Origin of the sequence: Streptomyces colwelliae (assembly GCF_048158785.1) — a bacterium.
Taxonomy (GTDB): Bacteria; Actinomycetota; Actinomycetes; order Streptomycetales; family Streptomycetaceae; genus Streptomyces.
Window position 1 is genome coordinate 57,672 of sequence record NZ_JBLTJC010000001.1, and the last position, 55,734, is coordinate 113,405.

Here is a 55,734-nt window from a genome sequence, read left to right on the forward strand (position 1 = left end):
GACGTGCTCCAGCCGGCGCGCGGTGTAGGTCGACGGCGGTATGGCGTGCCGCCACTGGATCAGCAGGGCGACAGCGTCTTGGTGTTCCTCGATCAACTCGGCCACGCAGTCGTCGGGTTGGTCACCGTCGTCGTCGAACAACTGCTGGCACTCGTGGGTGAGCGCGGCCAACTCCAGCCCGAGCACGTCCGGTTGGAGCGCGGGGATCCCGTCCAGGTGCGACGCCGGCCACCATCGCGCCGCCCAGTGCCCGAAGCCGAGCCGGGTGGCGCTGCCCGCGAGCGGCGTCATGTCCGCGGCCACCCGCAATTCGAGCAACTCGCCTACCGCGCAGGCGTGCACGGCGGCGGCGACGCGCTCGCCGTAGACCGCCCACAGCCACTGCTGCGCCCGCCCCACGTCGTGGATCTCGGCCATGGGCGGACCGGGGGCCGCGAGGACGGGCCAGGCGAGCACCGCTCCGGCGACGTCGAGAACCGCACGGGTGTAGTCCGGGGCGGCAAGAGCACCGGCCGTGATGACTTGGATCGTGCCGTCGTCGCCGCGCGCGACATGGACGTGGACCAGGGCCCCCGCCATCACGCGCTCCTCGACTCGGCCGCCTCGGCCACGGTGGCAGGTGGTGCCGCCGATGCCGTCAACGTCCGTAGCGCCGACCGGACTCGGGCCCGGTGGTCCATCATCACGGAGCGGGCGACCCCGTCGAGCACCGCCCAGGCCGACGCGGCGTCGGCGAGCGGCGCGTCACGGACGTCCCGCCCGTGCAACCGCACCCAGAGCCGCCGCATATAGGCGATCCAGGGCGTGCGGAGATCCTGGGCGAGGGCGTCCAGTACCCCGCCGTCCGGGTCAGGGCGGGGCGAGACGGTCATCCGACGGGCGCGCAGGACCGAAGCCTCCCTGCGCCAACGGCTGTTGACGGCCCGGTGCGCCGCGCTCCGCCCCGGCGCGGGCTCCTCGATGCCCAACGGGTCGAGGCCGACAGCGAGTTGACCGCCGAGGAGGACGGCGACGCGCAGGGTCTCGTCGTACAGACCGAGCGGAGCGCAGCTGCGGCCGACCTCCCGCCCGACGAGTTCCGGCACCGTGGGCAGTTCCTCGCGCCGAGCCGACGACTGGAGCACGACGAAGAGCCGCTCGAAGAGCGTGCGATCCAGCGGCGCGGGCAGCGTGGCCGTCGAGGCACCCCGGCCGACCTGCGGCCGCGGCGGCAACCGCCGTTCGGTCAGGCCGAGATGGGCCGGCAGATCGTCGCGCCCCCAGACCCCGCTCGCGTGCGTCCACAGGGCGCGGCCGAGCAGGCCGCCGTGTCCGGCCTCGACCATGGCCGTGTACGACGGTGAGTCCCTCGGCCCCTCCACCCCACCGCACGCCTCCAGAACCTCACCCGCCAACGCGACCGCAGCGGCCGTACCGGTGACCGGAGCCGACTGGCGACCCTCCCACGCGATGCCCAACTCCACCTCCAGCCGGGCGTGTTGGGCGGCATCCGTCAGATACCGCTTCAGCGCGTCGACCGTACGGCCGCCGTCCGCGCCCGCGACGTCTTCGACGACGGACCTGGCCAACGCGCCCGCGCCGGCGGCGGGTTCGCCATGTTCGGCGGCCAGTTCGAAGCACCGCTGGAAGTACAGATCCTGGGGATTGCCCGCGACGACGCCCAGCGCCCGGCGGGTCCGTTTGAGGAGCGTGAACCACTGGGCCGTAGCGACCAGCCGCGTCCCGGACTCCCGTATCAGCGCGTCGAGACGCTCGGCCGGCTCCGGCGCGAGGAAGTCCGTCGCGAGTTCGGGGTGCAGTCCCGGCCTGACGATCAACGGCAGCAGGATCAGCTTGACGGTCCGGGTCAGCGGGGCGCCACCGGGGCCGCTCAGCGATTCCAGTCCCGGCCCGAGGGCACGCCAAGCGCCGTCGATGACCATGGCGCGCGGACGGCGCTCGCCGGTCGGCTGGCTGGGAAGCGGCATGTCAGGAGGGTACGTCGTCCGAGATCGGGCGGGCGAACCTGGGATCGGTAGGCGATCGGGGCCGCCTAGCGTCCACGGGGACAGCGGGAACCACGGGAATCCACCCCGACCAGAAGGAGCAGCCGTCATGGGAATCTTCGGGCGTCGCAAGAGCCGCGAGGAGCGGGCCGCCGAGATCGCGGGCCAGGTGGCCAGCGGCAAGGGCTTCTACGGACGTACGACTCGCGCGTTCCTCGGCAACGAGGACTTCGCCAGGGTCCAGCAGTCGATCGGCGCGTACAACTCGGGCCTCGGAGTGCAGCAGTTGCTCGCGGCGGGAGCGCCGACCACGACCGCCGTGGTCGTGTCGATCGCCGACACCGGCCAACTGGTCAACCACGACCCGGTGGTCGACCTGGTCGTCCAGCCGACCGGGGGCACCGACCGGATCGCCCTGCGGACCGTCGTCTCGAAGCTCCGCATCCCCCGCACCGGCGACCAGGTGCTGCTGGTGGCCGACCCGGCCAACCCCGGCGGCTACCTCTACGCCGGGGACGGCGTGGCACCGTGACTCGGTCCCCGTTCTCCGAAGTGCCGCTGACCGATTCCACGATGCTCTCCTTCGACGGCCGCGTGCTGGAGGTGTTCGGCGAGATCGACGCCGGCCGCTACCACATCCGGGAGGAGCCCCGTCTGGAGTTCCGCCCCGGCCGAAGCCGCATGCTGGTGATCCGCACCCGACCGAACAGACGACGCCAGACCGTCTTCTACGACCCGTCCCGCCGCGCTGGCCTGCAAGCTCTGGCGGAGCGGCTGGAGTTGCTGGAGCAGAGCGGGCCAGAGGGCTCGGAGACCTGACATGAGCGACGGCGGAGCCCGTCCCGAGCCGGTGCGGATGCGGCTGGTCGATCATGTCGGCCCGGGGGATGCCGTGTTCTTGTACGCCATCTCCGCCGTGCTGGCTCTGTGCGGCCCGGTCATGCTGGGCTTCGCCCTCTTCACCGGCGCGGACCTCATGATCGTGGGCGTTGTGTTCACGGTGGTCTTCGTTCCCGTGGGCCTGGGGTTCTGGGGTAACACGGTCGTCGAGAGGGAGCAGAACCGGCGATTGGACGCCGTGGGGGTTCCGGCGACCGCGGAGATCACCGACCTGACCGACTTCGAGTCGGACGGGGAGAGTTCCGGCGTCGAGGTCGGACTGCGTGTCAGCGGGCCTGGGCTGCGGACGTTCGAGACGACCTGGAGACGTACACACCATCCCGCCCTGCGCGTGGGACGCAGGCTCGCGGCCGTGGTGGACCTGTCCGGCGGGCGGTTCCGCGTCGAACTGTGAGCGAGTGCGAAGAGCGGGTGCACAGGTAGGCGGGTGTGCAGATAGAGATCGAGTGCCTGGAGGAGAAGGGGTCATGCGCAGTCATACGAGTGTGTTCGTGGGCAATCTGGTGTTCGTCGCGGTCTGTCTTTCCGCTGCGCCGTTCTTCCTCTTGGTCGGGTTCTCCGCCTGGAGCGACCATCCCGGCTGGGACTGGCCGGCGATGATGATCGCGCTCGGGCTGGGCGGCACGGTCATGATTCCCGTCGTGGCGGTCACCGCAACGCGCCAGGCGTTTCCCCGGATCACGCGCAGGGACCGCGTGAAGGGCGGGAACCTCCCGTGTCCGGACGACACCTTCGTGATGTGGGCGCCACGATCCGAACAGGGCCCGGCACAGGCGCAGTTGGTACGGGCGGACGTACTGGAGGCGTCATTGGTCCGGTACAACCCTGACGGCGAGTCGACCTTCACGACCCACTACGGCAACTACACGCCCGACGAGTTCACGCCGCTGATCAGGCTCCGGCTGCGGGTGCACGACGCCGACGGGACCGGCGGGTTCGAGGTGACGGGGGAGTGGCGGGTGCCGTCCCTGTGTCTGTCGGCGATCACGGCGGGACGCCTGGTCGTCCTCGTCGACGCCTCGGCCGCTCCGGGGGCGCAGCGGACGGTCACGCCCCACTGGCCGCGCAGCAACCTGCTCGCCGGCACGAGGACCTACCGGGTGATCGATCTCGAGGGCCGAACGACCGACGTGACAAGGCGAGTTGGCCGCCAGCTCCAGCAGATGCGGATCTCGCGGGAGGTCGGAGGCGTCGCCATGACCGGCGACACGGTCGACCTCCGGCGCCTGGACCCGCACACGGCCACACGCTACGCCGCCCTGGCCGACCGGGACCGCGCCGTCCCCGAGGAACAGGCCCCGGTGAGTGAACCGGGCGAGGAAGCGCGCCGGCTCGCCGACCAACTCCCGGGCGAGAAGGCCGCGTTCGGCTCGGTCGGCGGACGCTGGTCGCGTCGAGGCGGTGTTCTGGTGCGTGGCCGCTTCCTGGAGATGCGCGCACGGACCACCTTCCAGGACCACGGCCCCGTCCTCGACACGGTCCTGCGCGTCCAACCGGCGGACGGCACACCCCCGTTCGACGCCGCCCGGCGACTGACGGTACCGATGGACTACCTGACGGTCCTCCACCGCACCAAGGAGGTCGTCCTCACCGTCAGCCCGAACGGCGTCTCGTACGACGTCGACTGGGGTCGCACCAGCCTCCTCGCGGGTATCACCGCGGCCAAGGTCATCACCCCGGACGGCCGTGAACTCCTTCTGACGGAACGGCCCGACACGGTCTGGGCCCTGATGAACCTGCTGGCCGCCCACGGCCTCTCGAACCCGGGCCCCGTCCTCGATCTGCGCAAGCCCCGGATGAGAGCGGCGGCGGGCATCCTGATGGACGTCTGTGCATGATGTGCGCTGTGGATGGTGAGAACGGACAGCGACAGACCAGAACGGGCCGGCCGCCCGCGACCTCGCGGGCCGCACTGGAGCAGGTGGGCTTCGAGCTGTTCGCACGGCAGGGGTTCGACCGGACGACCGTCGACGACATCGCCACCGCGGCAGGCATCGGCCGTCGTACCTTCTTCCGCTACTTCGCCTCCAAGAACGACCTGGTGTGGGGCGACTTCGAGGCCGAACTGGTCAAGCTCGACGGCCTGTTGGCGGCGGCCGACGCGGCCGTCCCGATGATGGACGCGCTGCGTGGCGCGGTCGTCGAGTTCAATCGCTTCGACCCTGCGGCGGTGCCCTGGCACCGGCAGCGCATGGCGCTCATCCTGCGGGTCCCGACGTTGCAGGCCGACTCGACCGTGCGCTACGCCTCGTGGCGGACACTGGTCACGGAGTTCGCCGCACGGCGCACGGGCGGGGTGTCCTCGGACCTGCTGCCCCGGTTGATCGGCCACACCGTCCTCGCCGCGTGCGTCGCCGCGTACGAACACTGGCTGGCGGACGAACAGGCGGTCCTGGGCGATCTGTTGGACCAGGGTCTGCGACAACTCGCGGCCGGCTTCGACGGCCCCGCCCCGGCCCTTCCCTGAACCGGGTCACGGCAGGTCACGGCGCATGGCGTCGGCGACGAGTTCGCCGACGAGGACGGCGGTGGCCGCGGGGCCGCGCAACGGCGGAGTCGGCAGGATCGACGTGTCCGCGACGCGCAGCCCGACGACGCCGTGCACGCGCCCGTAGGGGTCGACGGCCGATCCCGGATCGTCGGCGGGGCCCATGGGAACCGTGCCGCAGGTGTGGTGCGAGGTGCCGAGGTGCGTCTCGCACCATCGGTCGAGCATCCGGTCGTCCGCCAGTACCTCCGGCCCTGGCTCCAGGAGCCCGCGGGACACCTCCTCGAACGCGTCGGTGGAGATCAACGCGGCGGTGGCGCGGGCGACTTCGCGCAGGCGCCGGCGGTCCTCGGGGGTCGCCAGGTAGCCGTAGTCGATCCTCGGGGGAGTGGCCGCGTCCACGGAACACGTGCGCAGCCGGCCGCTGAGCCGGGGCGACTGGACGGCCGCCAGAAACGCGAGCGGTGCGCCGGGCACGGTCATCGTTCCGCCGACCAGGCCGGCCATGGGGACGAGTGACTGGAGGATCTCCAGATCGCCGGGGTGGTCGCCGTCCGACGAGGACAGGTGGAGGCAGCCGCCGAGCCAGGAGTCCGCGGGTCCGGGCATCGGCAGCCGGGGCCGCCACTCCAGCACCAGCTGCGGATGGTCGCCGAACCGGGCTCCTACGGCGGGGGAGTTCACGGCCACCGCAATGCCCAGGCGCCGCAACTCGTCGCCAGGTCCGATGCCCGACAGATGCAGCAGCTGGGGGGAGCGGAACGCCCCGGCGCACAGCACGACCTCACCGCACTCCAGAGTCGTACGACGCCCGTCACGCTCGACGATCACGCCGGTCGCCCGGCCTCGCTCGATGACGACTCCGGTCATCGAACTGCCGCCCTCCACGGTGAGGTTGGGGCGGTCGAGTGCGTCCAGCAGATAGCCGACACCGGTGTTGACGCGTATCCCGTCCACGGAGTTGGACGGCACGGGCCCGAACCCGGGAGCCCCCTGGGCGTTCTTGTCGGGCTCCTCGGGATACCCCGACTCCCGCGCTGCCGACCGGAACGCCACGGCGGCAGGGTGCCGTAGACCCGCCCGCCGGATCCGCACCGGACCCCCGTCACCGTGCACCTCGTCGGCGCCGTGGTCGAGATCGGACTCCAGCGAGCGCAGCAACGGAAGCACCCGGTCGTACGACCAGGCGGCGCCCCCTACGGCCGACCAGCGCTCGAAGTCCGCGCGCCGAGCCCGTACGAAGTAGCCGCCGTTGACCGTGGTCGACCCACCGAGAAAGCGCCCCCGCACGACCGTGTACGGCCGCCGCGGCGTGAGACGGACCGCGTACGGCTGGACGGCGGGATGCCCGGGCTGCGCGCCCGGGACGAAGCGCGCGTCCAGCAACTCCGTTGCGAAGGCCGCCTGTTGACGCGGCACGGGACCCGCCTCCAGCACCAGCACGGTGCGGTCGGAGTCCTCGCTGAGCCGTGCGGCGAGCGGCGCGCCGCTGCCTCCCGCCCCCACGACGACGACATCCGGGCGGCTCAACCGGAGCCCGGAACCGGTGTGGACCGATCGGTCGAAAGAATCATGGCCGCTCCCTCTTCACTTTCGGCACCGAGTGCCATTACTGTCGACCGCGCAGTCGCCCGGATGCCCAGCCGGATGCCCAGGGAGAGTCGCATGAACGAGCTCCAGTCCCCACCGACCGTCCCGGCCAACGAGAACCAGGCCGAAGAACCCGTCACGGAACAGCAGTTGATCGAGGCCGACGACCTCATCGAGGAGATCTCCATCGACGGTATGTGCGGTGTCTACTAGGCCGCCCGCGTGACCGCGCCGGCCCTCGACCGCGCCCTCGGTCTGCACCCCCAGGTCTCGGTGCGACCGGAACCGTTCGGCGCGCTCCTCTACCACTTCGGGACCCGCAGACTGACGTTCCTCAAGGACCGCAGACTGCTCGCCGTCGTCGAGTTGCTCGCGGACGCCCCCACGGCCCGTGACGCCTGCCTGGCGGCCGGCGTCGAGGAGGCCGAACTGCCGCGCTACGGCAAGGCGTTGGCCGCGCTCGCCGAGTCGTCGATGCTCGTCGGAAGGACCTCATGACCGCCACAGCCGGCACCACACGGCTGGTCGACTTCTTCGAGTCCGGACTCGACGCGCCGATCTGCCTCACCTGGGAACTGACCTACGCCTGCAACCTGGCCTGCACCCACTGCCTCTCCAGCTCCGGCCGCCGCGACCCGCGCGAGCTGACCACCGCCGAAGCCAAGGCGGTCATCGATGAGTTGGAGGCCATGCAGGTCTTCTACGTCAACATCGGCGGCGGAGAGCCCACTGTCCGCGCCGACTTCTGGGAACTCCTCGACTACGCCACCGCCCACCACGTCGGCGTGAAGTTCTCCACCAACGGGGTCCGCATCACGCCCGAGGCGGCTCGACGGCTCGCCGCCAACGACTACGTGGACGTCCAGATCTCCCTCGACGGCGCGACCGCCGACGTCAACGACGCGGTACGCGGCGTCGGTTCGTACGCGACGGCGCTGCGGGCGATGGAGAACCTCGCCGCCGCCGACATGCGCAACTTCAAGCTCTCCGTGGTCTGCACCCGCCACAACATCCCCCAACTGGACGAGTTCAAGGACCTCGCCGACCACTACGGCGCCCAACTCCGTCTGACCCGGCTGCGCCCCTCCGGTCGCGGAGCCGACGTCTGGGACGACCTCCACCCGACCGCGGCACAGCAACGCGAGCTGTACGACTGGCTGTTGGCCCACGGCGACAAGGTCCTGACCGGAGACTCCTTCTTCCACCTCTCCGCCTACGGCGAAGCGCTCCCCGGCCTCAACCTGTGCGGTGCCGGACGGGTCGTCTGCCTGATCGACCCGGTCGGCGACGTCTACGCCTGCCCCTTCGCCATCCACGACGAGTTCCTCGCCGGCAACGTCCGCGCACCCGGCGGCTTCACCGAGGTGTGGCGCGGCTCGGAACTGTTCGCGCGACTGCGCACCCCGCAGCACGGCGGAGCCTGCGCGTCCTGCGCGTTCTACGACACCTGCAAGGGCGGCTGCATGGCCGCCAAGTTCTTCACCGGACTGCCCTTGGACGGCCCCGACCCCGAGTGCGTGCAGGGGTACGGCGAACAGCAGCTCGCCAAGCGTGCCGAGGGCGGTGCGGACCTCCCCAAGCCGTCCGCCGACCACTCCCGGCGACGACCTGTGGACCTCGTCCTCACCCGACGCCGGGACCTGGAACGGCCCCCGGTCGGCGCGTGCGCCGAGGACCCCTTGGCCGGACTGCGCCTCGGCCGGCCGTAGCGGAAGAGTTCAGACGAAGGGACGCGGCACATGGGCAGGAACCCCTGGTTCGAGACGGTCGCCGAAGCACAGCGCCGGGCGAAGAGACGCCTGCCGAGCACGGTGTACGGAGCGCTCGTCGCGGGCTCGGAGCGCGGTCGTACGATCGACGCCAACACGGCCGCGTTCGCCGAACTGGGCTTCGCGCCCAGGGTCGTCGGCCACCACGCGGAGCGCGACCTGTCCACGACCGTGCTCGGGGTACCCACCTCGCTCCCGGTGCTCATCTCGCCGACCGGTGTGCAGGCCGTGGACCCCGAGGGCGAGGTCGCCGTCGCCCGGGCGGCGGCGAGCAGGGGTGTCGTCATGGGCCTGAGTTCCTTTGCGAGCAAGCCGGTCGAGGAAGTCGCCGCCGCTCAGCCGGACTTCTTCTACCAGCTGTACTGGAGCGGCACGCGGGCGACGATGACGCAGCGCATGGACCGGGCCAGGGAGGCCGGTGCCAAGGCGCTCATCGTCACTCTCGACTGGTCCTTCTCCCACGGCCGGGACTGGGGGAGCCCGAGCATCCCGGACAAGCTCGACCTGAAGACCATGCTGAGGTTCGCGCCCGACGTGCTGCCCCACCCCGGCTGGCTGCTCCGGTTCGCCAAGTCCCGCCGCCTGCCCGACCTTTCGGTCCCCAACCTGCGGCCCCCGGGCGGCGAGGCACCCACCTTCTTCGGCGCCTACGGCGAGTGGATGCAGACCACACCCCCGACCTGGGAGGACGTGGCGTGGCTGCGCAAGGAGTGGGGAGGGCCCTTCCTGCTCAAGGGAGTCACCCGTGTCGACGACGCCAGGCGGGCCGTCGACGCCGGAGTGTCCGCCCTGTCCGTCTCCAACCACGGCGGCAACAACCTCGACACCACCCCCGCCACCATCCGGGTCCTCCCGGCGATAGCGGACGCGGTCGGCGCGCAGATCGAAGTGCTCCTCGACGGCGGTGTGCGGCGGGGCGGAGACGTGGCCAAGGCCCTCGCGCTGGGCGCCCGCGCCGTCCTGATCGGGCGCGCCTATCTCTGGGGCCTGGCGGCGAACGGACAGGCCGGCGTCGAGAACGTCCTGGACATCCTGCGCAGCGGTCTCGACTCGGCGGTGCTGGGCCTCGGACATTCCTCCGTCCACGAGTTGACGCCCGACGACCTGGTCGTACCCCCGGGCTTCCCCCTCGTCCTGGGCCGCGACGCCCCGGCCGCCTGAGCACGGTGCGAAACGACTCGGCGACCGAACTCGCCCACACCGCCTGGCCGGACGTTCCGCCCGACGCTCTGGTCCTGCTGCCCATCGGGTCCACCGAACAGCACGGCCCGCATCTACCGCTCGACACGGACAGCGTCATCGCCGAGGCCGTCGTCCGGCGCGCGGCAACTGCCCTCCCCGGGACGCTAGTTGCACCGACACTTCCCTACGGCGCGAGCGGCGAGCACGCGGGTTTCCCCGGCACCGTCTCGATCGGCCACGAAGCGCTGTGTGCCGTGCTGGTGGAGGCGGTGCGCTCGCTGTCGCTGTGGGCCGGACGGATCGTCGTGGTCAACGGCCACGGCGGCAACACCGCCACCCTCGACACCGCCCTCCGCCTGCTGCGCACCGAAGGCCACCACGTGGCCTCGACCGGCTGTGCCGTCCCCGGAGGTGACGCGCACGCAGGCCGGACCGAGACCTCGGTGATGCTCCATCTGGCCCCGGAGCGAGTGCGATTGGAGTGCGCGGTCGTCGGCGACACACGGCCATTGGCGCTCCTGCTCCCGGAGTTGATGGCTCACGGCGTCCGCGCCGTCTCCCCCTCCGGCGTCCTCGGCGACCCGACCGGCGCCTCGGCGGCGGAGGGACGCAGGGCGACGGACGCGATGGTGTCGGCCGCCGTCCGCCGGATCACCGCCTGGACCGTGGACGACCGGGGCCGGCTCGCCGAGCCCGAACGCCCGCTCACGTCACGGCAGTTGGACCAGCAGGTGATACGGCCATGACGCTGCCCGTCGGCTTCCTGGTCGAACTCGACCGGCACACCCGCATCGTCGACGGCGGCCGGGCCTTCGTCGGCGGCTTCCCGACCCGGCTGATCCGGCTGACCCCGCGGGCCCGACGGCTCTTCACCGGGCGGACGTTGCGGGTGCGGGACGCGGCGAGCTCGCTTCTCGCGGACCGGCTGCTGGACCTCGGCATGGCCAATCCGGTCGTCGCCTCGCTGCCCCCGCCCACCGACCCCCGCTGCACGGTTGTCGTGCCGGTCCGCGACCGGCCACGCCAACTCGCCCGCCTGCTCGGCAGTGTCGGCGGCAACCACCCCGTGATCGTGGTCGACGACGCGTCACGGCGCCCGAAGGCCGTCGCCGCTGTCGCGGCGGAACACGGAGCCACGCTGGTCGCCCTGACCACGAACATCGGACCGGCCGGCGCCCGCAACGCCGGACTCCGGCTCGTCACGACCCCCTTCGTGGTGTTCGCCGACTCCGACATCGTGCTCGCCCCCGACACCGTGCCCACCCTCCTCCGGCACTTCGCCGACCCGGCCGTCGCCATGGCCGTACCCCGCATCACCGGGCTGCCCTCGCCCGCTCCGACCTGGGTCGAGCGGTACGAGAACGCCCGCTCCTCCCTCGACCTGGGTGCTCATCCGGCCGGAGTACGACCCGGCAGCCCCGTCTCGTGGGCGTCCTCGGCCTGCGTCGTCGCGCGGGTGGACGCCCTGAAGGAGGGCTTCGACGAGCGGATGCGGGTCGGCGAGGACGTCGACCTGTGCTGGCGGCTGATCGGACAGGGCCGGCGGCTGCGCTACGAGCCGACCGCCGAGGCGGCACACGAACACCGGGCGCGGCTCGACGACTGGCTGCTGCGCAAGGCCGTCTACGGCACCGGCGCGCAGCCCCTCGCCGAACGCCACCCGCGGTTCATCGCCCCGGTCGTGTTCGCCCCCTGGAGCGTGGCACTCCTCACCGCGCTGCTCGCCCAGCGCAGGTGGTCGGTGCCCGTCGCGGGGGCCGTCCTCGTGGGCGTCACCCTGAGGATCGGCCGGAAAATGGACGGCATCCAGCACCCGCACCGGCTGGCCGCGCGGCTCACGGCCAATGGGGCGCTGGCCGCTCTGGCCCAGACCTCGGCCCTGTTCAACCGGCACTGGTGGCCGCTCACGGTAGTGGGCTGCGTGGCGTCCCGCCGCGTGCGCAGGGCGGCGACGGTGGCCGCGCTGGTCGATATCGCCCTCGAATACCGGCGCGACCAGGCCCGTCTCGATCCCGTCCGCTACGGCGTCGCGCGTCGCCTCGACGATCTCGCCTACGGAGCCGGCGTGTGGCTGTCCGCCGTGAAGGGGCGTTCCACAGCGGCCCTGCGGCCTCGTGTTACTCGCTGATCCCTCTGTCCCGGTCAGCGGAAAGCGCTCAGCGGGTGATCGGCCCGGAAATGACACTGGGATCATCCCGCCGCGCGTGTGCGGCACTTGCGAGGTATCAGTCAGCAGGAGGTGTGCGGCGTGACGCATGAAGTGGTCAACCGTGTCGAGGATCTCGGGTCCGAACTGGCCGCACTCGCCGAAGAGAACGAGAAACTGGGCAAGTTGAGCGACCGGACCGTCGAACTGCTCCGCGCGGCAGGCGTGATCCGACTCCTGCAGCCCAAGGAGTTCGGCGGCCACAGCGCCCACCCCCGGGACTTCGCGGAAGCGGTGATGGCCGTCGCACGGCACGACGGGGCCGCGGGCTGGGTGTGCGGTGTCGTCGGCGTACACCCGTGGGAACTGGCCCAGTTGGACCCCCGGCTCGCGCACGAGGTGTGGGACGAGAACCCGGACACCTGGATCGCCTCGCCGTACATGCCGAACGGCATCGCCGACCCCGTGGACGGCGGATACGTCCTCAGCGGACGCTGGCCCTTCTCCTCCGGAAGCGACCACTGCGACTGGGACTTCCTCGGCGCGCTCGTCGGCGACGGCAAGGGCAGGCCGGCCGGCCCGATCTCCGTGCTCCATGTCGTACTGCCGCGCTCGGACTACGAGATCATCGACGGCACCTGGGACGTGATCGGCCTGGCGGGCACCGGCAGCAAGGACGTCGTCGTCGACAAGGCGTTCATCCCCGCCTACCGCACGATCAAGCAGGAGGCCGTCCAGGAGGGCAGCGCCGCCGAGGCGGTCGGACTCACCGACACCCTCTACAAGCTGCCCTTCAGTTCCATGTTCCCCCTCGGGATCACCGCCGCGGTCATCGGCATCTGCGAGGGCGCGCTGGCCCTCCATCTGTCCCAGCAGCGCGATCGGGTCGCCGTGACCGGCGTCCAGGTACGCGACGACCCCTATGTGCTGTACGCCGCCGGAGAGGCCGCCGCGGAGATCGCCGCCTCACGGGTCCAACTGATCGACGGCATCAGCCGGTTGTACGACCAGGTCGAGGCCGGAAAGCCCGTGTCCATCGAGGACCGGTCGAACGTCCGCCGGAACCAGGTCCGTTGCGCGTGGCGTGCCGTCTCCGCCCTGGACGAGATCTTCGTGCGGTCCGGCGGCAACGCGATCCGGCGCGACAACCCGATGCAGCGGTTCTGGCGGGACGCACACGTGGGACTCCAGCACATGATCCACGTCCCCGGATCCGCGTACCACGCCAACGCGTTGGCTCAGATGGGACTTGAGCTGCCCGAAGCGATGCGCGTCCTGATCTGACGGCTCGTCAAGAATGAACCCGGGAGAACAAGGAGGGGCCGTGACGGACGCGGTCGAGGGACGCTCTTTCCGTGAGGTGCTGGGGCACTTCCCCACGAGCGTGGTCGCCATCACCACGACGGACGCCGACCGGCAACCCCGGGGAATGATCGTCGGAACCTTCATGTCCGTCTCCCTGGAACCGCCGCTGGTGTCCTTCCTGGTGGACGGTTCATCCAACACCCTGCCGACGATCCGGACGGCCGGGCGATTCTGCGCCAACGCGCTCGCGGGCAATCAGGAACGCCTCTCCCGGCAGATGGCCGGCGGGCCGAATCGCTTCGAGGGCGCCGACTGGCAGGAATCCCCGCTAGGCAATCCCGTCCTGGACGGAATTGTCGCGTGGGTCGACTGCACGGTCGAGAAAATCGTCGAACTCGGCGACCACCAACTCGTCGTCGGCCGCGTCCGCACACTCCGCGTCGAGTCGATGAAGACCCCACTGCTCTTCTTCCGCGGTGGTTACGGCGACTATCTGTCGAGCACGACGCTGCTGCTGGACAGGCTCGTCGGCTGGTAGCAGGGAACGAAATCGAGCCGCGCGATCGCGAGATCAAAGGAGATCCGTTGATGCGAAAAGACCTGCACTTCAGATTGGAACGCATCTCCGCGTGGTGCGGATTTGTGCTGTTGCTGGGGTTCGCCGTCGCTTTCTCCGTCGGCCATCTCATCACGCCGATGGACCCGACGACGAATGCCCAAGGCGTTGTCGAATTCCTCACCGACCATCAGACCGGGATCCTCGCCTGCGCCGCGATCATGGTCCTCGTGGTCCCGTTCGAGTACCCGTTCGTCGTCGTGACCAGCATGCAGATGCGCCGTATCGAGGGCGGGTGGGGCCTGCTGTCCATGGTCCAGCTGCTCACCGGCGTCGTCGCGCCGATCGGCTTCTTCTTTCCGATCGCGATACTCGCGGCAGCGGCCTACCGACCGGAGAGCCACTCGCCCGACGTGCTCTACGCGATGTCGGACATCTACTGGCTGATGCTGGTGGGCAATGCCTGCATATTCGTCCTCCAGGTCTGGTCGATCGGGTACGCGGCACTCGTCGACAACCGTGCCAAGCCAGTGTTCCCCCGCTGGTTCGGCTATCTCAATCTGGTGCTCGGAGTTCTGCTCATCCCGGGCGCCTTCGTCTTCCTCACGAAGACCGGCCCGTTCGCCTGGAACGGACTTCTCGCGAACGTGCTTCCCACAGTGGTGTACTTCGTCTGGAAGATCGCCACGCCGATCGTGCTGTTGCGCGCCGTGAAATCCGAAGAGGAGGAGGCGGCGGAGGAAGCGGCACCTTCCGAACTGGCGAGCGCCTAGCGGCCCGCCGTCAGCGGAGCCCGCGGGAGCCGACGATGCGGAACGTGGGATGGTCGGCGGGGTCGGGGAGTTGGCGGAAGGTCTCGGCCACGGTCGGGAAGCGGCCGAACTGTTCGAGGTAGACGGCGATCAGCGGCGGACGCTCGCCGGCCGGCACCTCGACCGCCTCGAACTCCTCGACCCGGCCCCCGCGTTGCAGTCGTCCGCCGTTCGCGGCGCGCAGGTTGCGGGACCACTCGGTGTTGCCGCGGGGCGCGATGAGGTAACGCTCCCCGTCGTGATCGAGGACGGCCACCGGCACACTCCGCCAGCGCCCGCTGGTACGGCCGCGGACGCTCAGCGTGCTCAGTACCGACCGCGCGAAGAGCTTGGCCATGCGGTTGCCGATGACCCGTGCTCCCCAGGGCGGGCGGAGGTAAGGAGCGCTGGACGCTGTCATGGAACCTCCTCGGGAAGGTGCTGATGCGGAACGTGCTGATACGATTTATAGGGTGACCTCAAATATAGGGTCACCCTAGGTGCTTTGTCTCCCCGAGACGGAGGTTCGGACAGAGGTGACGATGGGGCTTCGCGAGTCGAAGAAGGAGCAGACGCGGACACTGATCGCGGACACCGCCTGGCGGCTGTTCGCCGACCGGGGGTTCGACGCCGTGCGGGTCGCCGAGATCGCCCGCGAGGCGTACGTCTCCGAGGCCACCGTCTTCAACTACTTCCCGCGCAAAGAGGACCTGCTCTACTCCCGGCTCGAAGGCTTCGGGGAACGCCTGGTCGCGGCCGTCGACTCCCGGCCCCCGGGCGAGCCGGTCCTGGACGCCGTACGGAACTTCCTCACCGAACCGGCCGGGCTCCTCGCCCAGGTCGAGGCCGGGGAGGGCGAGGCGGTCGTGCGACTGCGGACGGTCAATCGCATGGTCGCGGACAGCCCGACGCTCCGCGCCCGCGAACAGCAGGCGATCGCCGACGCGACAGCCGCACTGGCCGCACGGCTCGCCGCCGAGGAGAGCGCGGGTCCCGGCGGGGCCGTCACCGCGTACGTGGCCGCGAACGCCCTGATGGGTGTCCATCGCGCTCTCATCGACCTCGTACGGAGACGTGTCCTGGCCGACGAGGCGATCGACCGGCTCGCCGCCGACGTCCGTGCGTACGGAGCGGAGGCCTTCACCCTGCTCACGCGCGGCTTCGCCGACTACGGTGTACGGCCTGCCAGTTGCGGCGATGAGTCCTGAACCGGGCAGGTGAGCAAGGGAGTTGAGTTGCGGTAAGCCGGCGACCCGTTCGGGTGACTGCCGTACCGCTCATGGGCAGGACTCCCCGAACTTCACCGCGGAGAACTCCACCGGCTGCCCATTCAGCTTCGTCCCGGCGGGCGGCTTCTCCGAGCACACCTGCCAGTTCGACTCCAGGAGGATGTAACGCCCTTTGCCGGAGGCGTCCTTGACCGTGATCGAGGTGCCGGAGCGGAGCGCGTCGCGGGCGGTGTTCACCGACTTCCCCTTGAAGTCCGGCATCGTTCCGCCGGCCGCGGTGGGCGTGGACCGGTCCTTCGCCGGGCAGGTCTCGTCCGACTTCACGGCGCCGAAGTCCAGTTGGGTGTCCGTGGACGTGGTCGTACCGGCCTTCACGTTCTGGGAGCAGACCTTCCAGTCCCGGTCGAGGATCTGGTGCCGGTCACGGCCGAGCGAGTCGTGGGACTTGAGGCTGTAGAAACCCTGCTTCTGCGCCGCGTCCTGCGCGGACTGAAGGCCCATGCCGATGAAGTCGGGGACGGTCTTGGGGCTGCCTCCGGTCTTGGCGTCGCTGCTCCCGGCGGTGGCTGTGGCTGTTGAACTTCCGCCTGCGCCGGTGGTGTTGTCGCAAGCGGTTCCGAGGCCGCCGATGACGAGAATGCCTGCGGTGACTCCACCGACGAGCTTCCAGTCGCGCTTCTTCTTCGGACGTGATCCGGCGGCCCATGACGGCTGACCTGGTGGCGTAAATACGGAGTTGGACACGGTACGCCCCTGATGTGTGGATGAAGGGACACTGTGTCAGACATGGAGACCCGGCGGCACGGTGAGTGACGAACCGTGACAGGTTTCGGGGCGGTGTTCGGCAACGGCAGACTGGACGGATGGACGCAGGACTTGCCGCGCTGCTGGGTGCCGCTGTCGGCTCCGTCGCCACTCTCGGCGCCGCGATCGTGAGCGGTCGGACACAGACACGGGCTCAGCACGATCAGTGGCGGCGTCAGCATCGCCGCGATGCCTACGCCGGTTACCTCGGCGCGCTCCATGACCGCGACATCGCCATGGACGCCGTACTCGACGCACTGCGTTCGGACGAACCCGAACTGCCCGATGTCGATGAGAAGATACATCGCTTCATCGCCCTTGCCCGCGAGGTCCACCGCGCCGCCGAGGTCGTGATCCTCGAAGGACCGGCCTCCCTCGTGGAAGTCACCGAACGAGTCGCCGACGCCTCCAGCGGGCTCTCCGAGGTCATGCGGCGGATGGCCGACAACGCTCGCGTCGGGGACGTCACCCGCAAGACCGAGGACGTGACCCTTGCCGCCGAGCGGGAGCGCATCCTCTACCAGGAAGTGAGGGCCTTCCGGGTCGCGGCCCGTGGTGTCATCGGCAACGCCGCCTGATCCGTGGCTACTTGAGGTGCCGGCCCAGGAAGTCGACGATGTGGCCCATCGTCTCCTGGGTGGACCAGGGCAGGGAGGCCGTGGTGTCGCCGGTGAAGGACAGGTCGCCGTGGCCGGCGCCGGTGAGGACGTAGCGGGTGCTGTCGATTCCCTTGGCGCGCAGTGCCGTGTGGAGGTTCAGGGTTTCGCTGGGTGAGACCAGGTTGTCGGCGCTGCCGTGGAAGATGACGAAGGGCGCGGTCCTGGAGCTGATGTGGGTGGCCGGGTCGGCGGCCGCGACCTCGCTGGTGCGGTTCGCGACCGACTTCTTGGTGCCGGGGCCGTAGACCCATTGGGCGGCGCTGTTGCCCGCCGCGTAGTTGGCCTTCTGGGCCGCCGTGTCGTAGTCGGCCGCGAGCTTGGAGAGGTCGGCCGGGCCGAACTCGTCGACCACGCCCTGGACTTCACTGCTCTGGTCGAGGTTGTCGCCGACGTCGAAGGACTTCTCGCCGTTGGTGGCGCCGGTCATCGCCGCCAGGTAGCCGCCCGCAGACTGCCCCCATACGGCGACCTGATCGGCGTCGATGGAGTACTTGTCCGCGTTGGCGCGGAGGTACCGGATCGCGGACTTCACATCGGCGACGGCGTCCTTGTACGTGGCGCCGTCCTTGGTGGTGCGGTACTGGACGCTGGCCACGACGTAGCCCTGGTCTGCCACGTAGGTGCGCTGATTCAGGTTGGCGGTGCGGTCCGCCATGACGAAGCCACCGCCGGTCAGGTAGATGACCAGGGGCTTCTTTCCCGATGTGGACGTGGGTACCTGGATGTCCAGCTTCAGGTCGCTCTTCTTGCCGTCGGTGGTCGGCGAGGCGTACGTGATGTCGTGCGTGGTGGTGATCCCGGAGGTGGCGCATCGGATCTGCGCACCCTTGGGGTCGATCACCGTGCTGGTGCCGGTGTCCGACTTCTTGATGGTCTTGGCCAGGGCGATGCCTCCCGCGTTGCCCGACGGCATTCCGGTGGGCGTCCCCGCGGGCGTTCCGGCGCCGGCCCCGGCGGTGGCGTTGGCCGTGCCCGTGGGGCAGGCGGCCGTCTTCGCGCTGGGGCCGGCTGTACCGCCGGCCGAGCTTGTGCCGCCCGAGGAGCAGGCGACCAGGGCCAGCCCCGCGGTGATGGTGACCGTGACGGCGGCTCCGCCCCTCCACCAGCCTGCCCGCGCCTTCCCTTGAGGCGCTGTCTTCTCTCCGCGCATGTCCATGTCTTCTTCTCCAGCCGGCACGAGGTGGTAAACGGAGATCGCATCTCCGGTTTGTCTCCGCCACCGTAACATCAAACGGAGATGTAATCTCCGTTTAGATTCCAGGGGGTGATCGTGCCGGGGCGAACCTGATCAAGGGGTGCCCAGCTCGCGCCGGTACGATGAGCTGGAAGATCCGACATCATCCGGAAGGCGTGACGACTGGTATGGCGGAGCCCGCTGAACACGGCAGACCGCCGCTGCGGCGCGACGCCGAGCTGAACCGCCGCCGCCTGATGACCGCCGCCCGCGAGGTGTTCCGCGACCGGGGTCTGGCCGCGACTCTCGACGACGTCGCCCGCCACGCGGGCCTCGGTGTGGGGACGGCCTACCGGCACTTCTCCAACAAGGAGGAACTGGTCGACGCGGTCTTCGAGGACATGATCGACCAGGTCGAGGCGTCCGCCCGGGAGGCCGCCGCCGATCCCGATCCGTGGCACGGACTGGCGTCCAGCCTGGAGAAGGTGTGCGAACTCCAGGCACACGACCGGGGGTTGCGCGAGGTCATGCTCGGCACCGGCAAGGCGGCCCAGCGGCACGCTGTCGTCGACCGGCGGATCAAGCCCCTGCTCGATCCGCTGATCGAGCGCGCCAAGGAGCAGGGGGCGCTGCGCCCGGACATGGAGCACCTGGATCTTCCGATGATCCAGCTGATGGTGGCCGCGGTCACCGACCAGACCGGAGACCCCGACCTGTGGCGGCGCTACCTGCGCCTGCTGCTGGACGGCATGCGCACCCAGCCGGACGGGACGGAACCGCTGCCCCCGGCCCCCGTGTTCCGCGGCATCGGAGTGGCCCCGGATCCCGCAGAGGAGAAGCCGCCCCGTCTCTGAGACCGGTCGGCGCGGACGCGTCCTGAGGCACTAGACCGAGAGCGCGAACCCGCCCGTCACCCGCAACGTCTCACCCGTGATGAACGAGGCCTTCGACGAGACCAGATACAGCAGCGCCTCGACGATGTCCCGTTCCTCGCCCTCCCGTTGGAGGATCTGCTCGCCCAGCACCCGCTTCGCCTCGGCCTCGGACAGTTCGGCCCGGACCGTGTCGGTGAAGATCAGGCCCGGGGCGATCGCGTTGACGCGGATGCCGTCGGCGGCGAACTCGCGCGCGAAGGACACGGTCAGTCCGCGTACGGCGAGTTTGGAGACGCCGTAGATGCTGCGGTTCGCGTAGGCCGCCGACGAGGAGATGTTGACGATGGCGGCACCGGCGCGGCCCCGCATGGCTTTCTGTGCCGCGAGGGAGCAGATGACGACGCCCATCACGTTCACGTCGAGGACGCGTCGCACGTTGGCGAGGCCGAGTTCGGTGAACGGCCGGTTGTAAGCGGCGTGCAGGCCCGCGTTGTTGACCAGGATGTCCAGGCCGCCGTGCCGTTCGGCGACCTCGCCGACGACCGCCTCGACCGCGGCCTCGTCGGCGACGTCACAGGCCACCCCCGTCACGCTGCCGCCCGCGGCGGTGAGTTCGGCGGCGGCGGCCTCCGCCGCGGCTGCGTCGATGTCCGCGAGCACGACGTGCGCACCCCGCGCCGACAGAGCCGCGCCGAACGCCTTGCCGAACCCGCGCCCGCCCCCGGTGATGAACGCGACCTTGCCGTGGTGCTCGTCCTGTTCCGGCATTACGGATGCTCCCGTCGTCGTCCTGGTTCCAACCGGCGCCCCGCACCGGTCACTTGGGGCCGAACCGCTGTCCCGCGTCGAGCCGCAGGCACTGGCCGTTCAGCATCGGGTTGTCGACGATGGCGAGCGCGAGCTTCGCGTACTCCTCGGGGCGGCCCAGGCGTTTGGGGAACGCCGCGTCCCTGACCAGGACCGCCCGCGCCTCGTCCGGGATCTTCTCGACGGCGCCCGTGTCGAACAGACTGGGCGCGATGGCCAGGACGCGGATGCCGAGTGAGCCGAGATCGCGCGCCATGGTGAGGCACATCCCGGCGATGGCGGCCTTGGCGGCCCCGTAGGCGACCTGCCCGACCTGCCCCTCGAAGGCGGCGATCGACGACGTGTTGATGATGACGCCGCGCTCGCCGTCCGGGTCCTCGGGCTCGTTGCGGCTCATGTGCGAGGCGGCGAGCCGGCTGACGTTGAAGGTCGCGACGGTGTTGAGGTCGAGGACCCGGCGGAAGGTGTCGAGGTCGTGCGGCCCGCTCCTGCCGAGTGTCCGCTTCGCCGTACCGCCGCCCGCAGTTGTGATCGATACGTGCAGTCCGCCGAGCGATTCGACGGCGGTGGCCAGCGCACTCTCCGTCGCCTCGAAGTCGGTGACGTCGACGGGCTGGAAACGCCCGCCCAGCGCGGCCGCGACCTCCGCACCGGCCGACGCGGGACGATCGAGTACGACGACGTCGGCGCCGCGCGCCGCGAGCAACTCGGCGCTGGCGCGCCCCATTCCGGAGGCACCGCCGAACACCACGGCCTTCTTGCCCTTGATCTCCATCGGTCGATTCCCTTTCGCTCGGCTCAGGCGGACGCGGAAGACCGCTGGAGGAGGGTGCAGAGCCGGTCGCGGTGGACGGCCGTGTCCCCGTGGAGCACCCGGTCGGCCCTGGCCCGGCGCAGGTGGAGATGGAGGTCGTGCTCCCAGGTGAAGCCGATGCCGCCGTGCAACTGCAGTGCCCTGGCGGCGACTTCACCGGTACCGGCGGTGGCGTAGGCGGCGGCGGCACAGGCCGCGCGGGCGGCGTCGTCGGTACCCGCGTCGGCGGCCATCGCCGCGTAGTACGTCGCGGCACGGGTGCCGTGCACGAGCAGTGCCATGTCGGCGCAGGCGTGCTTGACGGCCTGGAAAGCGCCGATCGGCCGCCCGAACTGCACCCGGCTCGTGGTGTGTTCCACGGTCATTTCCAGCATCCGCTCCATCACGCCGAGCGCGTCGGCGCACCGTAGGACGGATGCCTCGTCGAGCAGGGCCTGGATGTCGGCCGGCCCGCCGTCGAGACGGGCGTCGAGCGGAACGCGTACGGCGTCCAGGCGGACCTCGTGGAACGCGCGGGTCGGATCCAGGACGCGCTGACGCCGGACGGTGACACCGGGGGCCGCGCGGTCGACGAGGAAGGACGCCGGTTCGCCCTCGTGGCGTGCGCTGACCAGCAGCCAGCGAGCGCCGCCGGCGTCCTGCACCACGGTCTTCACGCCGTCCAGGACGGCCCCGTCCCCATCCGTGCGGGCGGTCGCGCGGATCCCGTCGAGGGTCCAGGGTGCGTGCGGTTCGGCGAAGGCCCAGGTGGCCCAGCCCTCTCCGGCGGCGAGCGCGGGCAGCACCTCGCCGCGCAGCCGTTCGGAACCGCCGTAGGCGATCGCCCGGCCGACGACCGCTGTCGGCAGGAACGGGCCCCGGCCCAGCGCGCGCCCGATCTCCTCGGCTACCAGGGCGAGTTCGACCAGTCCCTGGCCGGACCCGCCGTACTCCTCGGGCAGGGCAAGGCCGGGCCAGCCGAGGTCGGAGGTCAGCCGCCACAATTCGGGGTCGACGTCCTCGGAGCGGTCCATCGAGGCTCGGACGAGGGCGATCGGGGCCCGGTCGGCCAGCAGGTCGCGAGAGGCCTCGCGCAGCATGGCCTGCTCCTCGCTGAGCTCGAAGTTCACCAGCCACCACCCGTTCCACGGCAGATCGACGGCAGATCCACGGCATGAAGAAGGTATCCTCTTTTAGGAGATCGGTCGAGATGTCGGGGTGCTTCTGGGCGTTCTTCCGCGTCGTGTGACGAGTTGAGTATCATCAATTGCATGACTGACGCCGTTCTGCTCGCCGCCTGCCGCACCGCGATCGGTACCGCCCGCAGGGGAACGCTGCGTGACACCAGCGCCTTCGACCTCGCCACCGTCGTCGTACGCGAGGCGGTGCGACGCTCCGGGGTGCCGCTCGACCTGATCGACGACGTCGTCCTCGGCGAGACCCTGGCCGGCGGCGGGGACATCGCCCGCTACGCGGCACTCGAAGCGGGGCTGACCCATGTGCCCGGCCTGGCACACAACCGGCACTGCGCCTCGGGGCTGTCGAGCGTGGCGACCGCCGCCGCGGGCGTACGCGCCGGAATGGACCGCGTGGTCGTCGCGGGCGGAACGCAGTCCTCGTCGACCGCGCCGCAGGCCCGGCGCCGGATTCCGGGCACCGACGACTGGCAGGACCCCTGGATGTCGCCCTCGCATGTTCCGACCCGTGAGGCGCCCAACGATGACATGGCCACCCTCGTCGGCTGGAACACGGCCCGGATGATGGGCATCTCCCGCCAGGAGATGGACAGTTGGGCGCTGCGCTCGCACCAGCGGGCCGTGCGGGCGATCGACGGGGGACGGTTCGCCGGCGAGATCGTCCCGGTCGAGGTCATCGACCGGGACGGGACGAAATCCGTGTTCGACACCGACGAACACCCTCGACGCGACACCAGCATCGAGAAGCTCGCGGCACTGAAGGTGCTGCATCCCGAGATCGACGGCTACTCCATCACGGCGGGCAACTCCAGCGGGGTGAACGACGGTTCGGCCGCGGTCGTCGTCGCCTCCTCCGAGGTCGCCGCCGAGCACGGGCTCGCGCCGCTCGCCACCGTACGGTCGTGGGCGAGTGTCGGCGTCGACCCCGCCGAGACGGGACTGGCCCCGATCGCCGCCATCCGCAAGGCACTTGACCGCGCCGGGCTGCGGATCGAGGACGTCGACCTGTTCGAGGTCAACGAGGCGTTCGCCGCCGTGGCCGTCGCCACCACCCGCGAACTGGACCTCGACCCGGAGCGGGTCAATCCCTTCGGCAGCGGATGCAGCCTCGGACACCCGATCGCCACCACCGGCGCGCGCATGATCGTCACGCTCGCGCACGAGCTGCGGCGGCGCGGGGGAGGGACGGCGGTCGCGGCCATGTGCGCGGGTGGCGGCATGGGATCGGCGATGGTGCTCACCGTGTGACGAGCGGCCCGCCGGGCGGCCCGCCGGTCAGCGCGCCGCCCAGCTCACCGTCTTGGTCTGCAAATACTCGTCGAGCCCGAACTCGCCCCACTCGCGGCCGAGTCCGCTCTGCTTGTAGCCGCCGAAAGCCGCCCGCGGGTTCACCCCGGCGCTGCCGCCGTTGATCGTGACACCGCCGGTCCGCAGCCGGGTCGCCATGTCGTACGCGGCCGGCGTGTCCGCGCTCCAGACCGCACCGCCCAGACCGTAGGGACTGTCGTTGGCGATGCGCACCGCCTCCTCGTCGGTGCGGAACGGGATGACGACGCCGACCGGTCCGAAGAACTCCGTCCGGGCGACGGTCATCGCGTTGTCCACGGCGGCGAGGAGCGTGGGTTCCAGGAAGTAGCCCTTGTCGAGACCGGCCGGGCGCCTGCCGCCGCAGACGATACGGGCGCCCTCCTCCTCGCCGACCTGGATCAGCTTCTCGACCTTGTCCCGCTGGGCCGCGCTGATCAGCGGACCCATCGTGGTGGCCGGGTCGGCGGGGTCGCCGACCCTGACCCCGGCGAGGGCCGCGCTCAGCCGGTCGACCAGCTCGTCGTGGAGGGACTCGTGCACCAGCGTGCGGGTCAACAGTGAACAGCCCTGCCCCGCATGGGTGGTCATCCCCCCCAGCGCGGAACGGACCGCGCCGTCGAGATCGCCGTCGGCGCGGACGATGTTGGCCGACTTGCCGCCGAGCTCCAGGACGACCTTCTTCATGGAGGCGGCGGCCTGGGCGTACACGACGCGGCCCACCGTGTCCGAGCCCGTGAAGCTGACGAGGTCCACCATCGGGTGGGTGGTCAGCTCCCGGCCGGCCTCGACATCGCCGGTCACGATGTTCAGCACACCCGGCGGCAGCCCGGCCGCGTCGGCGAAGTCACCGAGCAGCAGCGAGTCGAGCGGCGTCTGGGGCGCCGCTTTGAGCACGGCGGTGCAGCCCGCGGCGAGCGCGGGGATCACCTTCATCATGCTGAGGAAGAAGGGGAAGTTGTACGCCGAGATCAGCGCGCACACCCCGAACGCCTCGCGGCGCAGCACCCCTTGGGAGATGCCGACACCCGGCGCGATCGTGGGATCCATCGGGCGCTCCCACGCGAAGGCCGGGATCACCCGCTCGGCCATGTCCCGCAGATGCGCCACCGGCACCCGGGTCTGGAGCGTCTCCGCCAGCGCGCGCACCGAACCCGCCTCGGCCATGTTGACGGCGACCAGCTCAGGCAGCCGCCGCTCCAACTCCTCGGCCAGGCGCAGCAGAACGGCACCCCGCTCGGCGGGCCTCATCCGCGGCCACGGCCCCTCGTCGAAGGCCCGCCGCGCCGCCTCGACCGCACGCCGCACATCTGTGAGCGAGGAGTCGGGAACTTCGGCCAGGATCTCCTCCGTCGCCGGATTGCGTACGACGATCCGCGCGTCCGAGGTGCCGTCGGTGCGCCGTCCGTCGATGTAGAGCCGCGAAGAGAACGAGTACGTCGTCGTCATGTGCCGTCTCCTCATCAGTGTGTCCCGGGTTGAGTGTACTGAATTAGCGGGGACGGGTCAGGGGTGCGTCGAGTTTATTGACTGGACCGGTCGGTACAGCTAACTTCGCAGATATCTGGGGGTCGGCCTTCTGGCTACGGACGACGGAGTTCGAAGAGAGGTACCGCCTGTGTTCAAGGAATTTGTCGTGTCCGGCGATTCGCACATCATCGAGCCGGTCGATCTGTTCAAGACCCGCCTGCCCAAGCAGCTGCGTGAACGCGCCCTCTGGGAAGAGGAGTTCACCCTCGACGAGCCGATCGTGCCGGGCGGGCACACGGAGTTCAAGAAGCTCCACACCATCGGGTTCGACGGCTGGACCATCTCCAAGTACCGCCAGACCGGCGGGGAGACGCCCGACGGCGATCCCGACCACATCATCCGGGACATGAACTTCGACGGCGTCGACGCCTCGGTCATGTTCCCCAACCTCTCGCTGTTCGTCCTGTTCACGGACGACCACGAGCTGTCGATGGCGCACGCGCGGGTGTGGAACGACTACCTCGTCGAGCGCTACCTCCCCTACAAGGACCGGCTGCGTCCCACCGCCGCGATCCCGATCACGGACGTCCCCGCGGCCGTGGCGGAGATCGAGCGGATCGCGCGGCTGGGACTCGGCGCGATCCTGCTGCCGGAGATCCCGCCGCTGCCGTACTACGCGCGGGAGTACGACCCGATCTGGGCCGCCGCCCAGGCGCACGACCTGCCGGTCTTCATCCACGTGGCCACCGGCGGGGTGAAGGTCAAGCAGGAGATCTCCGGGACGGCGCAGACCGTCCGGGGGCTGATGACGTCCATGAACATGGGCAAGGGCAACCTGACCGACGACATGGTGGCGGGCCGGACCATGGGCTTCGCGGCCGGCGCCGGTGTGGCGGGTCCGCAGGGCATCATCGCCAGCCTGGTCGGCGGCGGGGTGTGCGAGCGCTTCCCCGACCTGCACTTCAACCTGATCGAGTACACCGCCGGCTGGCTGGTGTCCTTCATGGGGTACATGGACAAGGCGTGGAAGACGGGTACCGGCCAGGACCCCGACTGGTGGCTGGGCTTCTGGGACGACAATCGTCCGGCGACCGAACAGCCCTCCATGGGAAGGCTGTTCGCGATCAACGACAAGTGGCCCTACCCGCTCAAGCCGACCGAGTACGTCCGGCGGCAGATCCACGTGCAGTTCGCGGACGACCCCACGGCGGTCAAGGCCCGTCACATCACCGGCCTGTCGACGGTGATGTGGGGCAACGACTACCCACACGCGGAAGGCACCTTCCGCAGCAGCGCGGAGTGCATCGCGGAGAACTTCGAGGGCGTCAACGACGAGGACCGCGCGGCCATCCTGGGCGGCACCCTCGCCGACGTCGTGCACTTCGACAAGAGCCGGAAGCTCGCCCCGGTCACCGAGAGCGCCTGACCCGGAAAGCGGCGTTTCAGGGTACTGAAACGCGAAGGCAGCGGCGGGCGGCCCGAGGGTGCCGCCCGCCGCTTCTCTCACGGCGTGGGCAGTTCGTCGATCAGGGCGAGGGAGGCACGGGCGTACGCGGCCCGGCGCCGCTGGCTCACCAGGAAACTCGGGGGCGCGAAATATCCGACGTCACGGGGCAGCGAATCGGCGCGACGGGCGAGCATGTCCTTCGCGTCGGCCGTCGTCCCGCACACGGCGATCTCCGTCAGCATCTCGTCGGTGACGGCGGCGGCCATCGCGTCGGTGTCACCGGCCCGGAACGCCTTGCGCAGCTGCGCCACCGGGCCCTCCCAGCCGTGGTGGGCCACGAACGGGTCGTACGTCTTCACCGTCAGGTAGAAGGCGATCATGCGCCGGGCGTCGGCCACGGCGCGTTCGGGGGCGGTGTCGTCGACCGCCGTGATGACCCAGCCGTGCTCCAGGGGCGGCTCGGTCCGGTCGGCCGCCACCGTGCCGCTCTCCACCGACGGGCGTACGACGTCGTTCCACCAGGAGCGGGTGAACAGCCCGTGCCCGATGACGCCGTCGGCGACCCGGCCCGCCGTGGCGGCCATGCGGGTGTTGAACGCGGCGAGCAGGACGGGGATGTCGAGCCGGCCGAGCACGGGGGCGCGGACGTCGGCGTCGATCGAGTGGAACTCGCCCGAGTAGTGGACCTTCTCGCCGTTCTCCGCGTGCAGCCAGGCGCGCACGGCGCCGACGGTCTCCGCGATCCGGGCCACGGGCCGGTCGGCCGGCACGTCGAGCCAGTCGCGGTTGATGCGGAACGCGGCGCTGCCCAGCCCGAGGAAGAGCCGCCCCGGCGCCTGGGCGTGCAGCTGGCGCAGCGCGGTGGCGTGCGCGTACGGGGTGCGGGCGAAGGCGTAGGCGATGGCGGGCCCCGCCAGGGCGCGCTCGGAGTTCGCGACGATCTCGGCGACAGTGAGGTAGGCGTCGTGGTCGACGAACTCGCCGGCGCAGAAGGCGCCCGCACCGGCCTCCTCGGCCTCACGTGCCACCTCACGGCCCGGCCAGGGCATGCCAAAGCGCATCGGAGCCAGCCCTCCATGGAGCATCATAAAAAAGGATACTGTTTTATGGAGCGTAGGGGAGCGTCAGCGCAGTGTCCACCGTCCGCGGGGCACCGCCGCGCGGTCCACCTCCGCCTTTCCGATCGGGTTGCCGATCTGGGTGTACGACAGTCCGGTGCGCAGCGCCTGGGTGCGGGTCGCGTCCAGGGACTCCCAGATCGCGCGGACCGTGCCCTGGATCGCCGCCGGCGGTTTGGCGGCGATGACGCGCGCGATCTCGTCCGCCCGGTCCCAGAGCTGTTCGCCCGGCAACACCTCGCTGACCAGGCCGATCTGGAGAGCGCGTGCGGCCGACACGCGCTCGTCCAGACCGAGCAGCGCGATGCGCAGGGCCTCGCCGAGCGGGATGCGGCGGGCCAGCCCGATCGGTTCGAGGGCCGCGGTGAGTCCGTAGCTGACGTGCGGATCGAAGAAGGTCGCGTCCTCCGAACAGATCAGGATGTCGGCCTCGTTGAGCCAGTAGAACGCGCCGCCGGCGGCCATCCCGTGCACCGCGCAGACCAGGGGTTTCCACACCTGGTTCAGCTTCGGCGACAGGAACTCCCCGGGGTCGGTCTGCGACCACACATTGGGATGCCGGTCGATTCCCTCCTTCACGTCCATGCCGGTGCTGAACGCGCGCTCGCCCGACCCGCGCAACACCACGACATGCACGTCGTCGTCGGCCTTCACCCTGTCCCAGAGCGCGGAGAAGTCGTCCAGCATCTGCTGGTTGAAGCTGTTCATGGCCTGCGGCCGGTTCAGCGTGACCGTGGCGACATGGTCGGTCACCTCGTACAGGACGGTCTTGAGATCCATCCGGCGACTCCGTTCGTCATCTCGACGTGATCGAGGTAAGTAGTATACTTTTTTCTGGTCTTCGGGCGCCCGGAACGGAACAAGATCCGCGGAGGAAGCTGCGATGAGGCCACGAGTGGGACAGATGCTCGCCAGTACGGTGGACACGACGGCGGTGATCGTCGTGCGCTGCCCTGACAGCGAGCTGGACGTCACCTGCGGCGGTGCCGCGATGATCGAGGGAACCGCGCCGGGAGCCGTCACCGGCACGGCCGACCCGGACCTGATGGGCGGTTCGCTGCTCGGCAAGCGCTACGCCGACGAGGACCTCGGCCTCGAACTGCTCTGCACGAAACAGGGACAGGGGACGCTCGCGGTGAACGGGGTTCCTCTGCCGGTGAAGAGCGCCAAGCCGCTCCCGGCCTCGGACTGAGAAACGGGAAGACTGAGAAACGGGAAGCGGGAAGTGCGCCGATGAACGTCTCGATGATCCTGGACATGGCCGCAGAGGGCTTCGGCGACCGGGTCGTGATCGGCCGCGCACAGGACGGGCTCACCCCCGTCCGATTGCGCGAACTGTCCGCCGGTGGGGCCCGGGTGGTCCGCGCGGCCGATGCCGACGCGATCGTGTACCTGGCGACGAACGGCCCGGCCTTCGCTGTCGCCCAGTTCGCCGCGGCCCTCGCCGGGGTTCCACTGGTCCCGGTCAACTACCGCCTGGGCGAAGAGCAGTTGGATGCCCTCCTCGCGAACCACCCGCGCGCACTGGCCATCGCCGCTCCCGGCCAGGACGTGGCACCGCGCCGGGCCGGACTGACGGTCCGCAGCCCGGCCGAATGGCTCACGGAGGCAGCCGCGAACACCGACGGCGACGTCGAACCGCGGTTGTCCGACGCTCCCGCCGTACTGATCTACACCAGCGGGACCACCTCGACCCCGAAGGGAGTGGTCCTGCGTCACCACAACCTCGTGTCGTACGTGCTCGGCACGGTGGAGTTCGCCGCGGCGGACCCGGCCGAGGCGGCGCTGATGAGTGTGCCGCCGTACCACATAGCCGCCGTCTCCAATGTGCTGACGAACCTCTACGCCGGCCGGCGCACCCTCACCCTCGACCAGTTCACCCCGGAGGGCTGGCTCGCCCTCGTCCGGGAGCAGCGGATCACCCACGCGATGGTCGTGCCGACCATGCTCGCCCGGATCATGGACACGGCGGGGCTGGACCGTTCGGTGCCCTCCATGCGGTCGCTGGCCTACGGTGGCGCCAGGATGCCGGTGCGTGTGATCGAGACGGCACTGCGCACCTGGCCGCGGGTGGACTTCGTCAACGCCTATGGCCTGACGGAGACTTCGTCCACCGTCTCGGTGCTCGGCCCGGCCGAACACCGGGCGGCGGTCGCGAGCGAGGATCCCGCGGTGCGGGCCCGGCTCGGTTCGGCCGGACTGCCGGTGCCGGGGATCGAGATCGAGGTCCGGGACGGCAACGGGAAGCCCCTCGGTGCGGGGGAGACCGGGCAGATCTGGGTGCGCGGCGAGCAGGTCTCGGGGGAGTACGCGGGGCAGGGCTCCGCGGTCGACGAGCGGGGCTTCTTCCACACCCGCGACCGGGGCCACCTCGACACGGACGGCTACGTCCACATCGAGGGCAGAGCCGACGACACGATCATCCGCGGCGCGGAGAACATCGCGCCCGCCGAGATCGAGGACGTTCTGCTACGGCACCCGGACGTGCTCGACGCCGTCGTCGTCGGCGTCCCCGACGAGGAGTGGGGTCAGCGCATCGAGGCCGTCGTGGTCCCGCGCGACGGCGCGAAGGCCGACGCGGGGGCGCTGCGCGCGGCCGTACGCGGCACGCTGCGTGGTTCGAAGACCCCGGACCGCATCACGTACTGGACCGAACTCCCGCGCACGGTCACCGGCAAGCTGGTGCGCCGCGACATCGTGGCGGCACTGACCGCACCCGAGGACGGGACGAAGGGGCAGCCATGAGCGTCGCCACCAACAGCCCTGCACTGATAAGGGAGTTGACGGATCGTGCGGCCGCCGTGGTCGGCGGCTGGATACCCGGCGCCACGGTGGACGGCGTCGAACCGCTCACCGGCGGCACGTCGAGCCTGACGTACGTCGCGGCCCTGGCGGGTGTCCCGGCGGGCTACGAGCGCGTCGTCCTCAAGGTGGCCCCGCCCGGCCTGGCCCCGGTCCGCAACCGGGACGTGCTGCGCCAGGCACGGCTCATGGCGGCCCTGGCCGGACAGCCGGGCGTACGGGTACCGAAGGTGCTGTTCTGCGACGCGGGCGCGCCCCCGGAGATCCAGCCCTTCGTGGCCATGGAACTGGTGCCGGGGGAGTGCGTCGAGCCGGTGCTGGTGCCGCGCGGCACGCTGAGCCCGGGGGAAGTGCGGGAGCGTGCCCTGGACGCGGCGCGCATGCTGGCCGCTCTGCACCGGGTGGATCCGGCGCGTACGGCGCTCGCGGCGGAGCCGGTGGTGACGCTCACCGGGGAGATCGACCGCTGGACGCGGGCGTTCGGCACCGTCTCCGACGACCTGCGCACCGGCCATGAGGTGGTCGCGGAGCGGTTGCACGCGACCGTGCCCGCCGCGATGACGCCGGTGTTCACCCATGGCGACTACCGGCTCGGCAACACGTTGTGCGCGGACGGCTCGGTCACGTCGGTCATCGACTGGGAGATCTGGTCGCGCGGCGACCCCCGGGTCGACATGACCTGGCTGACCTTCTTCACCGACGAGGCCCGCCACCCCGCGTCTCTGTCGGACGAGCCCACCGGCATGCCCGGCAGGGCCGAACTGGTCGACGCCTACGAGCAGTCGCGAGGCGAACCACTTCGGGACCTGCCGTGGTTCGAGGCACTCACCAAGTACAAGGAGTCGGCCGCGACCGCGCTGTTGATCAAGCGGGGCAGAAAGACCGGGCAGTTGAACACCATGCACCGGCGGATGCTGCCCGCGCTGCCCGAACTGCTGGACGAGGCGCTGGAGTTGCTCGGCTAGTACAGCCCGCCGTCGACCCGTATCAGCGCCCCCGTCGTGTAACTGGACGCGTCGCTCGCCAGATACAGCGCGGTACCGACGATCTCCTCCGGCTGCCCGGGACGCCCGATCGCGCTGCGCGTCGTCTGCCGTTTCTCCTCCGCCCAGGCCTTGGAGATGTCCGTGAGGAACGGCCCGGCCGAGATCGTGTTGACCCGTACGGCCGGGCCGTACTCCAGGGCGAAGACCGTGGTGAGGGCGTTGAGGGCGGCCTTGGCCCCGGCGTACGGGCCGAAGCGTGGCTGGGGCATCAGGGCGCCGGAGGAGGAGACGTTGATGATCGAGCCGCCGCCCGCGTCGGCCATCCGCTGCCCGATCAGCGCCGCGAGCCGGAACGGTCCCTTGAAGTTGACGCCGATCACCTTGTCGAAGAGCTCCTCGCTCGTGTCGGCGGAGGAGGGGGCGAGCGGCGACATGCCGGCGTTGTTGACGAGGACGTCGACCCTGCCGAACTCCGCGTAGGCCGCGTCGGCGAGCCGGCCGAGGTCGTCCCAGTGGCCGACGTGGGCGGCGACCGGCAGGGCACGCCGGCCCAGGTCGCGGACCTCGGCCGCCGCCGTCTCGCACGCGTCGAGCTTGCGGCTGGCGATCACGACGTCGGCGCCCGCGCCGGCGAAGGCGCGCACCATCGCGAGACCCAGACCGCGGCTGCCGCCCGTGACGAGCGCGACCTTTCCGGACAGGTCGAACAGGTCGGCCGGAGCAAGGGACTTGATGTCGCGCCCGTCGCTCATGCGTCCACCCGGCCGGAGAGGCTCTCGTCGTCGAGGATGTGCGCGTACCGTTTGCGGGCGGCCTCCAGCCTGGGCGGGACGTGCTCGCTGGGGAACAGTCCCTCGGCCGGCCGGCGGTTCTTCAGCAACTGCTTGGCGATCGTGGTGCGGTGGACCTCGGTGGGGCCGTCGGCGAGGGCCAGGTTCGGTGCGGCCATCCACCATTTCGCCAGCGGGAGTTCGTTGGTGGTGCCGAGCGAACCGTGCAGGTGCAGGGCGCGCTGGATGATGTCGTGCAGCACCTTCGCCGTCTGGACCTTGCACATCGCGATCTGGGTGCGGGCGGCGCCGTGCGGCTGGGTGTCGATGATCCAGGCCGTGTGCAGCACCAGCAGCCGGAACTGCTGCAACTCCACCCAGGAGTCCGCGATGAACTGCTGCACGGCCTGCTTCTCGGCGAGAAGAGTGCCCTGAGTACGGCGGGACAGCGCACGCTCGCACATCATGTCGAAGGCGCGGGTGCACTTGCCGACGGTGCGCATCGCGTGGTGCACCCGGCCTCCGCCCAGCCGGGCCTGCGCGACCTTGAAGCCCTCGCCGGGGCCGCCGAGCATGGCGTCGAGCGGGACCCGCACCCGGTCGTAGTGGATGTAGGCGTGGATGCCCTCGTCGAGGGAGTCGCGTTCGTCCATCGTGCCGACGTTGCGCTTGATCTCGATGCCGGGTGTCTCGGCCGGGACGACGAACATCGACATCCGGGCGTGCGGCGCGGCCTCCGGGTCGGTGACGGCCATGACGATGAGGAAGGCCGCGTACCGGGCGTTCGAGGAGAACCACTTCTCCCCGTCTATCACCCACTGGTCCCCCTCGCGCCGGGCCCGGCACGTGAACTCCTTCGGATCGGCCCCCGCCTGCGGTTCCGTCATCGAGAAGGTGGAGACGATGTCCCCGTCGAGCAGGGGCTGGAGGTAGCGCGCCTTCTGCTCGTCGGTGCCGAACATGGCCAGGATCTCGGCGTTGCCGGTGTCCGGGGCGGCGGTGCCGAAGACCGTCGGGGCCCAGTAGGAGCGGCCGAGGATCTCGTTGAGGTACGCGAGCTTCACCTGGCCGTAGCCCGCGCCGCCGAGTTCGGCGCCGAGATGGCAGGCCCACAGACCCTGGGCCCGGACCTGTTCCTGGAGCGGCTTGAGAATCGCGCGTGCCTTCTCGTTGCGCGTGTCGTACGGGTCGCCGCCGTGCGGGAACAGCAGGTCGAGCGGCTCGACCTCCTCCCGTACGAAGGCCGCCGCCCAGTCCAGTTTGGCCTGGAACTCGGGTTCGATCGAGAAGTCCAGCATCGGCCCTCCGGAAGGTGCGGGTCGGTCGGTGACGGCAAAACAGTATACTTTTTAGCGAGGTTCGGTCCATACTCGGAGCGCGTGACGGCAGATTGAGTATGAGGAGTTGGTCGATGCGCAGGCCGATGGAGGGCGTTCGCGTTCTCGAAGTAGCCCAGTTCACCTTCGTCCCGGCGGCGGGCGCCGTGCTCGCCGACTGGGGCGCCGATGTGATCAAGATCGAGCACGCCGAACGCGGCGACGGACAGAGGGGGTTGGTCCGGGTCCTCGGTTACGACGCCACCAGCAAGGGGTCGTCGTTCTTCCCGATCGTGGAGGGACCCAACCGGGGCAAACGCAGCGTCGGCCTCGCCCTGGAGAAACCGTCGGCCCGCAAGGCGTTCGAGGAACTGGTCCGCCGCAGTGACGTGTTCCTCACCAACTTCCTGCCCGGGGCGCGCGCGAAACTGCGCATCGACGTCGAGGACATCCGGGCGATCAACCCGGACATCATCTACGTGCGGGGCAGCGGCTTCGGCCCGCGCGGCGACGAGGCCACCAAGGGCGGCTACGACAGCACCGCCTTCTGGGCGCGCGGCGGCAGCGCCGCCGGTGTCACACCACCTGACGCGGACCGGATGATCCGGATGCCCGCCGGTGCCTACGGCGACTCGATGGGCGGCATGACGATCGCCGGGGGAATCGCCGCCGCCCTCTACTCCCGCGCGACGACCGGCGAACCGTCCGTGGTCGACGTGTCGTTGCTCGGTGTCGGCGCCTGGGCGACCCAGTTCACGGTCAACATGGCGCTGATGAACGGCGGACCGCTGCCGGTGAACGTCCAGCCCCGGCACGGCTCGCGCACCAACCCGCTCATCGGGGCCTACCTGACCTCGGACGGACGCTGGATCGAACTGTCGATGCTCCAACCCGGCCGTTACTGGGCCGAGTTCTGCAAACTCGCCGGCCGCGGTGAACTCGCCACCGACGAACGCTTCGACAGCACCGAGAAGTTGATGGCCAACGCGGCACAGGCGGCCGGCATCGTCGCCGACCTCATCGCGTCCCGCCCCTTCGCGGAGTGGGTCGAGATCCTCTCCCGCGGGGAGGGCCAGTGGTCGGCCGTGCAGAACGCCTGGGAGGTCGGCCAGGACCCCTCACTGCGCGCCAACGGACTCATCGCCCCGGTCGTGGACGCCGACGGTGTGGGCCGTGAACTCGTCGCGAGCCCCGTCCAGTTCGACGAGGCCCCGGCCGACATCACGCGGGCGCCGCAGTTCGCGGAGCACACCGACGAGGTGCTGCGCTCGCTCGGTCTCTCCGACGAGGAGCTGATCGCGCTGAAGATCGACGGCGCGGCGACATGACCGGCGTGGGTGACCTGACCGCCGTAGGAGATCCGGCCGCCGTGCGCATCCCGAACACCGTACGAGAGGAGCCGTGATGAGCGCGACACTCGAACCCGACGGGACCCACCAGGGCGTTCCGGCGTACCACTTCGACAACCGGCTCGGCGGCCCGGTCCTGAGCCATCAGGAACGCTGGGACGAGATCGCCCGCACGCACTCCGGATTCCGGAGCACCATCGCGCGCGGGTACTGGGTCGTGACCGAAGGCGCGGCCGTGCAGGAGGCGTTGCAGGACTGGCGGACCTTCTCCAACCAGTCCGTGACGGCGCTCGATCCCGACCCCAGGTTCCTGTGGATCCCGGAGATGCTCGACCCGCCCCAACACACCGCGTGGCGGCGCCTGTTGGGCAGCGCCTTCTCGCCCAAGACCGTCGCCGCCCGCGAGCCGGAGATCCGGGAGGTCGCCTCCGGTCTGATCGACGGGCTGAAGGACAGCGGCTCCGCCGACGTCCTCGACACGTTCGCCCGCCGCTTCCCGACCCTGATCTTCATGCGTCTGATGGGACTGCCCGAGGAGGACCTCCCGCAGTTCCTCGACTGGATCCACGACCTGCTGCACCTGTCCCACGGTGAAGACCCGCACGGCGAGCGGCAGTTGAGCGCGATGAACGCCGTGTCGGACTACTTCGAGCAGCAGATCGCGCTGCGCCGCGAGGCACCCCGCGATGACCTGCTGTCCCGCGCCATGACCTGGACGATCGACGACGAACCGATCGGCGACCGGGACATGCACGCGTTCTGCATCCTGCTGTTCCAGGCCGGCTTCGACACGGTCCCGATCTCCATCGGCTGGGCCCTCTACCACTTCGCCACGCATCCGGAACAGCGCAGGGCGATCGTCGACGACCCGTCACTGATCCCGACGGCGGTCGAGGAGATCCTCCGCGTCTACTCGTTCGTCGTCCCTGCCCGCAAGGCGACACAGGACGTCGAGATCGGCGGCTGCCCGGTCAGGGCGGGGGAGATGGTGATGCTTCCGCTCGCGGTCAGCAACCGCGACCCCGAGCGCTTCGACCGGCCCCTCGAAGTGGATCTGCGGCGCAAGGCCAGCAACCACATCGCGTTCGGCTCCGGCCCGCACCGCTGCCTCGGCTCCCACCTCGCCCGCCTCGAACTCAACGTGGCCGTAGAGGAATGGCACCGGCGCATCCCCGACTACGGGATCACCCCCGGCCAGGACCTCGAACAGCACGGCAACATGTACGGCATCAAGCAGCTCCGGCTGGAGTGGTGAGCGACGCCATGACCTCACCGCTCAACCCAACAGACCTGTACCACACCGGAATCGTGGTCCCGGACGTCGAGGCGGGGAAGGCCTGGTTCACCCGGATCGCGGGTCACCGCTGGACCGAGACCCAGGCCTACGACCTCACCGTGCGCCTGGCCGACGGCGAGCGCGTGCTCCCGCTGCGCTTCGCGTACTCGCTGGACGCCCCGCACCTCGAACTCGTGCAGGAGATCCCGGGCACGCCGTGGACCCCGTCCGGGCACTTGGCCACCCATCACCTCGGCTACTTCTGCGACGACCTGCCGACGACCTCCAAACGACTGGAGGAGGAGGGCTTCCCGCTGGAGGCCTGCGCGATCGTCGACGGCTCCCCGTCGATCTTCGCCTACCACCGCGACCCGCACGGCGTACGCATCGAGATCGTCGACCGCACCCGCATGCCGGACTTCGACGTCTACCTCCACTCCAAGGCGCCGACGTGGCACTGACGTTCACCGAGGAGCAGGAAGAACTCCGTACGACGCTACGGCGCTTCCTCGCCGACAAGGCGCCGAGCGCCGCCGTACGCCGTGCGATGGACTCCGACGAGGGCCACGATCCCCGGCTGTGGCGGCAGATGGCCGACCAACTTGGCCTGCACGGAGTGGCGTTGCCGGAGGAGTACGGCGGATCCGGCGGCGGGCCCGTCGAGTTGGGGATCGTACTGGAGGAGGCCGGGCGGATGCTGCTGCCCTCCCCGTACTTCGCGACCGTCGCTCTCGCCGGCCAGGCCCTGGCGGCCTCCGGCGACGAGGCGGCGAAGGCGCGGTGGCTGCCCGCGATCGCCGACGGCTCCCTGACGGCCACGCTGGCGCTCGCCGAGGCGGGCGGATCCTGGGAGTTGGCGGACATCGAGGCGTCGGCCGCGCACGGGACGGTGCACGGCACCAAGATGTTCGTCGTCGACGGCCACACCGCGGACCTGCTGCTCGTCGTGGCCCGCACCGGTGCGGGACCCGGGCTGTTCGCCGTCGACGGTGACGCGCCCGGCGTGACCCGGACCCGGCTGGAGACCCTGGACCCGACGCGGCGGCTGGCGCGCGTCGACCTCGACGGCGCGCCCGCGCGGCGGGTCGGCCCGGACGGCGACGCCTCGACGTACCTGCGTACCGTGCTCGACCTCGTGGCAGTGGCGCTCGCTGCGGAACAGGTCGGCGGAGCGCGGGCCTGTCTCGACGCGGCCGTGGCGTACGCGAAGGTCCGCGTGCAGTTCGGGCGCCCCATCGGCTCCTTCCAGGCCGTCAAGCACAAGTGCGCGGACCTGCTCGTCCAGGTCGAGGCCGCCCGGTCGGCGGCCTACCACGCGGCGGCCGTGGCCGCCGAGGGCTCGTCCGAACTGCCGGTGTCCGCGGCGCTCGCCGCGGCCTGCTGCGCGGACGCCTTCACCCGCGCGGCCAAGGAGAACATCCAGATCCACGGAGGCATCGGCTACACGTGGGAGCACGACGCACACCTCCATCTCAAACGCGCCAAGTCGTCGGAGCACTTGTTCGGAGGGCCGGCCACGCACCGGACCCGGTTGGCCGACCTGGTCGGAATCTGAGACCGACGTCCTGTCGAAAGGCTGATCACGTGGGAATTCGCGACCGCCTGTCCCGCCTGCTGGCGGAAGCGCCCGCGGCTGCCGAGGCGATCGAGTACGACCGGAGCTGGTGGACCTGGGGGCAGGTCCAGCGGACCGCGCGGGGACTGGGCGCGGCACTCGACGCGCTGGGCCTGCCCGTCGGCGCCCGCGTCGGGGTCGTCCTGGAGAACCGGCCCGAACACGTCGCCGTGGTCGCCGCCGTGATCGCCTCCGGGCGCTGTCTGGTCATGCTCAGCCCGCTCCAGCCCGCCGCCCGGCTCGCCGCCGACATCGCCCGCTGCACACCACCCGTCGTCGTGTCCGGAGCCGAAGTCCTTGCCCGCGAGGGCGTGTTGGACGCCGTGACCGCACAGGGCGCGGCCCTTGAGCTGGACACCGACGGGTCGCTACGGCCCGCGGGCGGCACGGCACCCGCCGAGGCAGAGGCCCGCCCCGGCATCGCCGTGGAGATGCTCACCTCCGGCACCACCGGACCCCCGAAGCGCGTCCATCTGCGCATCGGCCAACTCGACCAGGCCCTCGTCTCCGGCGGCCAGACACGGAAGGACGACCGGCTCCTGTCGGAGTCGGCGTCCCTCGTGGCGACCCCGCTCGTGCACATCGGCGGCCTGTGGCGGGCCCTGGCCTGCCTCGCCACCGGACGCCGCATGCTCCTGATGCCGAGGTTCGCCGTCGACCCCTGGGTGAGCGCGGTCGAGCGCCACCGACTCCGCGCGGCGAGCCTGGTCCCGGCCGCGATCCGCGCCGTACTCGACGCACACGTACCGAAGGAACGCCTTGCCACCCTCCAGGTGGTCACCTCCGGCACGGCACCCTGCCCGCCGGAACTCGCCGACGCCTTCTTCCGGACGTACGGCATCCCCGTCCTGATGACCTACGGTGCGACCGAGTTCGCCGGAGCCGTCGCCGGCTGGACCCTGCCGTTGCACGACCGCTGGTGGCAGCGCAAGGCCGGCAGCGCCGGACGCGCCTTCGCCGGCGTCGAGTTGAGGGTGACCGGCGAGGACGGCACCGAGCTGCCGGCCGGCCGGAGCGGACGGCTCGAAGTCCGCACCGAGCAGAGCACGCACGGTGGCCGGACCTGGGTGCGGACCAGCGACCTGGCCCGGATCGACGCCGACCGGTTCGTGTGGATCGAGGGCCGTGCCGACGACGCCATCATCCGCGGCGGCTTCAAGGTCCAGCCGGAGACGGTCAAACGCGTCCTGGAGACCCACCCGGCCGTACGCGAGGCGGCAGTTGCCGGACTGCCCGACCCGCGGCTCGGTGAAGTGCCGGTCGCGGCCGTCGAGTTGGGGCCGGGGGAGCCTCCTCCCGACGCGGCCGAACTGACCGCCCTGTGCCGCGCCCACCTCACCCCGTACGAGGTGCCCGCCCACATCGTCGTCCTCGACGCACTGCCCCGCACCCCGTCCAGCAAGGTGAGCCGCGTGGAACTGCTCGACCTCGTACGGGCCCGGCTCGCCGAGCACAGCAAAGCCTGAGCGTCCCAAGGAGGAACTGCGGTGTCCAGCAAGGAGGTTGAGCGGTGAGTGATACCGACGAGAAGGCGGCCGAGCGGTTCGGCGTGCTGACGGACGAGGCGGTCGAACGCTCCCGGCGCCGCCTGGGCGTACCCCAGCCGCAACGCAATCCACCGCACAACTACGAGGTGACCTGGGACGGTTCGCGCCACTTCGCCTACGGCTACGGCGACGCCAACCCGCTGTACTGCGACCCCGAGTACGCGGCGAAAACCCGCTGGGGCTCCCTCGTCGCCCCGCCGACCTTCCTCTACACGATGGGGGAGGACGCGGCACCGACACCGGGCCCGGAGACCAAGGCGCTGCTGAAGGGGGACCCCTTCGCGGGGCTCGGCTCCTACCAGGCGGTGATGGAGTTCGAGTGGTGGCGGCCGCTTCAACTGGCCGACCGCTGCCGGGTGTTGCAGACCCAGGTCGGGGTCCAGCTCAAGCAGAGCAGCTTCGGCGGGCGTACCGCACACGTCGTCCGCGACTACCTCTACGCCAACGGCCGCGGCGAGATGCACGCCCTGCGGCGCGGGACCTGGATCAACGCCGAACGGCACACGTCGAAGAAGCGGGCCAAGGAGGCGCTCGAACAGCAGCCGTACCCGCCCGAGCGACTCGCCGAGATCGACGCGGCGTACGCCGCCGAGACCAGGCGCGGCGCCGAACCCCGTCACTGGGAGGACGTCGAGGTCGGCGAGGAACTGCAACCCCGGGTGAAGGGGCCGCTGACCACCACGGACGTGGTCGTCTGGCACCTCGGCTGGGGCATGCAGCTCACCCCGCCCGGCGCGTTCGGGATCGCCGCGGCCGTGCGACGCAAAGCTCCCGGGCTCTACCCGCCCAACCGGCTGGGCGTCCCGGACACCGTCCAACGCCTGCACTGGGAACCCGAACGCGCCCGGGAACTGGGCCTGCCGGGCCCCTACGACTACGGCGGCATGCGCGAGACCTGGCTCTGCCATCTCCTCACCGACTGGATCGGCGACGACGGCTGGCTGTGGAAACTCCGCTGCGAACACCGCAAGTTCAACTACCTCGGCGACACCACCTGGGTACGCGGCACGGTCGTCGACAAGCAGCAGGTGGATGGACGGAACGAGGTGCACATCGAGGTGCGCTGCGAGAACCAGCGCGGCGAAGTCACCACGCCGGGCAGGGCAGTTGTGCTCCTGCCGACCAGGGAGCGGGCGGTCGACCTTCCCTCGCCGCCCGCCCCGGACCTGGACGGCATGGTCGCCCACGAACTGGAGCGGTTCGCGGTCAAGTGATCGGCAATCGAGAACGAGCATCAGGAGGCAGGATGTCTGACGAAGTGCTGGTGGAGCGCCGGGGCGCGGTCCAGGTCATCACGATCAACCGCCCTACGGTGAAGAACGCCCTCGACGCGGGGGTGGCCGCCGGTGTCGCCGCCGCCGTGGACGAGCTGGACGAGTCGGACGAACTGCGGGTCGGCGTGCTCACCGGGGCGGGCGGTACGTTCTCGGCGGGCATGGACCTCAAAGCCTGGCTGCGCGGCGAGAGTCCCGCGATCGAGGGCCGCGGGCTGTGCGGGATCACGATCACCCCGCCGCGCAAGCCGCTGATCGCGGCCGTCGAGGGCTGGGCGCTGGCCGGCGGCTTCGAGCTGCTGCTCGCCTGCGATCTCGTCGTGGCGTCCCGCGCCGCGCGGGTCGGGGTACCGGAGGTGAAGCGGTCCCTGGTCGCCCGGGCCGGTGCGGCACTGCGCCTGCCCCAACGGGTCCCGTACGCCATCGCGTTGGAGCTGCTGCTGACCGGCGAGCCCATCACCGCCGAACGTGCGGCCGAGGTCGGACTGGTCAACCGGCTCACCGACGAGGGTGGCGCGCTCGCCGGCGCGCTGGAACTCGCCGCGACCATCGCGGCGAACGGCCCCCTCGCCGTCGCCGCGACCAAGCAGATCGCGCAGTCCGCCGCCGAGTGGACGCTGGAGGAGGGCTGGATCCGGCAGGCCGAGATCGCCTCGCCGGTCTTCTCGTCCGAGGACGCGCGGGAAGGGGCCGCGGCCTTCGCCGAGAAACGGCCGCCGGTCTGGAAGGGACGCTGACAGCGCCGTAGAACCGTCGGGATCCTCAAGTCAGGCTGCACAGGAGGGTGTTGTGACCACAGGACCGCTGTCCGGCTGCCGCGTCGTCGAGTTGGGCGGCATCGGACCGGGCCCGTTCGCCGGCATGCTGCTCGCCGATCTCGGCGCGGAAGTCGTCCGGGTGGACCGACCCGAGCGGGCGGACGAGCCCGACGCGGGCGGCCCCGGGGACGTACTCAATCGAGGGAAGCGCTCGGTCGTACTCGACCTGAAACACCCGGCCGGACCCGCCGCCCTCCTCCAACTCGCCGCGCACGCCGACGTGTTGATCGAGGGATTCCGCCCGGGTGTCACCGAACGCCTGGGCATCGGACCGCACGAGTGCCTCGCCCGCAACCCCCGGCTGGTCTACGGCCGGATGACCGGCTGGGGCCAGACCGGACCCCTCGCCGCGGCCGCCGGACACGACCTCACCTACATCGCCCTCACCGGCGCACTCGGCGCGATCGGAGACACTGGCGGACCCCCGCAGATACCGCTCAACCTCGTCGGCGACTTCGGGGGCGGCGGCTGCTACCTCGTGATCGGGGTGCTGGCCGCCCTGCACGCCGTAGGGAGCACGGGAGTCGGCCAGGTCGTCGACGCGGCCATCGTCGACGGCACCGCGCACCTCCTCGCGAGCACCTTCGGCAAACTCGGGCGCGGGGTGTGGACCGACGAGCGGGGCGTCAACCAACTCGACGGCGGCTGGCCGTTCTACGCCGTCTACGGGACCAAGGACGGCCGGCATGTGGCGGTCGGCGCCCTGGAGGCCAAGTTCTACCGGCGCCTGATCGAGCTGCTGAAGCTCGACGTCGATCCCGACCTCCAGCACGACCGCGCGACCTGGCCGGAGCTGCGCCGCCGCCTGGCGGAACGCTTCGCGGAACGTACCCGCGACGAATGGGCGGCCCTGTTCGAGGGCACCGACGCCTGCGTCGCCCCCGTCCTCGGCCTCGCCGAGGCGGCAGCACACCCCCAACTGGCCGCGCGCGGCAGCCTGTTCGCCCGGGACGGCGTCGTCCAGCCCGCCGCGGCACCCCGCTTCTCGGCGACACCGTCGAGCCCCGGGCCGGCCGCACCACCCGTAGGCGCCGACACCCGCGCCGTGTTCCGGGACTGGGAGATCGCCGGTGTCGACGAACTCGTCGACAGCGGCGCCGCCGTCCAGTTCCCCCACTGATTCCCTCTGATTCCCTCAGCGACCGAGAGGACCCTGCCATGCCCGAGGCCGTCATCGTCGACGCCGTCCGCACGCCCATCGGCAAGCGCAACGGCTCCCTTGCCGCCGTGCACGCGGCCGATCTGTCGGCACATGTGCTCACCGCGTTGGTGGAACGCACCGGTGTGGACCCCGGCACCGTGGACGACGTGATGTGGGGATGCGTGACCCAGATCGGCGACCAGTCGAGCAACATCGCCCGGTTCGCCGCGCTGGCCGCGGGCTGGCCCGAGCAGGTGCCCGGCGTGACCATCAACCGGGCCTGCGGGTCCAGCCAACAGGCCGTCGACTCCGCCGCCCACGCCGTCATGGCCGGGCAGTACGACCTCGTGGTGGCCGGGGGAGTGGAGACCATGACCAGGGTCCCGCTCGGCTCGCACCGGACCACCGGCCAGCCGTACGGCCCCGCCGTCCTGGCCCGTTACGACGGGTTCCAGTTCAGCCAGGGTGTCGGCGCCGAGCTGATCTCCGAGCGCTGGGGCCTCAGCCGCACCCGGCTCGACGAGTTCGCGTCCGCATCGCACGCCAAGGCCGCCGCGGCGATCGACTCCGGCATCTTCGACGACCACATCGTGCCCATCGAGGTCGACGGCACCAAGTTCACCGTCGACGAGGGCCTGCGGCGCGGCACCTCGGTCGAGACCCTCGCCAAGCTCAAGCCGTCGTTCAAGGACGACGGCGTGATCCACGCCGGGAACGCCTCCCAGATCTCCGACGGCGCCGCCGCGCTGCTCATCACAACTCCCGAACGGGCAAGGGAGTTGGGCCTCAAGCCGATCGCCCGCTACCACTCGGGCGCGGTGAGCGGCGCGGACCCGATCATGATGCTGACGGGTCCGATCCCCGCGACCGAGAAGGTGCTGCGCCGGTCCGGTCTGTCCATCGACGACATCGGGGCGTTCGAGGTCAACGAGGCGTTCGCCCCCGTGCCGTTGGCGTGGCTTGCCGAGACCGGCGCCGACCCCGAGCGGCTCAACCCGCTGGGCGGGGCGATCGCGGTCGGCCATCCGCTCGGCGGCTCCGGCGCCATCCTGATGACCCGGCTGCTCGCCCGGATGCGGCAACGGAACCTGCGCTACGGGCTCCAGACGATGTGCGAGGGCGGCGGCACGGCCAACGCCACGATCATCGAGCTGCTCCCGTGACGGCTCACCAGGAGACGGGCAACTCGTAGATGCCGTAGGCCTGGGAGTCCTCCTTGAACTTCAACTCCGAGACGTCCACGGCGAGTCGGAGCGTCGGGATCCGGCGGAACAACGTGCTGAAGACGACGTGGAGTTCGATGCGCGCGAGCTGCTGGCCCACACACTGGTGCGGGCCCCAGCCGAACGCGTGGTGGTGGGACGCGGTGCGGGTGAGGTCGAGCTTCTGGGGGTCGGGGAACGCCTGCGGGTCCCAGTTGGCGGCGGGCAGTGACGCGATGACACCTTCGCCCGCGCGGATGGTCTCGCCGTCGATCTCGATGTCGTCCAGCACGGCCCGGCGTGCCAGCAGGTGCGGGATGGTGAGGTAGCGCAGCAGCTCCTCGACCGTGCTCGTCACGTACTTCGCATCGTCCGAGTGCTCACGCAGGCCCGCGAGCTGGTCCGGGTTCTCCAGCAGCAGCGCGGTGCCCAGTGTGATCATGTTGGCGCTGGTGTCGTGCCCGGCGACGAGCAGGATGTGCCCCAGGGGCGCGGCCTCCTCCATGGACAGCTCGCCCGCCTTGATGCGCGCGCCGAGGTCGGAGAGGACGTCCTCGCCGGGGTTGTCCATCTTGGCCTCGATGAGCCCGGCGATGTAGCGGCGCACGGTCGCCGTGCTCTCCGCCGCCTTCTCCGGCGTCTTGAAGCGCGCGTTGGTGACTCCCGCGTGCTCCTGGAAGAAGTCGTGGTCCTCGTACGGCACCCCGAGGAGCGCGCAGATCATCAGCGACGGCAGCGGGAGCGACAGCGCCTCGTTCAGCTCGGTCGGGTTGGGACCCGCCAGCATCCGGTCGATGAGGTCGTCGGTGATCCGCTGGATCTCCGGGCGGATCTTCTCCATCCGGTGCCGGGTGAACGAACTCGTGAGCATCCGGCGCCAGCGCGTGTGTTCGGCGCCGTCGGTGTTGTTGATCGAGGGCTGGATATGGGCCGCGTGCGCCTTCATCGCCTCGGTCGTGTGCGGATATCCGGGTGCCCCGATGTTCGCGCTCAGCCGGGGATCGGTCAGCAGCTGCCGCTGGGCCGCGTGGGTCGTGACGACCCACGGGGTCGTGCCGTCCCACGTCTTCGCCCGGACCAGGGCCTTGCCCGTGTCGTGCAGCTTGAGCAGACCCGGCGGCGGCGCGAACGGGCACTCGCCCGATCGGGGCGACGGGTACTCCGGCAGATCCTCGGCGACGTCGGTTCCGGCCACTCTCTCGGTCATGGTTCTGTTGTCCTCTCGTCGGCCCCGCACCTGACGAAACCATACGTCGACCGATCGGTACAATCAATCTGCCGGAAAGCCCGGGAAAGCTTTCGGATGATCGGTGAAGAAATGTGAAGCACGCGTATTGACCGAATGGTCTATTTGATGATGAGGGCTGGTCAGCGAGGCTCCCGCGGCATCCCGAGCCCCCGCTCGGCGACCTGCGTGCGCAGCACCTCGTTCGCCCCGCCGGCGATGGTGTACGCCCGCGAGTACAGATGCGCGTCCTGCCACCAGCCCTCCGCCACGGCACCCTCGTCGCCCTCGACCAGCAGCCCGTCCGTGCCTTGCAGGCTGAGGCCGAAGTCGACCAGGTCGTGGTTGAGCTCGCTGAAGAAGATCTTGCCGAGGAGGGCGTCGGCGGGCTGTTCCGTGTCGTGCAGCATCCGTGACTGGGCGAGGGCGGTCAGCGCGGCGTTCACCTGGACCCGCGTGGCCAGTTCGCCGATCGCCTGCCGGGTCGCGGAGTCGTCGAGCGCGGGCCCGCCGCCCACCGTCGTGCGGGAGGCGAGGCGCACCAGGTCGTCGAGCACGGCGACCAGTTCGACTCCACGCGCGGCCACGCCGGAACGCTCGTGGCCGAGGCTGCTCATGGCCACCCGCCAGCCGTCGTTCACGCGGCCGATCACGTTCGCGGCCGGGATGCGGACCCCGTCCAGGAAGACCTCGTTGAAGTCGGTCGTCCCGGTGATTTCCCGCAACGGCCGGATGCCGACGCCCGGGCTGCGCAGGTCGAGGGCGAACGCCGTGATGCCCTTGTGCTTCGGGGCCTCGCGGTCGGTGCGCGCGAGCAGATAGCCCATGTCGGCGTGCTGGCCGTTGGTCGTCCACACCTTCTGGCCGTCCACGACGAAGACCGCGTCGTCGCCCTCGCCCTCCAGGACCGCCCGTGTCCGGAGTGCCGCCAGGTCGCTGCCCGCCTCGGGCTCGCTGAACAGCTGGCACCACACGTCCTGGCAGGAGCGGATACGGGGCAGGAAACGCGCCCGCTGGTCGGCGGTGCCGAACTCCAGCAGCGCGGCCGAGGCCAGCGAGGCGGCGCCGATCGGCTGCCAGGTGCGGGCCCTGGCGATCTCCTCGGCCACGACCGACGGCTCCAGGGGGTGCGCGTCGGGCCGGCCGCCGTACTCGGCCGGCCAGCCGATCCCGAGGAAGCCCGCCTCGAACAGCTTGGCGGTCCACTCCCGGATCACCGGCATCAGTTCCGGCTCCGGTGCGCGCACCCCGGCATGGGTCTTGGTGCCCGGAGCGTGCTCCGCGACGAAGGCGCGCACCTTCCTCCGGAACGCTTCGAGCTCGGGCGTGGACTCCAGGCGCATCGCTGTCGGCTCCCTGTTCTCATGCCGTGCTGCGAAATGAGGCTACTCTAACCACGCAGTTCACCCGGTTGCCAGGGTCCTACGGTCGAAAAAGTGGCCTTATCTTGGATCCAGGTGCCCGAACCGCGCGTCTCCGGCCCAGGTGGCCAATAGACTGGGGATCCGCAATATCCGCCCCAGAGGAGTTGGCCATGGCGACTGCCGTCGACCGCGAGCCCGCCGACGGCGAGACCGGTGTCCCGGTCGGCAAGCTGGCCGCGCAGACCGCCCGCCGTATCGAGGCGACCGTCATCCGCCAGGGCTGGCCGGTGGGGGAGTCGTTGGGGTCCGAGGTGGATCTGCGGGAGCGGCTCGGGGTGAGCCGGGCGGTGCTGCGCGAGGCGGTACGGCTCGTCGAGCACCACCAGGTGGCCCGGATGCGGCGCGGCCCGAACGGCGGCCTGATCGTCTGCGCACCGGACGCCGGACCGGCCACCCGCGCCATGGTGATCTACCTCGAATACGTCGGCACGAGCGTCACGGACCTCCTCCGGGCCCGCCTCCTGCTGGAGCCGATCGCCGCCGGACTGGCCGCCGACCGCATCACCGAGGAGGGCATCCACACCCTCCGGACCACACTCGACTCGGAACTCGACCACTGGGACGAACCCGGCGTCCACTCGCAGGACCCCCTCCACCCCGTGCTCGGCCAGTTGTCCGGGAACCCGGTGCTGCACCTGTTCGTCGACGTGCTCACCCGGCTCACCGCCCGCTACGCGCACACCTCCCGCCGTATCTCCAAGTCCGAGATGCACGCGGCGAAGGACATCTCGCACCGCGCGCACAAAGCCGTCGTCGACGCGGTGATCGCCGACGACGGGGCCCGCGCCCAGACCGAGTTGACCGCGCATCTGGAGTCGGTGGCCGGCTGGATCGAGAAGCACCGGGTGCGGCGCGGGCAGCGGATCGCGGGCAATGTCGTCGAGCCCGAACTGGTCGAGGGCCCGCGGGCCAAGCTCGCCGAAGTGGTCGCGGCCCGCATCCACGACGACATCGCCGCGCGCGGCTGGCAGACCGGCATGGTGCTGGGCTCGGAGGCGGACCTGCTCGCCCGCTACTCGATCAGCCGGGCCGTACTGCGGGAAGCCGTACGGCTGTTGGAGTACCACTCGGTCGCCAGGATGCGCCGCGGTCCCGGCGGCGGGCTGATCGTCACCGAACCCGAGCCGCAGGCCAGCATCGACACCATGGCGCTGTTCCTGGAGTACCAGGGCGTCACGGCCGACGACCTGCGGATCGTCCGCAACGCCATCGAACTGGGCATCGTCGCCCGGGTCACCGCCAGAGTCGCGGAGGGCGACAAAGAGGTGACCGAACGGCTCGGCAGGGCTGTGCGCTGGAGCACGGAGGGCGCCGCCGACGACCCGCGCAAGGCCGACCTCTTCCACACCGAACTGGCCGCGCTCTCCGGCAACCCGGTGCTCGCGCTGTTCCTGTCGATCATCACCGAGCTGTTCCGCCGCCACGCCTCCGGCCACGACCGGCCGCTTCCCGGCGACACGGCGGCGGACGAAGTGCAGCACGTCCACCAGCGGATCCTCGACGCCATCGTCGAGGGCGACGCCGGGGTGGCCCGGCATCGGATGCGCCGTCACTTGGACGCGCTCATCCCTTGGTGGCACTGATTTCCTGACTCCCGAGCGGCGGTGTCCCAGCTGGGTCCGCCGCCCTCTGGTGCGGTCCGGCAGCGCTCCGAAGGGGCGCGGGGAACTGCGCGACCAGCCACGACGGTGCCGCAGATGAACGACGGCACATCGCGGCACTCCCAGCGGAGCGCTCCGGTGGCCTTCGGGTCCACGGGGGCGTTCTGCTGTATCGAGCTGTGTCGGGCGAGACTAATTAGGTATACTGAATAGGTCGAGCCGAAGGAGATCCGATGCGCCGGACCCTGTTCGAAGAGACCCACGAGGACTTTCGTCTGCTGGTCCGTGACTTCATCGCCCGCGAGGTCGTCCCGTCGTACGAGGACTGGCGGCGAGCCGGGCTCGTCCCCCGCGACCTGTTCACCGCACTGGGCAAGCTAGGCATCATCGGCACGGCCATCCCGGAGGAGTACGGCGGGGGCGGCCAGGACGACTACCGCTACAACGCGGTGATCCAGGAGGAGTGCGCCCGCGCCTGCGTCACCCTCGGCGGCCTCCGTACCCATCTCGACATCGTCGTCCCGTACTTCACGGGCCTGGCCAATGCCGAGCAACGGGCGCGCTGGCTCCCGGGGTTGGCCTCCGGCGAGCTGTACACCGCGATCGCGATGAGCGAGCCCGCCACCGGCTCCGACCTCGCCGGCGTCACCACCCGGGCGGTCCGCGACGGCGACCACTTCCTGCTCAACGGCGCCAAGACCTTCATCACCGGCGGCCACCACGCCGACCTGGTGATCGTGGTCGCCCGCACCGCGGTCGACCCCGACAACCGGCGCGCCGGTCTCTCCCTCCTCGTGGTGGAGAAGGGCATGCCCGGCTTCGCTGTCGGGCGCAAGCTGGAGAAGATCGGCCTGGCCGTCCAGGACACCGTGGAACTCGCCTTCGACGACGTCCGCGTGCCCGCCGCCAACCTCCTCGGCGAGGAGGGCGCCGCCTTCACCCTCCTGGGCCGCAACCTCGCCCAGGAACGCCTCGCCATCGCGGTCGGCGCGGTCGCCCAGGCCCGTACCGCGATCGACCTGACCGTCGCCTACGTCCGCGACCGGAACGTGTTCGGAAAGCCACTGGCCCAGTTCCAGAACACGAAGTTCGAACTCGCCGCCCTGGACGCCGAGTTGACTGCCGCGCAGGCTCTGCTCGACGCGGCGATCGGCGCGCTCGTCGCGGGCGAACTGGACCCCGTGGACGCGGCACGGACCAAGCTGGTCTGCACCGAGACACAGGGGCGCGTGGTCGACCGCTGTCTCCAACTGCACGGCGGCTACGGCTACATCCTCGAATCCCCGATCGCCCGCCTGTACGCCGACGCCCGCGTGACCCGCATCTACGGCGGCACCAGCGAGGTCATGAAGCTCATCATCAGCAAGTCCCTGGGCCTTTGAGACCCTGCAGAACTCGCTTTCAAAACCCCGCAGTCCATGAGGAGTTGGGTGTGAACATCGACGGTTCAGCGGCACTCGTCACCGGCGGCGCCTCCGGGCTCGGCCTGGCCACCGCGCGGCGCATCATCGAACGCGGGGGACGTGTCGTCCTCGCCGACATCTCCGAGGAACAGGGCGTCAAGGCCGTCGCCGACCTCGGCGAGGCCGCACGCTTCGTCCGCACCGACGTCACCGACGCGACCGAGGTCACCGCCGCCCTCGACGCCGCGGAGCAACTCGGCACCCTGCGCGCCGTCGTGCACTGCGCCGGGCGCGGCGGCGACCGTACCCGGATCATCGACCGCGACCGCAATCCGGGCGAACTCGACACCTTCGCCGAGGTCATACGCGTCAACCTGGTCGGCACCTACAACGTGCTGCGCCTCTCCGCCGCCCGCCTCGCCGGCAACGAAGTCGTCGACGGCGACCGGGGAGCCGTAGTGCTCACCGCGTCGGTCGCCGCGTTCGACGGCCAGATCGGGCAGACCTCCTACACCGCCGCCAAGGCGGGCGTCCACGGCATCACCCTCGTCGCCGCCCGCGACCTGGCCAGCTGGCAGATCCGCGTGAACACCATCGCCCCAGGCATCATGGACACCCCGATGCTCGGCCGCCTCCGCGCCGACATCCGCGACGGCCTCGCCGCCTCCGTGCCGCACCCCAAACGACTCGGCGACCCGGACGACTTCGCCCGCCTCGCCGTGGAGATGCTGGAGAACCCCTACCTCAACGGCCAGACCGTCCGCCTCGACGGCGCCATCCGCATGGCCCCGCGATGACGATGACGGCGGACGACGAGACCGACGAGCAGTTCCGTGCCCGCCTGCGAGCCTTTCTGACGGAGCAGCACCCCGGCCGCCGCCCCAAGGACCCCGCCGAGCGGGTCGCCTGGCAGAAGAAATGGCTGGCCGCGCTGTACGACGCCGGTTACGCCGGCCCGAGCTGGCCGCGCGCGTACGGCGGCATGGACCTGTCCTTCGCGCGCCAGGTCGTCTACCAGGAGGAGTACGCCCGCGCTCGCGTCCCAGGACCCCTGGGCACCGGACTGGGCATCGCCGCCCCCACCCTCATCAAGTACGGCACGCCCGAGCAGAAGGAGCGCCACCTGCGCCCCATGCTGCGCGGCGACATGGTGTGGGCCCAGGGCTACTCCGAACCGGAGGCGGGGTCGGACCTCCCCGCGCTGCGCACGACGGCACGGCGCGAGGGCGCGGAGTACGTCGTCAACGGGCAGAAGGTGTGGAACAGTTCGGCCGACATCGCCGACATCGTCTTCACCCTCGTCCGCACCGGACCGCCCGACTCCCGCCAGGACGGCATCAGTTACCTCCTGATCGACGCCCACGCTCCCGGGGTGACCGTACGGCCACTGCGCGACCTGACCGGCGACGCGCACTTCTGCGAGATCTTCTTCGACGACGTCCGCGTACCGGTCGCCGACCGCATCGGCGAGGAGAACGGCGGCTGGCCGCTGGTGCGGACGAGCCTCGGGCATGAGCGGGCGGCCGGGGCGATGAACCAAGCGGCCCTGTACCGGCGGGTGTTGGACGAGTTGATCGAACTCGCCCACGAGCGCGGCGCGACGGCCGACCCGATCGTCCGCGACCGGCTCGCGGACTTCGAGATCCGGGTGCGCGTCATGCGGCTCACCGGCATGCGGACCATCGCCGACATCATGGCCAAGGGCGAACCAGGGCCTGCCTCTTCGACGTCACGCCTGTTCATCGTGGCCTTCGAGCAGGAGCTGCACGAGTTCGCCCTCGACCTGCTGGGACCGTACGGAATCCTCGGCCGACGTGACCCGCATGCCGTCCAACGCGGGCGCTGGGTATGGGGGTTCCTGCGCACCCGGGCCTCGTCGATCGGCGCGGGCACCGCCGAGATCCAGCGCAACACGATCGCCGAGCAGGTGCTGGGCCTGCCCCGTGACCCGGCGATGCCGACGACCGTGGAAAGGGCGCGATGAGAGCCGCACGCTGCACGGAGTACGGGCCGCCCGGCGGCCTCTCGGTCGTCGAACTCGACGACCTCAGGCCCGGACCGGGCGAGGTGCTGGTCCGGGTGCACGCGGCCGCGGTGAACTTCCCGGACGTACTGATCGTGGCGGACCGCTACCAGGTGTCCGTGCCGCCGCCCTTCACGCCGGGCAGTGAATTCGCCGGTGTGGTCGCGGAGTTGGGGCCTGGCGTGTCCGGCCCGCCGGTCGGCTCACCCGTCGCCGGGGCGGTACTCACCGGCGCCTTCGCCGAACAGGTCGTGGTGCCCGTCGCGAGCCTGCGCCAGGTGCCCGAGGGACTCGACATGGTGCACGCCGCCGCGTTCCACGTCACGTACGCCACCGCCTACCACTCCCTCGTCACCGTCGGACGGGGCAGCGCGGGGGAGTGGGTCGCGGTGCTCGGCGCCGCCGGTGGAGTCGGCTCGGCGGCGGTCGACATCGCGACGCGGCTCGGTATGCGGGTGGTCGCCGCCGCGTCGAGCCAGGAGCGGCTGACGGTCGCCCGCAAGCTCGGGGCCGAGGCCGGCGTCGACTACGTCCACGAGGATCTCAAGCTCCGCACAAGGGAGTTGACCGGCGGCGAGGGCGCCCACCTCGTGATCGACCCGGTCGGCGGCGACCACGCGGAGGCCGCCCTGCGGGCGCTGCGCCGGGGCGGCCGGTTCGTCACGGTCGGATACGCGGACGGGAGGATCCCGCGCATCCCGCTGAACCTGGTGCTGCTGAAGGACCTGGTGGTGCGGGGCTTCGAGATCCGTACGGTGCGGCAGTACGCCCCGGACGCCGTGGCCGCCGCCGACCGCGCCCTCGCCGCGATGGTCCGGGACGGGATGCGGCCGCTGGTCTCCCGCGTCCACAGCCTCGCCGAGGTCGCGAGCGCCCTGACCGACGTCGCCGGGCGCAGGACCACCGGCAAGGTGGTCCTGGACCTCACCTCGTAGCAAAAGCCTTCAGAACGTGGGGAGTTGGGGGCGCTTGCGGACATAGCCGCCGGCGTCCACCCGCATCTGCATGCCGGTGACATAGCGCGACTCGTCGGAGACCAGGAAGAGCACCATGTCGGCGACGTCCTCCGGCTCGACGTAGGGAATGTCCATACCGGTCGTCGCGGGGAACGAGACCAAGGCGTCCTCGCGGGTCGGGTTCTCGAGGTCGGGCCGGAACGAGCGGTACATGATGTCGCTGTTGAGCATGTCCGTGTTGACGTTGGTCGGGTGCAGACCGTTGACCCGGATCTTCCGGGACAGCAGTACCGTCGCCAAGTCGTGGACGAACGCGGCCACTTGGCGCTTGGCGAAGGAGTAGCCGAGGCCGCCGGGGCCGTTGGACGGGCTGTCGACGGTCGCCGGTGTCAGGGCCGCGATGGAACCGGTCGCCACGATCGAGGCACCGTCCGGCAGATGGGGCAGGGCGGCCTCGACGGCGTGCACGACACCGTTGAAGTCGACGGTCACGGCGTCGATGAAGGCCTGGACGCCCTGCTGGGGACCGAGCGGGGCGATACCGGCCTGGGCGACCACGGCGTCGAGCCGCCCCAACTCGGCCACCCCGTCGGCCACGGCCGCTTTGAGCGCCGCCGGATCGCGTACGTCCGCCTTGCGCGCCACGATGCGCCGGCCGAGCTTCTCTACCTGGCGCACGGTCTCCTCCAGGTCGTCCCCGGTGGCCAGCGGATACGCGTTGGTGGCGATGTCCTCGCACAGGTCGACCGCGATGATGTCGGCGCCCTCCGCGGCGAGCCGGAGCGCGTGGGCGCGGCCCTGTCCGCGCGCGGCCCCGGTGATGAAGACGACCTTGTCCTGTACTCGGCCCATCGTGGGGCTCCTTCCGCCGGAAATAAAAGAGTAGCCTGAATACTGTCCGATGGGGCTGTTCGTGATCCATGATCGATGTCAAGTCCCCTGACCGCTCACCGGTTTCCGTTCAGTGGGACCCGAACAGTGCACACAATTCGGCCGGTGCTAGAGAGTCCATGAGATTCGAGGGAGCACATCGATGCCATTGCAGCCATGGATGAAGTTGCTGTCGACCGACGACCACCTGATCGAGCCGCCGCGCCTGTGGACGGACCGGCTGCCGGCGAAGTACCGGGACGCCGGACCACGGATCGTGGAACAGGCGCGCGGAGAGGGCCAGGCCCCGGCCGAGGTGTGGAACTACGAGGGCCGCATCTACCCCTACATCGGCCTGAACGCCGTCGCGGGCAAGTCGCCCGAGGAGTTCGGCCTCGAACCCACCCGCTACGACGAGATGATCCCGGGCTGTTACGACCCGAAGGCCCGACTGCGCGACATGGATCTGGACGGCGTGTGGGGCGCGCTGTGCTTCCCGTCGTTCCCGCGCTTCGCCGGCACGATCTTCCTGGACGGCCAGGACCGTCACCTCGCCCTGCTCTGCGTCCAGGCGTGGAACGACTTCGTGCTCGACGAGTGGTGCGCCACCGCCCCCGGCCGGCTCATCCCGCTGGTCATCCTGCCGCTCTGGGACGTCGACGCCTGCGCGGCCGAGATCAGGCGTACGGCGGCCAAGGGCGCCAAGGCGATCTCGTTCCCGGAGAACCCGGTCCCGCTGGGCCTGCCGTCGTTCCACACCGACCACTGGGACCCGGTGTTCACGGCGGCCGAGGAGACCGACATGCCTCTGTGCCTGCACTTCGGCACCTCGGGCGCCGCACCGAAGACGGCCCCGGAGGCGCCGTTCGCGGTGACCATCGCACTGTTCGGCTGCAACTCCATGTACGCCACCGCGGACCTGCTGTTCTCCCCGGTCCTCCACAACCACCCGCGGCTGAAGATCGGCCTGTCCGAGGGCGGGATCGGCTGGATGCCCTACCTGCTGGAGCGCAGCGACGGCACCTGGGAGCGGCACCGCTTCTACCAGAACGTCAACCAGAGCGTGCGCCCCTCGGAGCTGTTCCACAAGCACTTCCACGGCTGCTTCATCGACGACCGGTTCGGCGTGGAAGTGCGCCACCACATCGGCGTCGACAAGATCACCTGGGAGTGCGACTACCCGCACTCCGACTCCTACTGGCCCAAGAGCCGCGCCTACGCGGCCGAGGTCCTCGCCGACGTACCGGACGACGAGGTGCACAAGATCGTGGAGCTGAACACCCGCCGCCTCTACAACCTCCCCGCATGAGCAGGCGCCCGGAGTCCGAGCGCTCCGACTGGACCGACCTCGACCTGCTGACCCGCGACGAGGCGTACGGCCGCCTCCAGGAGGAGATCGGCCTCACCGCCCGCCGTCTGGCCGAACTCGGCGCGGGCGACGAGGCCGAGCGCGAACTCCTCGACACCCGGCTGCGCGCCCTGCGCGAGGCCGCAGAGGACCTGAATGTCCGCTGAAGGAGAGGGAGTTCGCGTGGGGCGTGTGGAGGGCAAGGTGGCGCTCGTGACGGGCGCCGCCCGTGGTCAGGGCCGTTCGCACGCCGTGCGGCTGGCGGAGGAGGGCGCCGATGTCGTCGTCACCGACGTGTGCCACGACATCAGCGACGAGCTGCCCTACCCGCTGGCGTCGAAGGAACAGCTCGAAGAGACCGTGGAGTTGGTGCGGGCGACCGGCCGTCGATGTGTCGCCGTACAGGCCGATGTGCGCTCGGTGGCGGAGATGCGGGTCGCCGTTGACGCGGCCCGCGAGGAGTTCGGGCGGCTCGACACGCTCGTGGCGAACGCGGGCGTGATGAGCATCGGCGCCGCCTGGGACCTGTCCGAGGAGGCCTGGGACGTCGTCATGGACGTCAACCTCAAGGGCCCCTGGAACGCGGTGCGGGCCGCGATCCCCTGGATGATCGAGGCCGGACAGGGCGGCTCCGTCATCATCACCAGTTCGGCCGCCGGTATCCGCGGCCATGTGCCGTACGCCCACTATGTGGCCAGCAAACACGGCGTGGTCGGTCTGATGAAGGCGCTCTCGAACGAACTCGCCCCGCACGGCATCCGGGTGAACACCGTGCACCCCACCGGCGTCAGTGACACGGGCATCACCGTCGGCGTTCCGATCGAGGAACTCGCCGCGCGGGAACCGCTGTTCGCACTGGCCGCGATGAACCCCCTCGCCCCGTACGTCGAACCGCGCGACGTGTCGAACGCCGTGCTGTTCCTGGCCTCGGACGAGGCGCGGTACGTCACGGGTCTCCAGTTCACCGTCGACGCCGGATCGACGAACAAGCCGTAGAACGAACGGAGTCAAGGATGAAGGTCAGGATCGACTCGTCGCTGTGCTCCGGGCACGCGAGGTGCGCGGCGGCGGCGCCGGAGGTTTTCCGGCTCGACGACGACGGCTACGCGCTGCCCTTCGACGGCGAGGTGCCGCCGGAACTCGAACAGGCGGCCAGGGACGGGGAGTCGGCCTGCCCTGAGCGGGCCATCACCGTCGAG

At 70.5% G+C, this 55,734-nt stretch carries 57 protein-coding genes (2 of these 57 running past the window's edge); 40 read left to right on the plus strand and 17 right to left on the minus strand.

Going from position 1 to position 55,734, the window contains the following annotated elements; translation table 11 throughout:
* Together ACNFOC_RS00230 and ACNFOC_RS00235 are read right to left on the minus strand one after the other, a co-directional pair.
* On the minus strand, positions 1-579 hold the start of the coding sequence (locus tag ACNFOC_RS00230) for a hypothetical protein (protein ID WP_416955285.1). 669 nt of this gene lie to the left of the window's left edge; only the first 579 of its 1,248 coding nucleotides appear in the window; the start codon lies at positions 577-579; its stop codon lies off the left edge, out of view.
* On the minus strand, positions 579-1,967 hold the full coding sequence (locus tag ACNFOC_RS00235; protein ID WP_416955287.1) for a hypothetical protein: 1,389 nt from the start codon (positions 1,965-1,967) through the stop codon (positions 579-581). Before ACNFOC_RS00235 ends, ACNFOC_RS00230 begins: the two co-directional genes overlap by 1 nt.
* Before the next feature lie 127 nt (positions 1,968-2,094).
* Between ACNFOC_RS00235 and ACNFOC_RS00240 the strand changes: the two genes are divergently transcribed.
* The 5 genes from ACNFOC_RS00240 (at position 2,095) to mftR (ending at position 5,352) form a co-directional block, all read left to right on the plus strand.
* Positions 2,095-2,517, plus strand: a complete 423-nt coding sequence (locus ACNFOC_RS00240) for a hypothetical protein (RefSeq protein WP_416955289.1) — start codon at positions 2,095-2,097, stop codon at positions 2,515-2,517.
* Positions 2,514-2,804 carry a hypothetical protein gene (locus ACNFOC_RS00245; RefSeq protein WP_416955291.1) on the plus strand — a complete coding sequence of 97 codons (291 nt, stop codon included), beginning with the start codon at positions 2,514-2,516 and terminating at the stop codon, positions 2,802-2,804. Before ACNFOC_RS00240 ends, ACNFOC_RS00245 begins: the two co-directional genes overlap by 4 nt.
* A 1-nt stretch (position 2,805) precedes the next feature.
* On the plus strand, positions 2,806-3,279 hold the full coding sequence (locus ACNFOC_RS00250; protein ID WP_416955293.1) for a hypothetical protein: 474 nt from the start codon (positions 2,806-2,808) through the stop codon (positions 3,277-3,279).
* Positions 3,280-3,352: 73 nt separating this feature from the next.
* A complete protein-coding gene (locus ACNFOC_RS00255; protein ID WP_416955295.1) occupies positions 3,353-4,723 on the plus strand; it encodes a hypothetical protein in 1,371 nt (456 codons plus the stop codon).
* Positions 4,724-4,731: 8 nt separating this feature from the next.
* The gene (gene mftR, locus ACNFOC_RS00260) at positions 4,732-5,352 is read left to right on the plus strand and encodes a mycofactocin system transcriptional regulator MftR (RefSeq protein ID WP_416955297.1); all 621 of its coding nucleotides are present in this window, start codon (positions 4,732-4,734) and stop codon (positions 5,350-5,352) included.
* 6 nt (positions 5,353-5,358) lie between these two features.
* On the opposite strand, the gene mftG is transcribed toward mftR, so the two are convergent.
* On the minus strand, positions 5,359-6,903 hold the full coding sequence (gene mftG, locus ACNFOC_RS00265) for a mycofactocin dehydrogenase MftG (protein ID WP_416955299.1): 1,545 nt from the start codon (positions 6,901-6,903) through the stop codon (positions 5,359-5,361).
* Positions 6,904-7,038: 135 nt separating this feature from the next.
* Between mftG and mftA the strand changes: the two genes are divergently transcribed.
* The 9 genes from mftA to ACNFOC_RS00310 all read left to right on the plus strand — a co-directional run bounded on the left by mftA (position 7,039) and on the right by ACNFOC_RS00310 (position 14,694).
* Positions 7,039-7,176 (plus strand): mycofactocin precursor MftA, encoded by a 138-nt coding sequence (gene mftA / locus ACNFOC_RS00270; protein WP_365302456.1) that lies wholly within the window; start codon positions 7,039-7,041, stop codon positions 7,174-7,176.
* A 9-nt stretch (positions 7,177-7,185) separates the two neighbouring features.
* Positions 7,186-7,461, plus strand: a complete 276-nt coding sequence (gene mftB, locus ACNFOC_RS00275; RefSeq protein WP_416955301.1) for a mycofactocin biosynthesis chaperone MftB — start codon at positions 7,186-7,188, stop codon at positions 7,459-7,461.
* On the plus strand, positions 7,458-8,672 hold the full coding sequence (gene mftC / locus ACNFOC_RS00280; RefSeq protein ID WP_416955303.1) for a mycofactocin radical SAM maturase: 1,215 nt from the start codon (positions 7,458-7,460) through the stop codon (positions 8,670-8,672). The genes mftB and mftC overlap by 4 nt, the downstream gene beginning before the upstream one ends.
* A gap of 30 nt (positions 8,673-8,702) precedes the next feature.
* On the plus strand, positions 8,703-9,893 hold the full coding sequence (mftD, locus tag ACNFOC_RS00285) for a pre-mycofactocin synthase MftD (protein WP_416955305.1): 1,191 nt from the start codon (positions 8,703-8,705) through the stop codon (positions 9,891-9,893).
* 5 nt (positions 9,894-9,898) lie between these two features.
* Positions 9,899-10,660: a mycofactocin biosynthesis peptidyl-dipeptidase MftE gene (gene mftE / locus ACNFOC_RS00290; protein ID WP_416955307.1), complete on the plus strand. Its 762-nt coding sequence runs from the start codon at positions 9,899-9,901 to the stop codon at positions 10,658-10,660.
* Positions 10,657-12,042: a mycofactocin biosynthesis glycosyltransferase MftF gene (gene mftF, locus ACNFOC_RS00295; RefSeq protein WP_416955309.1), complete on the plus strand. Its 1,386-nt coding sequence runs from the start codon at positions 10,657-10,659 to the stop codon at positions 12,040-12,042. The genes mftE and mftF overlap by 4 nt, the downstream gene beginning before the upstream one ends.
* Before the next feature lie 120 nt (positions 12,043-12,162).
* On the plus strand, positions 12,163-13,344 hold the full coding sequence (locus ACNFOC_RS00300; protein ID WP_416955311.1) for an acyl-CoA dehydrogenase family protein: 1,182 nt from the start codon (positions 12,163-12,165) through the stop codon (positions 13,342-13,344).
* Positions 13,345-13,384: 40 nt separating this feature from the next.
* On the plus strand, positions 13,385-13,903 hold the full coding sequence (locus tag ACNFOC_RS00305; protein WP_416955313.1) for a flavin reductase family protein: 519 nt from the start codon (positions 13,385-13,387) through the stop codon (positions 13,901-13,903).
* Between the two features lie 50 nt (positions 13,904-13,953).
* A complete protein-coding gene (locus ACNFOC_RS00310) occupies positions 13,954-14,694 on the plus strand; it encodes a hypothetical protein (RefSeq protein ID WP_416955315.1) in 741 nt (246 codons plus the stop codon).
* Positions 14,695-14,704: 10 nt separating this feature from the next.
* Here the strand turns inward: ACNFOC_RS00310 and ACNFOC_RS00315 are convergent, their stop codons facing one another.
* A complete protein-coding gene (locus ACNFOC_RS00315) occupies positions 14,705-15,133 on the minus strand; it encodes a nitroreductase family deazaflavin-dependent oxidoreductase (RefSeq protein ID WP_416955317.1) in 429 nt (142 codons plus the stop codon).
* A 121-nt stretch (positions 15,134-15,254) separates the two neighbouring features.
* Between ACNFOC_RS00315 and ACNFOC_RS00320 the strand changes: the two genes are divergently transcribed.
* Positions 15,255-15,920 (plus strand): TetR/AcrR family transcriptional regulator, encoded by a 666-nt coding sequence (locus ACNFOC_RS00320; protein WP_416955419.1) that lies wholly within the window; start codon positions 15,255-15,257, stop codon positions 15,918-15,920.
* A gap of 69 nt (positions 15,921-15,989) precedes the next feature.
* Here the strand turns inward: ACNFOC_RS00320 and ACNFOC_RS00325 are convergent, their stop codons facing one another.
* The gene (locus ACNFOC_RS00325) at positions 15,990-16,685 is read right to left on the minus strand and encodes a hypothetical protein (protein ID WP_416955319.1); all 696 of its coding nucleotides are present in this window, start codon (positions 16,683-16,685) and stop codon (positions 15,990-15,992) included.
* Between the two features lie 119 nt (positions 16,686-16,804).
* On the opposite strand from ACNFOC_RS00325, the gene ACNFOC_RS00330 reads away from it, so the two are divergent.
* Positions 16,805-17,323, plus strand: a complete 519-nt coding sequence (locus ACNFOC_RS00330; protein ID WP_416955321.1) for a proline dehydrogenase — start codon at positions 16,805-16,807, stop codon at positions 17,321-17,323.
* Positions 17,324-17,330: 7 nt separating this feature from the next.
* Here the strand turns inward: ACNFOC_RS00330 and ACNFOC_RS00335 are convergent, their stop codons facing one another.
* Positions 17,331-18,560: a prolyl oligopeptidase family serine peptidase gene (locus ACNFOC_RS00335; protein ID WP_416955323.1), complete on the minus strand. Its 1,230-nt coding sequence runs from the start codon at positions 18,558-18,560 to the stop codon at positions 17,331-17,333.
* A 206-nt stretch (positions 18,561-18,766) separates the two neighbouring features.
* On the opposite strand from ACNFOC_RS00335, the gene ACNFOC_RS00340 reads away from it, so the two are divergent.
* Complete coding sequence (locus ACNFOC_RS00340) at positions 18,767-19,432, plus strand: TetR/AcrR family transcriptional regulator (RefSeq protein WP_416955325.1); 666 nt, start codon at positions 18,767-18,769, stop codon at positions 19,430-19,432.
* 30 nt (positions 19,433-19,462) lie between these two features.
* Here the strand turns inward: ACNFOC_RS00340 and ACNFOC_RS00345 are convergent, their stop codons facing one another.
* The 3 genes from ACNFOC_RS00345 to ACNFOC_RS00355 are packed head-to-tail and all read right to left on the minus strand — an operon-like array spanning position 19,463 to position 22,183.
* Complete coding sequence (locus ACNFOC_RS00345) at positions 19,463-20,221, minus strand: SDR family NAD(P)-dependent oxidoreductase (protein WP_416955327.1); 759 nt, start codon at positions 20,219-20,221, stop codon at positions 19,463-19,465.
* Positions 20,222-20,270: 49 nt separating this feature from the next.
* A complete protein-coding gene (locus tag ACNFOC_RS00350) occupies positions 20,271-21,035 on the minus strand; it encodes an SDR family NAD(P)-dependent oxidoreductase (protein WP_416955329.1) in 765 nt (254 codons plus the stop codon).
* A gap of 23 nt (positions 21,036-21,058) precedes the next feature.
* Complete coding sequence (locus ACNFOC_RS00355; RefSeq protein WP_416955330.1) at positions 21,059-22,183, minus strand: acyl-CoA dehydrogenase family protein; 1,125 nt, start codon at positions 22,181-22,183, stop codon at positions 21,059-21,061.
* Between the two features lie 141 nt (positions 22,184-22,324).
* Here ACNFOC_RS00355 and ACNFOC_RS00360 point away from each other — a divergent pair, with 141 nt between their 5' ends.
* Positions 22,325-23,497: a thiolase family protein gene (locus ACNFOC_RS00360; protein ID WP_416955332.1), complete on the plus strand. Its 1,173-nt coding sequence runs from the start codon at positions 22,325-22,327 to the stop codon at positions 23,495-23,497.
* Positions 23,498-23,524: 27 nt separating this feature from the next.
* Here the strand turns inward: ACNFOC_RS00360 and ACNFOC_RS00365 are convergent, their stop codons facing one another.
* Complete coding sequence (locus tag ACNFOC_RS00365; RefSeq protein WP_416955334.1) at positions 23,525-25,003, minus strand: aldehyde dehydrogenase family protein; 1,479 nt, start codon at positions 25,001-25,003, stop codon at positions 23,525-23,527.
* 187 nt (positions 25,004-25,190) lie between these two features.
* Between ACNFOC_RS00365 and ACNFOC_RS00370 the strand changes: the two genes are divergently transcribed.
* Positions 25,191-26,450, plus strand: coding sequence for an amidohydrolase family protein (locus ACNFOC_RS00370; RefSeq protein ID WP_416955336.1), 1,260 nt, complete (start codon positions 25,191-25,193; stop codon positions 26,448-26,450).
* 77 nt (positions 26,451-26,527) lie between these two features.
* Here the strand turns inward: ACNFOC_RS00370 and ACNFOC_RS00375 are convergent, their stop codons facing one another.
* Both ACNFOC_RS00375 and ACNFOC_RS00380 read right to left on the minus strand, forming a co-directional pair.
* Positions 26,528-27,532: an LLM class flavin-dependent oxidoreductase gene (locus ACNFOC_RS00375; protein WP_416955338.1), complete on the minus strand. Its 1,005-nt coding sequence runs from the start codon at positions 27,530-27,532 to the stop codon at positions 26,528-26,530.
* A gap of 63 nt (positions 27,533-27,595) precedes the next feature.
* Positions 27,596-28,369: an enoyl-CoA hydratase/isomerase family protein gene (locus ACNFOC_RS00380; protein WP_416955340.1), complete on the minus strand. Its 774-nt coding sequence runs from the start codon at positions 28,367-28,369 to the stop codon at positions 27,596-27,598.
* 103 nt (positions 28,370-28,472) lie between these two features.
* On the opposite strand from ACNFOC_RS00380, the gene ACNFOC_RS00385 reads away from it, so the two are divergent.
* Genes ACNFOC_RS00385 through ACNFOC_RS00395 form a run of 3 tightly spaced genes read left to right on the plus strand, consistent with a single transcriptional unit; the run spans position 28,473 to position 31,356 of the window.
* The gene (locus tag ACNFOC_RS00385) at positions 28,473-28,781 is read left to right on the plus strand and encodes a hypothetical protein (protein ID WP_366496467.1); all 309 of its coding nucleotides are present in this window, start codon (positions 28,473-28,475) and stop codon (positions 28,779-28,781) included.
* A 41-nt stretch (positions 28,782-28,822) separates the two neighbouring features.
* Complete coding sequence (locus ACNFOC_RS00390; protein WP_416955342.1) at positions 28,823-30,334, plus strand: class I adenylate-forming enzyme family protein; 1,512 nt, start codon at positions 28,823-28,825, stop codon at positions 30,332-30,334.
* Positions 30,331-31,356: a phosphotransferase family protein gene (locus tag ACNFOC_RS00395; RefSeq protein ID WP_416955344.1), complete on the plus strand. Its 1,026-nt coding sequence runs from the start codon at positions 30,331-30,333 to the stop codon at positions 31,354-31,356. The genes ACNFOC_RS00390 and ACNFOC_RS00395 overlap by 4 nt, the downstream gene beginning before the upstream one ends.
* Here ACNFOC_RS00395 and ACNFOC_RS00400 read toward each other — a convergent pair.
* Both ACNFOC_RS00400 and ACNFOC_RS00405 read right to left on the minus strand, forming a co-directional pair.
* Entirely contained in the window at positions 31,353-32,129 is a 777-nt protein-coding gene (locus ACNFOC_RS00400; protein WP_416955346.1) for an SDR family NAD(P)-dependent oxidoreductase, read from the minus strand. The two genes, ACNFOC_RS00395 and ACNFOC_RS00400, sit on opposite strands and share 4 nt — an antisense overlap.
* A complete protein-coding gene (locus ACNFOC_RS00405) occupies positions 32,126-33,445 on the minus strand; it encodes an acyl-CoA dehydrogenase family protein (protein ID WP_416955348.1) in 1,320 nt (439 codons plus the stop codon). The genes ACNFOC_RS00400 and ACNFOC_RS00405 overlap by 4 nt, the downstream gene beginning before the upstream one ends.
* Before the next feature lie 113 nt (positions 33,446-33,558).
* Between ACNFOC_RS00405 and ACNFOC_RS00410 the strand changes: the two genes are divergently transcribed.
* The 9 genes from ACNFOC_RS00410 (at position 33,559) to ACNFOC_RS00450 (ending at position 43,646) form a co-directional block, all read left to right on the plus strand.
* Positions 33,559-34,791 carry a CaiB/BaiF CoA transferase family protein gene (locus ACNFOC_RS00410; protein ID WP_416955350.1) on the plus strand — a complete coding sequence of 411 codons (1,233 nt, stop codon included), beginning with the start codon at positions 33,559-33,561 and terminating at the stop codon, positions 34,789-34,791.
* 76 nt (positions 34,792-34,867) lie between these two features.
* A complete protein-coding gene (locus ACNFOC_RS00415) occupies positions 34,868-36,067 on the plus strand; it encodes a cytochrome P450 (protein ID WP_416955352.1) in 1,200 nt (399 codons plus the stop codon).
* 8 nt (positions 36,068-36,075) lie between these two features.
* The gene (locus ACNFOC_RS00420) at positions 36,076-36,549 is read left to right on the plus strand and encodes a VOC family protein (protein WP_416955354.1); all 474 of its coding nucleotides are present in this window, start codon (positions 36,076-36,078) and stop codon (positions 36,547-36,549) included.
* Positions 36,540-37,643, plus strand: coding sequence for an acyl-CoA dehydrogenase family protein (locus ACNFOC_RS00425; protein ID WP_416955356.1), 1,104 nt, complete (start codon positions 36,540-36,542; stop codon positions 37,641-37,643). The genes ACNFOC_RS00420 and ACNFOC_RS00425 overlap by 10 nt, the downstream gene beginning before the upstream one ends.
* 29 nt (positions 37,644-37,672) lie before the next feature.
* The gene (locus ACNFOC_RS00430) at positions 37,673-39,169 is read left to right on the plus strand and encodes a class I adenylate-forming enzyme family protein (RefSeq protein WP_416955357.1); all 1,497 of its coding nucleotides are present in this window, start codon (positions 37,673-37,675) and stop codon (positions 39,167-39,169) included.
* 44 nt (positions 39,170-39,213) lie between these two features.
* Positions 39,214-40,464, plus strand: a complete 1,251-nt coding sequence (locus tag ACNFOC_RS00435) for an FAS1-like dehydratase domain-containing protein (protein ID WP_416955359.1) — start codon at positions 39,214-39,216, stop codon at positions 40,462-40,464.
* Between the two features lie 32 nt (positions 40,465-40,496).
* The gene (locus tag ACNFOC_RS00440; protein ID WP_416955361.1) at positions 40,497-41,261 is read left to right on the plus strand and encodes a crotonase/enoyl-CoA hydratase family protein; all 765 of its coding nucleotides are present in this window, start codon (positions 40,497-40,499) and stop codon (positions 41,259-41,261) included.
* A 52-nt stretch (positions 41,262-41,313) separates the two neighbouring features.
* Positions 41,314-42,462, plus strand: a complete 1,149-nt coding sequence (locus tag ACNFOC_RS00445) for a CaiB/BaiF CoA transferase family protein (RefSeq protein WP_416955363.1) — start codon at positions 41,314-41,316, stop codon at positions 42,460-42,462.
* Between the two features lie 38 nt (positions 42,463-42,500).
* Entirely contained in the window at positions 42,501-43,646 is a 1,146-nt protein-coding gene (locus tag ACNFOC_RS00450; RefSeq protein ID WP_416955365.1) for a thiolase family protein, read from the plus strand.
* Positions 43,647-43,650: 4 nt separating this feature from the next.
* Here the strand turns inward: ACNFOC_RS00450 and ACNFOC_RS00455 are convergent, their stop codons facing one another.
* Together ACNFOC_RS00455 and ACNFOC_RS00460 are read right to left on the minus strand one after the other, a co-directional pair.
* Entirely contained in the window at positions 43,651-44,892 is a 1,242-nt protein-coding gene (locus ACNFOC_RS00455) for a cytochrome P450 (protein WP_416955367.1), read from the minus strand.
* Between the two features lie 161 nt (positions 44,893-45,053).
* A complete protein-coding gene (locus ACNFOC_RS00460; RefSeq protein WP_416955369.1) occupies positions 45,054-46,253 on the minus strand; it encodes an acyl-CoA dehydrogenase family protein in 1,200 nt (399 codons plus the stop codon).
* A gap of 191 nt (positions 46,254-46,444) precedes the next feature.
* Between ACNFOC_RS00460 and ACNFOC_RS00465 the strand changes: the two genes are divergently transcribed.
* The 5 genes from ACNFOC_RS00465 to ACNFOC_RS00485 all read left to right on the plus strand — a co-directional run bounded on the left by ACNFOC_RS00465 (position 46,445) and on the right by ACNFOC_RS00485 (position 52,296).
* Positions 46,445-47,917 (plus strand): FadR/GntR family transcriptional regulator, encoded by a 1,473-nt coding sequence (locus ACNFOC_RS00465; RefSeq protein ID WP_416955370.1) that lies wholly within the window; start codon positions 46,445-46,447, stop codon positions 47,915-47,917.
* Positions 47,918-48,168: 251 nt separating this feature from the next.
* The gene (locus ACNFOC_RS00470) at positions 48,169-49,317 is read left to right on the plus strand and encodes an acyl-CoA dehydrogenase family protein (protein WP_416955372.1); all 1,149 of its coding nucleotides are present in this window, start codon (positions 48,169-48,171) and stop codon (positions 49,315-49,317) included.
* 50 nt (positions 49,318-49,367) lie between these two features.
* Complete coding sequence (locus ACNFOC_RS00475) at positions 49,368-50,135, plus strand: SDR family NAD(P)-dependent oxidoreductase (RefSeq protein ID WP_416955374.1); 768 nt, start codon at positions 49,368-49,370, stop codon at positions 50,133-50,135.
* The gene (locus ACNFOC_RS00480) at positions 50,132-51,322 is read left to right on the plus strand and encodes an acyl-CoA dehydrogenase family protein (RefSeq protein ID WP_416955376.1); all 1,191 of its coding nucleotides are present in this window, start codon (positions 50,132-50,134) and stop codon (positions 51,320-51,322) included. Before ACNFOC_RS00475 ends, ACNFOC_RS00480 begins: the two co-directional genes overlap by 4 nt.
* A complete protein-coding gene (locus ACNFOC_RS00485) occupies positions 51,319-52,296 on the plus strand; it encodes an NADPH:quinone oxidoreductase family protein (RefSeq protein WP_416955378.1) in 978 nt (325 codons plus the stop codon). Before ACNFOC_RS00480 ends, ACNFOC_RS00485 begins: the two co-directional genes overlap by 4 nt.
* 9 nt (positions 52,297-52,305) lie before the next feature.
* Here the strand turns inward: ACNFOC_RS00485 and ACNFOC_RS00490 are convergent, their stop codons facing one another.
* Complete coding sequence (locus ACNFOC_RS00490) at positions 52,306-53,169, minus strand: mycofactocin-coupled SDR family oxidoreductase (protein ID WP_416955380.1); 864 nt, start codon at positions 53,167-53,169, stop codon at positions 52,306-52,308.
* A gap of 181 nt (positions 53,170-53,350) precedes the next feature.
* On the opposite strand from ACNFOC_RS00490, the gene ACNFOC_RS00495 reads away from it, so the two are divergent.
* The 4 genes in view from ACNFOC_RS00495 to ACNFOC_RS00510 are tightly spaced (at most 17 nt apart) and all read left to right on the plus strand, a layout consistent with a single transcriptional unit that may run on beyond the window.
* The gene (locus ACNFOC_RS00495) at positions 53,351-54,496 is read left to right on the plus strand and encodes an amidohydrolase family protein (protein ID WP_416955382.1); all 1,146 of its coding nucleotides are present in this window, start codon (positions 53,351-53,353) and stop codon (positions 54,494-54,496) included.
* On the plus strand, positions 54,493-54,702 hold the full coding sequence (locus ACNFOC_RS00500) for a hypothetical protein (protein WP_365302523.1): 210 nt from the start codon (positions 54,493-54,495) through the stop codon (positions 54,700-54,702). Before ACNFOC_RS00495 ends, ACNFOC_RS00500 begins: the two co-directional genes overlap by 4 nt.
* A 16-nt stretch (positions 54,703-54,718) precedes the next feature.
* Entirely contained in the window at positions 54,719-55,531 is an 813-nt protein-coding gene (locus tag ACNFOC_RS00505) for a mycofactocin-coupled SDR family oxidoreductase (RefSeq protein WP_416955384.1), read from the plus strand.
* Positions 55,532-55,548: 17 nt separating this feature from the next.
* Positions 55,549-55,734, plus strand: the 5' portion of a protein-coding gene (locus ACNFOC_RS00510; RefSeq protein ID WP_416955386.1) for a ferredoxin. 6 nt of this gene lie beyond the right edge of the window; 186 of the gene's 192 nt are visible here — the first part of the coding sequence; the start codon lies at positions 55,549-55,551; the stop codon falls past the right edge of the window.

Coding starts and splice junctions, on each gene's coding strand:
- ACNFOC_RS00235 (WP_416955287.1), bottom strand. CDS start 1,967: ATGCCGCTTCCCAGCCAGCCGACCGGCGAGCGCCGTCCGCGCGCCATG.
- ACNFOC_RS00240 (WP_416955289.1), top strand. CDS start 2,095: ATGGGAATCTTCGGGCGTCGCAAGAGCCGCGAGGAGCGGGCCGCCGAG.
- ACNFOC_RS00250 (WP_416955293.1), top strand. CDS start 2,806: ATGAGCGACGGCGGAGCCCGTCCCGAGCCGGTGCGGATGCGGCTGGTC.
- ACNFOC_RS00255 (WP_416955295.1), top strand. CDS start 3,353: ATGCGCAGTCATACGAGTGTGTTCGTGGGCAATCTGGTGTTCGTCGCG.
- mftA (WP_365302456.1), top strand. CDS start 7,039: ATGAACGAGCTCCAGTCCCCACCGACCGTCCCGGCCAACGAGAACCAG.
- mftC (WP_416955303.1), top strand. CDS start 7,458: ATGACCGCCACAGCCGGCACCACACGGCTGGTCGACTTCTTCGAGTCC.
- mftD (WP_416955305.1), top strand. CDS start 8,703: ATGGGCAGGAACCCCTGGTTCGAGACGGTCGCCGAAGCACAGCGCCGG.
- mftF (WP_416955309.1), top strand. CDS start 10,657: ATGACGCTGCCCGTCGGCTTCCTGGTCGAACTCGACCGGCACACCCGC.
- ACNFOC_RS00310 (WP_416955315.1), top strand. CDS start 13,954: ATGCGAAAAGACCTGCACTTCAGATTGGAACGCATCTCCGCGTGGTGC.
- ACNFOC_RS00315 (WP_416955317.1), bottom strand. CDS start 15,133: ATGACAGCGTCCAGCGCTCCTTACCTCCGCCCGCCCTGGGGAGCACGG.
- ACNFOC_RS00320 (WP_416955419.1), top strand. CDS start 15,255: ATGGGGCTTCGCGAGTCGAAGAAGGAGCAGACGCGGACACTGATCGCG.
- ACNFOC_RS00330 (WP_416955321.1), top strand. CDS start 16,805: ATGGACGCAGGACTTGCCGCGCTGCTGGGTGCCGCTGTCGGCTCCGTC.
- ACNFOC_RS00335 (WP_416955323.1), bottom strand. CDS start 18,560: ATGGACATGCGCGGAGAGAAGACAGCGCCTCAAGGGAAGGCGCGGGCA.
- ACNFOC_RS00340 (WP_416955325.1), top strand. CDS start 18,767: ATGGCGGAGCCCGCTGAACACGGCAGACCGCCGCTGCGGCGCGACGCC.
- ACNFOC_RS00345 (WP_416955327.1), bottom strand. CDS start 20,221: ATGCCGGAACAGGACGAGCACCACGGCAAGGTCGCGTTCATCACCGGG.
- ACNFOC_RS00350 (WP_416955329.1), bottom strand. CDS start 21,035: ATGGAGATCAAGGGCAAGAAGGCCGTGGTGTTCGGCGGTGCCTCCGGA.
- ACNFOC_RS00360 (WP_416955332.1), top strand. CDS start 22,325: ATGACTGACGCCGTTCTGCTCGCCGCCTGCCGCACCGCGATCGGTACC.
- ACNFOC_RS00365 (WP_416955334.1), bottom strand. CDS start 25,003: ATGACGACGACGTACTCGTTCTCTTCGCGGCTCTACATCGACGGACGG.
- ACNFOC_RS00375 (WP_416955338.1), bottom strand. CDS start 27,532: ATGCGCTTTGGCATGCCCTGGCCGGGCCGTGAGGTGGCACGTGAGGCC.
- ACNFOC_RS00380 (WP_416955340.1), bottom strand. CDS start 28,369: ATGGATCTCAAGACCGTCCTGTACGAGGTGACCGACCATGTCGCCACG.
- ACNFOC_RS00385 (WP_366496467.1), top strand. CDS start 28,473: ATGAGGCCACGAGTGGGACAGATGCTCGCCAGTACGGTGGACACGACG.
- ACNFOC_RS00390 (WP_416955342.1), top strand. CDS start 28,823: ATGAACGTCTCGATGATCCTGGACATGGCCGCAGAGGGCTTCGGCGAC.
- ACNFOC_RS00395 (WP_416955344.1), top strand. CDS start 30,331: ATGAGCGTCGCCACCAACAGCCCTGCACTGATAAGGGAGTTGACGGAT.
- ACNFOC_RS00400 (WP_416955346.1), bottom strand. CDS start 32,129: ATGAGCGACGGGCGCGACATCAAGTCCCTTGCTCCGGCCGACCTGTTC.
- ACNFOC_RS00405 (WP_416955348.1), bottom strand. CDS start 33,445: ATGCTGGACTTCTCGATCGAACCCGAGTTCCAGGCCAAACTGGACTGG.
- ACNFOC_RS00410 (WP_416955350.1), top strand. CDS start 33,559: ATGCGCAGGCCGATGGAGGGCGTTCGCGTTCTCGAAGTAGCCCAGTTC.
- ACNFOC_RS00415 (WP_416955352.1), top strand. CDS start 34,868: ATGAGCGCGACACTCGAACCCGACGGGACCCACCAGGGCGTTCCGGCG.
- ACNFOC_RS00420 (WP_416955354.1), top strand. CDS start 36,076: ATGACCTCACCGCTCAACCCAACAGACCTGTACCACACCGGAATCGTG.
- ACNFOC_RS00440 (WP_416955361.1), top strand. CDS start 40,497: ATGTCTGACGAAGTGCTGGTGGAGCGCCGGGGCGCGGTCCAGGTCATC.
- ACNFOC_RS00450 (WP_416955365.1), top strand. CDS start 42,501: ATGCCCGAGGCCGTCATCGTCGACGCCGTCCGCACGCCCATCGGCAAG.
- ACNFOC_RS00455 (WP_416955367.1), bottom strand. CDS start 44,892: ATGACCGAGAGAGTGGCCGGAACCGACGTCGCCGAGGATCTGCCGGAG.
- ACNFOC_RS00460 (WP_416955369.1), bottom strand. CDS start 46,253: ATGCGCCTGGAGTCCACGCCCGAGCTCGAAGCGTTCCGGAGGAAGGTG.
- ACNFOC_RS00465 (WP_416955370.1), top strand. CDS start 46,445: ATGGCGACTGCCGTCGACCGCGAGCCCGCCGACGGCGAGACCGGTGTC.
- ACNFOC_RS00470 (WP_416955372.1), top strand. CDS start 48,169: ATGCGCCGGACCCTGTTCGAAGAGACCCACGAGGACTTTCGTCTGCTG.
- ACNFOC_RS00480 (WP_416955376.1), top strand. CDS start 50,132: ATGACGATGACGGCGGACGACGAGACCGACGAGCAGTTCCGTGCCCGC.
- ACNFOC_RS00485 (WP_416955378.1), top strand. CDS start 51,319: ATGAGAGCCGCACGCTGCACGGAGTACGGGCCGCCCGGCGGCCTCTCG.
- ACNFOC_RS00490 (WP_416955380.1), bottom strand. CDS start 53,169: ATGGGCCGAGTACAGGACAAGGTCGTCTTCATCACCGGGGCCGCGCGC.
- ACNFOC_RS00495 (WP_416955382.1), top strand. CDS start 53,351: ATGCCATTGCAGCCATGGATGAAGTTGCTGTCGACCGACGACCACCTG.
- ACNFOC_RS00500 (WP_365302523.1), top strand. CDS start 54,493: ATGAGCAGGCGCCCGGAGTCCGAGCGCTCCGACTGGACCGACCTCGAC.